26 protein-coding genes and 2 pseudogenes are annotated in these 44,443 nt (G+C 42.2%); 13 read left to right on the plus strand and 15 right to left on the minus strand.

The features are described 5' to 3' along the window. Positions 1-194 precede the first annotated feature (194 nt). Complete coding sequence (locus EZ449_RS15755) at positions 195-1,517, plus strand: alpha-amylase family glycosyl hydrolase (RefSeq protein WP_131560555.1); 1,323 nt, start codon at positions 195-197, stop codon at positions 1,515-1,517. Here the strand turns inward: EZ449_RS15755 and EZ449_RS15760 are convergent. From EZ449_RS15760 to EZ449_RS23535, 11 genes and pseudogenes are all read right to left on the minus strand, one after another. After that, the gene (locus EZ449_RS15760; RefSeq protein ID WP_131560557.1) at positions 1,507-3,090 is read right to left on the minus strand and encodes a DUF6377 domain-containing protein; all 1,584 of its coding nucleotides are present in this window, start codon (positions 3,088-3,090) and stop codon (positions 1,507-1,509) included. The genes EZ449_RS15755 and EZ449_RS15760 overlap by 11 nt on opposite strands. Before the next feature lie 872 nt (positions 3,091-3,962). Beyond that, a pseudogene (locus EZ449_RS15765) lies at positions 3,963-5,786 on the minus strand (GH92 family glycosyl hydrolase). A gap of 60 nt (positions 5,787-5,846) precedes the next feature. Continuing rightward, positions 5,847-6,149, minus strand: a complete 303-nt coding sequence (locus tag EZ449_RS23145) for a hypothetical protein (protein ID WP_225872339.1) — start codon at positions 6,147-6,149, stop codon at positions 5,847-5,849. 74 nt (positions 6,150-6,223) lie between these two features. Next, positions 6,224-7,330, minus strand: a complete 1,107-nt coding sequence (locus tag EZ449_RS15770; RefSeq protein ID WP_131560559.1) for a beta-propeller domain-containing protein — start codon at positions 7,328-7,330, stop codon at positions 6,224-6,226. Between the two features lie 149 nt (positions 7,331-7,479). Further along, on the minus strand, positions 7,480-9,444 hold the full coding sequence (locus tag EZ449_RS15775) for a glycoside hydrolase family 97 protein (RefSeq protein ID WP_131560561.1): 1,965 nt from the start codon (positions 9,442-9,444) through the stop codon (positions 7,480-7,482). A gap of 55 nt (positions 9,445-9,499) precedes the next feature. Continuing rightward, on the minus strand, positions 9,500-11,032 hold the full coding sequence (locus EZ449_RS15780; protein ID WP_131560563.1) for a rhamnogalacturonidase: 1,533 nt from the start codon (positions 11,030-11,032) through the stop codon (positions 9,500-9,502). Continuing rightward, the gene (locus tag EZ449_RS15785) at positions 11,029-12,717 is read right to left on the minus strand and encodes a PQQ-dependent sugar dehydrogenase (protein WP_131560565.1); all 1,689 of its coding nucleotides are present in this window, start codon (positions 12,715-12,717) and stop codon (positions 11,029-11,031) included. Before EZ449_RS15785 ends, EZ449_RS15780 begins: the two co-directional genes overlap by 4 nt. Before the next feature lie 15 nt (positions 12,718-12,732). After that, positions 12,733-14,163 (minus strand): glycoside hydrolase family 28 protein, encoded by a 1,431-nt coding sequence (locus EZ449_RS15790; protein ID WP_205943018.1) that lies wholly within the window; start codon positions 14,161-14,163, stop codon positions 12,733-12,735. A gap of 154 nt (positions 14,164-14,317) precedes the next feature. Next, entirely contained in the window at positions 14,318-15,568 is a 1,251-nt protein-coding gene (locus EZ449_RS15795) for a PQQ-dependent sugar dehydrogenase (protein WP_131560570.1), read from the minus strand. A 17-nt stretch (positions 15,569-15,585) separates the two neighbouring features. Beyond that, positions 15,586-18,330, minus strand: a complete 2,745-nt coding sequence (locus tag EZ449_RS15800; RefSeq protein ID WP_131560572.1) for a glycoside hydrolase family 2 protein — start codon at positions 18,328-18,330, stop codon at positions 15,586-15,588. 315 nt (positions 18,331-18,645) lie between these two features. Continuing rightward, positions 18,646-18,903 carry a discoidin domain-containing protein gene (locus EZ449_RS23535; protein WP_131560613.1) on the minus strand — a complete coding sequence of 86 codons (258 nt, stop codon included), beginning with the start codon at positions 18,901-18,903 and terminating at the stop codon, positions 18,646-18,648. 891 nt (positions 18,904-19,794) lie between these two features. On the opposite strand from EZ449_RS23535, the gene EZ449_RS15810 reads away from it, so the two are divergent. Then, positions 19,795-20,388, plus strand: coding sequence for a Crp/Fnr family transcriptional regulator (locus EZ449_RS15810; RefSeq protein ID WP_131560574.1), 594 nt, complete (start codon positions 19,795-19,797; stop codon positions 20,386-20,388). Between the two features lie 129 nt (positions 20,389-20,517). Continuing rightward, the gene (locus EZ449_RS15815) at positions 20,518-22,272 is read left to right on the plus strand and encodes a CocE/NonD family hydrolase (RefSeq protein ID WP_205943019.1); all 1,755 of its coding nucleotides are present in this window, start codon (positions 20,518-20,520) and stop codon (positions 22,270-22,272) included. Positions 22,273-22,580: 308 nt separating this feature from the next. On the opposite strand, the gene EZ449_RS23540 is transcribed toward EZ449_RS15815, so the two are convergent. From EZ449_RS23540 to EZ449_RS15840, 4 genes and pseudogenes are all read right to left on the minus strand, one after another. Continuing rightward, positions 22,581-22,844, minus strand: coding sequence for a CorA family divalent cation transporter (locus EZ449_RS23540; protein WP_131560615.1), 264 nt, complete (start codon positions 22,842-22,844; stop codon positions 22,581-22,583). A 95-nt stretch (positions 22,845-22,939) separates the two neighbouring features. Continuing rightward, positions 22,940-23,383, minus strand: a pseudogene (locus tag EZ449_RS23150) (SRPBCC family protein). 73 nt (positions 23,384-23,456) lie between these two features. Further along, positions 23,457-23,786 carry a YciI family protein gene (locus EZ449_RS15835; protein ID WP_131560582.1) on the minus strand — a complete coding sequence of 110 codons (330 nt, stop codon included), beginning with the start codon at positions 23,784-23,786 and terminating at the stop codon, positions 23,457-23,459. Positions 23,787-23,925: 139 nt separating this feature from the next. After that, positions 23,926-25,995, minus strand: a complete 2,070-nt coding sequence (locus EZ449_RS15840) for a glycoside hydrolase family protein (RefSeq protein ID WP_131560584.1) — start codon at positions 25,993-25,995, stop codon at positions 23,926-23,928. 1,178 nt (positions 25,996-27,173) lie between these two features. Here EZ449_RS15840 and EZ449_RS15845 point away from each other — a divergent pair. The 10 genes from EZ449_RS15845 to EZ449_RS15890 form a co-directional block, all read left to right on the plus strand. Then, entirely contained in the window at positions 27,174-29,507 is a 2,334-nt protein-coding gene (locus EZ449_RS15845; protein ID WP_131560587.1) for a TonB-dependent receptor, read from the plus strand. Between the two features lie 13 nt (positions 29,508-29,520). Beyond that, complete coding sequence (locus EZ449_RS15850) at positions 29,521-30,309, plus strand: DUF4249 domain-containing protein (protein WP_131560589.1); 789 nt, start codon at positions 29,521-29,523, stop codon at positions 30,307-30,309. A gap of 81 nt (positions 30,310-30,390) precedes the next feature. Next, on the plus strand, positions 30,391-31,452 hold the full coding sequence (locus EZ449_RS15855; protein WP_131560591.1) for a sensor histidine kinase: 1,062 nt from the start codon (positions 30,391-30,393) through the stop codon (positions 31,450-31,452). Then, positions 31,449-32,177 carry a LytR/AlgR family response regulator transcription factor gene (locus tag EZ449_RS15860; RefSeq protein ID WP_131560593.1) on the plus strand — a complete coding sequence of 243 codons (729 nt, stop codon included), beginning with the start codon at positions 31,449-31,451 and terminating at the stop codon, positions 32,175-32,177. The genes EZ449_RS15855 and EZ449_RS15860 overlap by 4 nt, the downstream gene beginning before the upstream one ends. 546 nt (positions 32,178-32,723) lie before the next feature. Continuing rightward, a complete protein-coding gene (locus EZ449_RS15865; protein ID WP_165499787.1) occupies positions 32,724-35,369 on the plus strand; it encodes an outer membrane beta-barrel protein in 2,646 nt (881 codons plus the stop codon). A 304-nt stretch (positions 35,370-35,673) separates the two neighbouring features. Beyond that, on the plus strand, positions 35,674-36,261 hold the full coding sequence (locus EZ449_RS15870) for an RNA polymerase sigma factor (RefSeq protein WP_131560597.1): 588 nt from the start codon (positions 35,674-35,676) through the stop codon (positions 36,259-36,261). Between the two features lie 99 nt (positions 36,262-36,360). After that, the gene (locus tag EZ449_RS15875) at positions 36,361-37,482 is read left to right on the plus strand and encodes a FecR family protein (protein WP_131560599.1); all 1,122 of its coding nucleotides are present in this window, start codon (positions 36,361-36,363) and stop codon (positions 37,480-37,482) included. A gap of 222 nt (positions 37,483-37,704) precedes the next feature. Beyond that, a complete protein-coding gene (locus EZ449_RS15880; protein WP_165499788.1) occupies positions 37,705-41,043 on the plus strand; it encodes a SusC/RagA family TonB-linked outer membrane protein in 3,339 nt (1,112 codons plus the stop codon). Positions 41,044-41,053: 10 nt separating this feature from the next. After that, the gene (locus EZ449_RS15885) at positions 41,054-42,442 is read left to right on the plus strand and encodes a RagB/SusD family nutrient uptake outer membrane protein (protein ID WP_131560603.1); all 1,389 of its coding nucleotides are present in this window, start codon (positions 41,054-41,056) and stop codon (positions 42,440-42,442) included. Positions 42,443-42,466: 24 nt separating this feature from the next. Next, positions 42,467-44,443, plus strand: a 1,977-nt coding sequence (locus EZ449_RS15890) for a TlpA family protein disulfide reductase (protein WP_131560605.1), incomplete at its 3' end; no start/stop codon positions are given.

Consider the following 44,443-nt stretch of genomic DNA (forward strand, 5'->3'; position numbering starts at 1 on the left):
ATTTAAAGTGATTGAAATTCCACTATTAAGCTATTTTTGATTCATATTTATTACGTGATAACACGCTTGCAAATACCTTATTTAAAGAAACTTATATAAATTGCAGCCATATAATTTCTATATCAGCTAAGTGCAGGTTTAGATTTAATTTAAGCCTACCGTATCTTGGTGTTTCAGAAACATCAAAAAAAACAATGCGAGCCATTAAAAACCTTCTAACCCTATCCATTTTATTTTTCCTGATCCCAGTTGCTCAGGCACAGCAAAACCACAGTTTTCTGCCTAAACGCAGTGATGCTACCATCTATCAGGTTAACATCAGAACCTTTAGTAAGGAAGGGAATTTAACCGGCGTTATCAAGCGCGTCGACTCTATTAAAAAACTGGGGATCAATGTGGTCTACCTTATGCCCATTTACCCCATCGGCAAACTAAATTCGGTAAATTCTCCTTATTGCATCAGTGATTATCGATCAGTAAATCCAGAATTCGGTAACCTGGACGACCTTAAACTATTGGTTGAAGCCATACACCAGAAACAGATGGCTGTGATACTCGATTGGGTACCCAACCATACTTCTTATGATCATACATGGATAAAAAACAGATCGTGGTATCTTCAAGACAGTACCGGCAAAATTATAAGCCCCCCTGGAACAGGCTGGCGGGATGTTGCCCAGCTTAACTTCAAAAATATGGATATGAGAAAAGAAATGATCTCATCTATGGAATATTGGGTAACAACGGCCAACATTGATGGTTTCAGGTGCGATTATGCGGATGGGCCACCCTTTGATTTTTGGAAACAGGCAATAACATCACTTAGAAAAATCCCGAACCATAAACTGCTTTTGCTTGCCGAGGGTAAAAGAAGCAACCATTATCAAGCAGGTTTCGATTATAATTTCGGTTTTGCCTTTTTTGAAGGGATGAAAGAAATATATGCCCATGTCAAATCCGTAAAATTGATAGATAGCTTAAATAAAGCCGAACACAAAGGGGCAAAAAATGGCCAGCAGATTGTACGTTATACCACCAATCATGATGTTAACGGCTCAGACGGGACGCCACAGGAACTTTTTGGTGGAGAAAGAGGTGCAATGGCCGCTTTTATCGTATCCACATATATGAACAGTGTTCCGATGATTTATAACGGACAGGAAGTTGGCACACCTTACAGGCTTGTTTTTCCATTTACAGGAAAAGATATCGACTGGAGTTTAAACCCAGCGCTAACAGCTGAATACAAAAAAATTATTGCTTTGCGCAACCAAAACGAGGCACTGAGAAATGGCAAGGTAACATCTTACGCTACTGATGATATCTGCGCATTTATGAAGGAGAAGAATGGTAAAGCCGTTCTTGTACTGTCTAATTTAAGGAATAAGCCGGTTCAATTTAGTTTACCTCAAAAACTTAAAAAGCAAAAGTGGACAGATGCATTTACGGGTCTACCGTTTAATCTTTCAGCTCAAGCAGTTTTGCAACCCTACAGTTACCTTGTAATCAGTCATTAGGTACCTTAACGGCCCTGATCTGCATTATTTTATCTTCAAATTCTTCATTTGGGACGAAAGAGCGGTTTTTAACCTTTGTTTTATACGTATAAATGGTATTTAAAGAATAGTTAAGAATTTTGGCAATGGTTTCATTTTCATCTATTCCCAGCCTGATCAGGGCAAATATTCTGAGCTCCGTATTGAGCAGATGATCATTAGGAAGCTCAATGTGGTAATCGGAGATAAAAAGGGCATTAAAATCATGCACAAAGTTTGGGAACAGGTTTAAAAATACCTGATCGAAACTATGCGACAGATTTTCCCTCTCCAGATCGGTATTGAGTTTTTTAAATACCAGGCCAATTTCATTGTAGTTTTCAGCCTTAATATTTTTTTCTACGGACCGTTTTAACTTCTCTATTTTTTCGATATAACTGGAGTGCATATTGAAAAAATAGCCGATATATTCATCCTTAATCAGGTTTGCCTCATCTAGTTTGGTATTGATGTGCGAAAGGGTTTTATTAGATCTGTCCAGCTCAGAATTAACCAGCATTAACGAGTGGTTTGCACTGTTGAGATCAACATTTTTCTCCTGAATCAAGCGGTCGGCAATCCTTAGCTTTTTTAATTGCCTTAAAGTAATGTAAGCAAATACAATGACCACGATGATAAGCAGGGTTATTGTGGAGGCATATATGGTTAACAGATTCTTTTGTTTTTCTATCCCATTTACTTTTTCGCTCTGGATAATCGGCATAATGTTGCTGATCTGGGCTTCCCGATGCCTGGCTCCATAAAAATTGGCATCATCAATGGCATAATTGATGTATCTGAATGCTGTTTTGATATCCCCTTGCTGATAGAGATAATTGGCAAGATTGGTTAAGGCCACCCCTTCCTTTGTAGAGTGTGAGTTATCAATTATCGCAGCTTTGATCAGCATTTCCAACCCAAGCTGTGTTTTTTTCTGCTCAAAATAGGTAAAACTCAAACAGCTCAGGTTTATCGCACTATCCTGATAAGATTGTTTTAGTGTGAGGATATGTTCATAAATGTTTGATGCTTTGAGGTTTTGCTGTTGCCTGATGGATTTTAATCCCTCGGCCGATAGGTATTCATAAGATGTAGGTTCGGCCGTATGTAAAATCGAGTCGCAGTAATCAAGTCCGCTCCTGTTATATTTTGCATAATAATCGCTGATCTTATCATAATCCGCAAGATCAAAATTGCTCCTGGCCTGAAGGAAAAAGTATCCGTATTTTTCCTTTGCATCAAGTTTGCTCAGATCAACGAGTTTCAAGGTATCCAGCCCCTCTTTAAACATTCCTGCAGATACCAAAACAAGCCCCATTTTTATTTTTGAAAGGTTTATTTTTTTACCGTCATTCAAAGATCGGGCAGTTGCATTCATCATCTTACAATAAACGTATGCAGAATCATGAATATATGACTTGTATGCATCAAAAAGTTTATCATAGTTATCATAACGCTTTGAAAGGGATGCATAATTCCTTTTAAGATCCTCCCTTATTCTTTCAATAGCGCGTACCTTTTTCTGATCAAAGGCACTACGGCTTGAAAGCCTCATATTTAAGACTTCTTGAAGACTGTCAACATCCGCAAAGACATGTCCTCCTAAAATCAAAAAACCTATTACTAAAAAAAAAAATCTATTGAAGCCTTTAATTCCCACAGTTAGTCATGATTAATTTGTTGTTGAATAGACCTTAGATCTTCCATGCACTCTAACCATGCAATATATCAAAAATAGTGAGATAAAACCAAATTGAACAAATATCACACCTGTCTTGTGATAAGGTTAACACTCTGGTTAATGAGTATACACCGAAATTACCCCAACGTAGCGATACTGGTCAGTTCAAAATAAATGGGGTGTTTTTCAATTGGTCGAATTTATTCGTAAAACCGCTCTACCATCTGTTATTTGTATATTGCCAAAGTTATGAAAGACATTGACAATATCCAATTACCAACCGATAGACATTTAGCCATAATTCCATGCATATAGTGGTGTGAAGAGCACACGGGGCTTATGCAATTTAGCATTTTTTTATTTCTTTTCATATTCCTGGCAGGAGCAATTATATAGCCTTTAACACTGCGCGAGGTAAGAGATGGTGCCAGATCTGGGTCCATATCTTTTACACGCCGGGAACAGAATCTATAGTCGCAAGATTATGCCAATCCCACTAGAAATCTATGCTTGCGGTAATGTCGGTAAAAAGCTCAATTGTCTTTTTTATGTTCCAGTGCTCAGTCCTCTTGCGAACCGATTTGGCTGCAACCAGCTCATCATAACCGTCTTATTACATTAATCTTTTTTACCCTGCAACCAGTCCCGAAACATATATCATAAACAATACATCCCGTCCCAAAAATTTTTATAGCTCAAACATCTTACTGATCGGCTGAAAAATGAGGGCGCACATAAGGTTAGGGTTATCTGGTCATAATTTCAACCGTTCCACCATTAATGAACAGATCGTGCGGTATAAAATAATTTTTGCTGTCATTTCTTGCTCCATCGACCTTGATGGAAATGGGATCCCTACCCTTACACGGCTTTGTAATAATTACTTTCTTACCCTTGCTTGTGCGCCAGATTATTTTGTCAAAAAGTGGTGCAGTCACAATATATTTTGGATCCGTTGCGGAAAAAGGGTAGATACCAAGAGAGGTAAAAACATACCAGGCCGACATTTCCCCTGCATCATCCATTCCAGATAGCGTTATCCCATCCTTCATACCATATAGATTATTCATGATGTAATCCAGAATTTTCTGAGATTTTTCAGGTTTGTCTATAGATATATAAGAAAATGGGGCTTCATGGTCCGGCTGGTTTCCCTGACAGTACTGACCTATCATGGTTTCCACATTTCTGGCAATATGTTTTGGGTTCCATGGCAGGGTAAATAGCGAATCTAATTTGGACTCGAAGCCTTTAGGCCCTCCGTACAACCCTATCAGGCCCTCCATATCATGCGGAGCAAAGAAAGATACCTGCCATGCATTTGCCTCACGGTACATGTATTCGTAATAAGGATACTGGGGATCAAAATTTTTTATCCAAGCTCCATTTTCTAATCTACCTCTCATAAATCTAGTAGAGGGATCGAACATATTTTTATAATTTCCAGACCTACCCATCAATATTCTATAATTGCTGGTATCACCGAGTTTTTTTGCAATCTGCGCAAGTGAATAGTCATCATAAGCATATTCGAGCGTCTTTGAAACCCCCGCTTTCGCTTTGGTTTCTACATTCGGACGCGCGATGTCAGGATCTGAAATGTATCCTTTCTCGATATATTCCCTGATGAAAGGCCGGGCACCTCCAGCGAGATTGGCATTTTTTAATAGGAGCTGATATGTTCCTTTGATGTCGAAATTGTCTATCCCGCGCAAATAAGCTCCAGCAATGGATGAAGCACCGTGGTCACCGTGAAAAAAAGTAGGCATGAACCCGGTTTTATCACCTACATCCTTCATTGATTTAATCACATCCAAAGCTACCTGTGGGGTGACCAGGCCTAAAAGTACATCCTTGTTCCGGTAAGTATCCCATAGGGACGGTTCTGTATAGTAATTGAAACCGGATTTTACAATGTTACGCTTCTTGTCCCTTTATTCCCCATTTACATCACTTCTCAGTGCAGGCCAAAGAAAAGATCTATAAAAACATGAATAAAACATCTTTTTCTGCTGATCGGTACCCCCTTTAACCTCAATAGCAGATAAAAGATTTTCCCAGGTCTGATTGGCTTCCTTACGCACCCGTTCAAAAGTCCTATCTCCGATTTCTTTTTCAAGGTTTTCTCTGGCACTCTCTGTGCTTACAAAAGATATACCTATTTTAAGCTCTACACTATTCTTGCTACAGTCGCTCAATTGCACGACTGCAAATCCCATTGCGGAACTTTCGTTGCTAATTTCCAGTTTTCCTATTTTAGTATTCAGTCGCGCATAGAAATAAATGTTTTCACCACCTTTAAGGCCTTTCAGGGCGAAATCACCGTCCTCGCTAATATTCCACGAGGAAACTCTGCTGTTGGCCTTCGATAGATCGAAAAGAATCTGCCTGTCTTCATTGTCCCTGAATTCATATCTGTGAAAGCCACATCTTAAGGTTGAGGTTAAGTTTACGTTTATATTATAGTCATCGAGGTAAACCTGGTAAAATCCTGGTGAAGATTTTTCTTTTTGGTGGGTAAACCTTGAGCCAAATTTTTTTCCGGGTTTTGAGAGGGGTAATATCGGGATGTTGCAGAGATTCCAATTTCCCTAATTGGTATGTGCGGAGCCCAGGATAACTGAATCTTCCTATTCATATCCTGCGCCGGAACAAAATTCAGTGATAGGGCTGAGCTGAACCATTTCGTTGGGAATGGAGCTTCCGGGAAATGCCAGCCACGCCCATGAGCGCCAGCCAATTGGCAGTTCATAGCCGATTATCATAGAGCCCGTAAGGGGTGAGGTATCAACGAATGTATTTATATATTGGGTATAACCCCGAGATTGGGCTGATACCCCACCACAGGCCAGCATTAATATAAACACATTGAGAAGGAGACGCACAATACTATCTTTAAAAAATGTACCTTGAGGATAAATTATTTTTCTCATATCAATAAAGTTAAGCGTTAGAATAAAGCTTTTTTTTTAAAATAAAGTTGCTCTTATTTGTCATATTGGAATAATCAATGCTCAGATTGTCCAGGGATTTCTGGAATACCGGGATCATCCAAGATCTGTACCGCTGTTGCATCACCAATATTTTTCCAGTCCTGCAATACCCAGACAATTTTCTTTTCCCTAGTCACTTCTATCAGTTGTGGCCCCTGCCCGCCCTTGCCTCTTGAAGTGAAGATGGTATTGCCATTGGCTAGTCTTGTACAGGATTGCGGAGCAGAGGTTAATTGGTATTCTGCGGGCAGGTCGGTTTTACAGTTGAATTCCCAAACGGTCTCTCCCTTTTTGTTAACTTCTCGCGTGAGATAATCGGCCTCATCGGTAATCAGGGTATTCCCATTCTTTAAACGGATTGCTGCCCAGGGCTTTGGTGTGCTATAACTCCAGATTTCTTTGAAGTCCTTATCATACTCAACTACACGGCCCATGGTGAGAAAAGACAACAGGTAAGTACCCTGAGCGGTGACCCTCGCCCGCCTGAACTGCCCATGAATGCCATTGGGATCTGCCGGCCTTTGGTAGGGCAGTTCCTGGTCCACTTCAATCATACCTGTTTTAGTATTTACAACAAATAACTTTGGGGGAAGGCCGTTGACCACGAACATCACTTTGTCCAAACCAATCGGTTGGCAGGCGTGCACCTCGGTGTGGGCAGCACCCATAGCGTTATTGCAATCGTAACGCCAGAGCACTTTTTTGTCAGGGCTTATCAGCGCGACATATTGCATACGTGTAAATAGGATATTGCCATTGGAGAGCATCCAGACGTCATCATATTCCGGCCCTTTCCCGGTAGAATAACTCCAGATAGTCTTTCCATCTTTCAACAGGAACATTTTGTTGCAGTTTTCTCCAATATAAAGCATTGGATGCTGTGCCAAACCTTTCCCTGGCAGATCTGATGGAATTATCGCATTTGGGCTTCCAAAAGCAGCAAACTCTTCTTCGGGCGCCATTTGAGGCACGTTGGGCGATGTGAAAAGCGGCAGCACGTCCATACATGGTGTTTGCGAGTTTTTGTTATTTCCCCTCATCCTATCTTTCTGTGCCAGAGCGAAACCTGAGGCGGATAATAACAGCACAATATATAAGATGCGTTTTTGGTGTAGTTTCATAATCGAGGTCTATTTTTTGTACAAATTCACTCTGTTCTACTTTTTTTTCAACTCAGGGCCGGTTTAGGCAATTTCTAGAATCAATCCCCTCTCCACTAGGCACTAGGAGAACGGAATCAAGATCTGTCTCTTTAAAATGCGCTCAAATCCTATTTTAATATAGCTGCGAATCCACCGTTGCGGACCATTTTTACCGATATTTTATCTCCTGATTTAACCTGGACAATCTTTTTCCTGTAATCCATTGCCTGTTTGCCCGCGTTTATACCATCCTCAAAGTAGGTCATGGTAAAGGTTTTACCTTTTTCAATAAAATCGAAGTTCAGTTCGATATCTCTTTCCTTTTCTTTGCCATTGGTAATTCCACCAACAAACCATTGGTTTCCCTTACGTTTGGCAACCACGGCGAGTTCGCCTGCTGTAGCTGCAAGGGCTTTGGTTTCATCCCAGGTGGTTGGTACACTGGTGATAAATTCTGTACAGTCTGGATTTTTATAATAAAGCGTAGGATTGTCTGCCAACATTTGTATACCGCTTTCGAAGACCACATATAAAGCAAGCTGGTATGCCCTGGTACCCACCCCAGTTGCATTTGGACGGACCGCACGGTTTACTTCTGGCTGCATATTGAGCATGGCTCCCGGGGTAAAATCCATCGGCCCAACAGCATTACGCATAAAAGGAAGGAAGATACTGTTATCGGGTGTACAGCCACCCATTTGTTCAAGCCCCCTGACGCCCTCATAAGAGATTAAGTTTGGATATTTATATTCCAGACCTGCAGGTTTGAACGAACCATGAAAATCTACAAATATCTGATGCTTGGCCGCCTCTTTAACTACATTTTCATAGTAGTTTACCATCCATTGGTCACTGCGGTCCATAAAATCAATTTTAACGCCTTTGATGCCCCACTCATGGAAAGTTTTAAACAGCCCCATATTGTTGTGCACGGTTAACCAGGTTAACCAGAGCATGATATCTACACTTTTGGTTTTGCCATAACGGATAAGCTCTTTTACGTCGACTTTCGGATTTGGTGTATAGGGATCGGTAGTACTCTTGGCCCAGCCTTCGTCCATGACAATATATTTGATGCCATATTTGGAAGCAAAGTCGATATAATATTTATAGGTCTCCAGGTTATAACCAGAAACAAAATTCACATCAGGGCCATAAGGGGTAGCATCATTCCACCATTCCCAACTGGCCTGTCCCGGCTTAATCCAGCTCGGATCTGCGATTTCACTTTTTGCTGCGAGTTTTAAGGTCATGGTGTTTTCCATTAACTGTCTATCATCAGAAGTGATCACAAAATAACGCCATGGAAAATTTCTTGTACCAATGGTCTTCGCGATATAATCGGCTGATTTGGTAATTTTCTGACTTCGGTCCCCATCAGAGGCAAAATCAAGTGGGGCTTTTGGAAATGCCCCCTCGATACCGTTATTCCCGGTTCCTTTTAAAAATAGTGCCGGATAGTCGGATAGGTCGGACTCGCTGATCAGTATCTTATATTTCTTTTTCGTATCTATTAGAATGGGCAAATTGGCCATTTTATCTCCGGTTTTCCAGTTATTCGACTCGATGTGTTGATACGCCTCTTCATAGGCAGTTTTAAACCCGTTATTCTGTTGAACGTGTAAAAGGTAATTGCCTGGAAAATTTATTGCAAACTCTTCATTGGTGACTTCTACCTGGCCTTTTTTTGCGGTGATAAAACGGTATGCAGCACCATCATCAAAAACACGGAATTCTACCGAATAATCACCTTTGAATGTGAGAATCAATCCATTATAGTTGTTCTTCACGGTTGAGAACTTCAAGGAAACATAAGGCTTGATCAGCTCATCGCCTTTGGTTTTCTTAGTCGAAATCAATTTCGGTCTTTCACCAAGTATTTCCCCTTTCAAACTAAGGGAAAGAGAATTTTTACTGAGCAGTTCTTCTTTATTCCCTGAGATACAATAATAGATTTTATCGCTGAAGGATACAGAAACTTTTATTTCCCCATCTGGAGAAGCTAAATCGATTGGTTTCGATTGTGCCCGGAGCTGGAACGATAGTGCCGTTAGCGTTATGAAGCAAAAGGCAATTTGTTTAAAAAAATTCATATTTAATTGATATTGTGTGTTTTTTGTCTTAGGTTGAAATTATAAAGGCTGTTCCTTAAAGTTCCTTATTATTTACTTCTTCTATTTTGGTATTGGAAAGGTGTGGACTATTGAAAAGGTTAAAGTTTTTAACTCTTATCAGCCTGAATGTCGGGGCATTTCCAGATTTCTGGGCACGGACGTGTTGAAAATCGGCGCCATCTACATTATCCAAAATAAACGCTGGCCGCAGATCTTCTTTAAGATAGCTTAGCTCCACATTCGTGAGTTTTATATCTTTCACGTTCCGTATAAAAAACCCGTAGGCTGGGGTAACGCCAAACCGGTTCGGATCCGGATAACTGTCTATAAGAGGAGGTATTTCACGTTCGGACTGCGCCTTGGTCCCACCACCGTTAAAATAGATCTTAATGTTGTTTAAGGTTATATCCTCGATATCATGACCTGGTATCCCGCTGATAATAGCAGCCTGGTCACCGGTAACACCATAGGCAACAACATTGCTGATGTTGACCCGTTTTAAGGTGCTGGAGCGAAAATCTTTGGGAGCCCGCATCCTTGCGCCGAGCCTGATAAAAATCGGGGCATTGCCAACATCCCGCATGGTGATATTGCTAATGGTAATATCCTCCAGGGCGGCGCCATCTACCGTCTCGAGTGCCAGCCCCCGGCTATTGTCGAATACGCAATTGCTTATCGTAATATTTTTAAAGCCTCCATTAGATTCTGTCCCCAGTTTGATCCGGCCGGTCGGCGAGCCGTTGCTCCATTTTACATTTGTGCCGTCTAACAGCGTGCCTTCTTTGTAGCCGGATACCTGACAGTTTGTAATGGTCACGTTTTCCAGATCACGGGGATAGTTCAGTGCGAAATCACTTTTAAGCACAATGGCATCATCAACGGGTGAGTTGATTGTACAGTTAGAAATCCGTACATTTTTGCTGGAAACCAGATCAATTCCATCACGGTTGGTATCCATTTTAACATTGTCGATCGTCATATTATCCACCCCGGTAAGCAGAAAGCCAAACCAGCCGCCGTGGGCAATGGTAAAATCTCTCAATAATACATTGCGGCACAGTTTGAGTGCAAGGGTTTTGTTACCCAAACCAGGCGCATTAGCACCGTTCTTGGCTTCTCTCATTTCCAGGCCTCTCCCCCAGATTTTTCCTGGCCCGGTGATGGAGATATCATGCAGGTTTTCTCCATAAATAAGGCTGTTGCGGAAATAGCTATGGCCAAAATCCTGATAACTGTCGTTATCCGCTTTTTCGGGAAAATCGTATTGTACCCCCTCACCCGCATTTGCGGCAACAATAGTTGCACCATGATCGATAAACAGGCCTACATTGCTTTTAAGATGGATTGTGACTGATAAATAATCACCTGCAGGGAAATAAACCGTGCCGCCCCCATCTGTATTGGCCTTGGTTATTGCTTTATCAATAGCTTTGGTGTCTAGCGTTTTCCCATCGCCTGTGGCTCCGAACGTTTTAACGTTGTATACGGGTGCCTGTGCCAGTGCAAAAAAAGTGACTGAAAAAACAAGACAGATTGTGCCTAGGATATTCTTACAAAGCGCGATCATCGTTTAATTGTTTTACGCGCCGCAGCAACTTCTGCAGTTGTTATAGCGCTCGCCTTGTTTCCAAAACTGTTGCGTACATAGGTTAGCACGCCTGCAATTTCCTTGTCAGTCAGAAAATCGTGTGCAGGCATCACATTGCTGTAACTTTCACCACCGATATCCACCCCTTTCATACCTTTGAGCAATACACTGATCAGCCTGCTTTTCTCACCCAGAACATAATCTGTTTTAATAAGCGGTGCATTTAAATTTTGGACGCCGCCTCCATCTGCCATATGGCAGGCCTGGCAAGCATTTTTATAGACAGCTGCACCGGCAAGGTACGACGCCTTTATGCCTGGCTCGATCTGTGGTTTTGCCATGTTTTTTGTTGATGGTAAAGTAGCCGCTTTTTCAGTATTTATTTTTTTTGCGCCACTAGTATAACTGATCTTATAAATAGCCCCTTTCGAGTCATCTGTTACATAAAGCGAGCCGTCCGGGCCTTGAGCAAGTCCGCATGGACGGTGGTCTGCACGGCCGGCCGCAGTCTTCTCCGGAGACCCGGAGAATCCATCCGCGAAAACTTCCCATTTACCGGATGGCTTTCCGTTCTTAAACGGTTGAAAAACAACATAATAACCCGCCTGAGGTTCAGGAGCCCTGTTCCATGAACCATGAAAAGCGACAAAAGCTCCATTTTTATACCTTGCCGGAAACTGGTTTCCTGTATAAAACAGCATATCATTGGGTGCCATGTGTGCCGGGAAAGCAACAACAGGATCTATATAGGCCGAACTACCTTCTTTCTTCCCATCTCCTCCATATTCTGGCGCAAGGATTTTTTTGTTCTGCAGACGGTCGTAATAGATAAATGGCCAGCCTGCGTTGTCACCCTCTTTTAGTGCATACATGCATTCGGCGGGTGTTTCTGCATTTTGTTTTGCATTGAACAGGTCTGGAAATAGGTTGTCCAGCTGATCACGCCCATGCTGCATCACATACAATTGCTTTGTCTCCTGGTTCCAATCTACACCAACCACATTACGCAATCCGGTTGCATAACGGATGCCATCTTTATAAGTTTGTTTAAGCTGATCAGGCCTGAATTGCCATACCCCACCTGCCGTTTCGAGCAACGGACACCCGGGCTGCCCCAAAGAACCACGTTTACGGTCCTCGATCTGGCAGGAGTTAGATGGACAGCCGATGGGAATAAACATATTCCCCTGATTGTCCATTACAATGGATTTGGTTTCATGTGTACCCTTATCAATAAGGCCGGTAACAATTGTTTCAGGCGCCAATGGATCAACGACCTGCTCATTGGCATCAAGCTTGTAGCGGAAGATTTCTGAATTGGAAGCCACGTAAAGAAAGTCCTTATATATCCTAACTCCGGTGCCCCCATAATTGCCGAATCCCGATCTTACCGTTGCTTTTCCGTTATTCTCCTCCAAGAACAGCGTGCCTTGATTATTAAGCGCTTTTGCCAGCCTAACATAAATATGCCCTTTAGGCGTAACGATCAGATGGCGGGCCTTACCTATCCCTTCAATGAGTTTAACTGCCGAAAAACCCTGGGGGACAAGCAAGCCCGCATTTTCTGATCCATCTTGCCTCGGTTTGTATTTTAATGCTGACAATGCAATGGCGGATAATACCAAAACGCACACCCATAATTTTTTGCTATATATTTTACTCATCTTAAGTCTGCTTTTTTATAATTTAATTTCAGAGGAGTTGGCCATAAAAATCTTTTTCTTGCTTTGTGGCTCTTTAACGTTAAGTTTTTTGAAGCCGGACTGGTGCGTATCATCCAAAACCATGGCCGTTCTAAAATCTGCTTTCGCAATTGCAATTGAAAGACCATCTACCTGCACATTACGCGCATGGCGGATGAACACGCCCCAAGATGGTAATTCCCCAAACATGTTATATTCTGGGTAGCTATCTGCTTTTTCGGGGATGTCCTTTAAGTTGTCTGTTGATATTTTAGCAGCGGTTTTTTCTGCTCCTCCAGCTGATCTGATCGCTATGTTTTTTAGTTTAACATTGGTAATGATCTGATCGGGCAGGCCACCGATCACTATTCCAGGCATGATTTTGAGCGGATTTCTTTCATTGCGTATTTCGACATCCACATTTTGGATAGATATGTTTTGCACTTTTCCCTTACGGGCACCCTTACGCGCTCCAGCCCTTAAGAATATAGCATTGCCGATATTCCTTCCTTGCAAGCCGTCTACCTCAATGTTATCGATTACAGCTCCATCCACAGCCTCTAGCGCAATAGCTGATCGATTGGTATCAAATACTTTATTATTTAATATTCTGATATTCTTAAAACCGCCGAGAGAGGCTGTACCGAACTTGATACCACTCGCATCGGTGGTCATGCTGTTGTTCTGTATTAATATATTGCCGTTTGCCGCATCCGGATCCAGTGATTTCAGACAGATGCCATCATCACTGCAATTGAAATATGAGTTGGTTACTTTAAAATCCGTACAGTCAACGATATCAATTCCGTCGTTGTTCCAAAATGCCCGGCTTTCCACGCGGATGCTATCGATGATCACATTTTTGCACTTGTTGTAACATTCTACCCAACAGGCTGAGTTTCTCAAAGTGATATTTTTGACGGTAACCTTTTCGCAACCAAAAAAATTTATGATCATTGGACGGTTGTCCTCGTCGGGCCGATTTACGGAGCGGTCCTTGACCAGACCTTTTTTGACGAGCTCACCGACGGCGGCAGCCAGCTCTTTCCCCTGCCCATCGATTTCGCCTTCGCCGGTAATGCCAATGTTGCGTTGGTTCAGACCTAGAATCAGTGCAAGCGAGGTTTGAAAGTTATGGTCGAACGGAGTGTTCTGCCGATCATAATCAAAAGGGTTGGTTGAACCGAGCAGTACTGCTCCTTTATTTAGATGTAAGGTCACGTTAGATTTAAAATGTATGCAGCCCGTTAAGTATTTACCTTCAGGAAATACCAGCCTGCCGCCGCCGTTCGCGCTGATATAATCAATTCCAAACTGAATGGAACGTGTGTTCAGAGCTGAGCTGCCAGATTGAATACCAAAGAATGAAGCCTGATAATCTTTAGCGGACAACGAAAGGAAATTAAGGATAAAAATCAGCGCCATCATACCGGCGCGCCTAAGAGTTATGTACATAATCAATATTGGGTTGCTTTTAGTTTACATGTTGTTTCTTCAACAAATTTCAGGATATTATCGTTTTTCCCTTCATGCCGGACTAAAGATTGAGCAATCAAAGCCTTAAACAATAGGGCGCGGGCTGCTAATTCTTAACAACCTTGTAAACACTTCCGTTCGAATTTTCCGGGCCGGTGTCAGTATTGGTCAAAATGTAGATTTCCCCGGAAGCGTCCTCTCCAAAGGCAGTGATTTTCGAGTCAGCGGATAAGTTTTTGAGCGTTACCTTTCCGCGATTCCATACCTTGCCCTTGCCCTGGAGATAATAGATGCGACCTGTCCAGTCAGCAAAGAGATACTTGTTTTTTAACTGTGGTATCAAACTTCCATTATAGATATATCCACCGGTAACCGAAACGCCTTCTCGATGGTGGTACTCTGCGATCGGCATAATCGATTTTGTGATATCGCAGCCTGTTGCCGGATTGTAGCAATGTGTCCCTTCCATTAACCGCCAGCCATAGTCCCCGCCTTTTGTAACGATATCGACCTCTTCCCATGTCGATTGTCCGACATCGCCGGCAAACAATCTTCCCGTTGCCCTATCAAAAGAAAAGCGCCAGGGATTTCTAAATCCATATGCCCAGATTTCCGGTTTGGCATCTGCGCGTGCGATAAATGGGTTATCTTTCGGCACAAGGTAGCCCGAGTCAGTGTTCACATCAATGCGGAGAATCTTCCCATGCCAGTTGGTCAGGTCCTGGCCATTGCCGATTTTACCGTGTTCATCACCCTGACCCCCACCGTCCCCTAATGAAAGATAGAGAAACTTATCGGGACCGAATTGTATGCAGCCGCCGTTATGGTTCCCCTGGGGCTCCTCTACTGTTAACACGATGCGTTCACTCTTTTCATCAATCTGCCCTGATGGCCCTAGTCTGTATTCTGCCAGTACACCCGTATGGTTTGATTTTTGGATTGATACCCTGCTATAATAAACATATATTTTTTTATTCTCGGCAAACTGGGGGTGCAGAGTTATACCCAATAAGCCCCGCTCCTCGTATCCTGCATTTAATTTCATCAACTTATTCTTTAAATCTATCAATGGTTCGGGGAGCAGTCTGCCTTCCTTAATCACACGAATCTTTCCACTTTGTTCGGTAACCCAAATTTCATTTTTGTTAGGAAAAACTATTGCAGTGGGTGCCTGAATCCCCTTGGTAATTTCAGTTACGCCCATTGTAAGTAAGGGAATTTGTTTACCAGCGTTACCGGTCGCGTTGTTTTGTGCGTACAGGTTGCCGGAAAACGCAAGTATGGTGGTAACCAAATATATAGAAATACCCGATTTAAAGGCTAAGTAATTCAAATTATTGACATTATTCTTTTTCATATTTAATTATTGAATCTTTAACGAAAATCCAAGAACAATGTCCCCGAAATCGACTTGTCTGAAGGTTTATTTTTTTGACTTTCGGGTCCGAGCGAACTTGCTGCCTGAAACTTGGTACCGATGGGACTTATTCCCCTTAAAAAACCCAGACTGGCTTTAGGGAATGCTGGTTCCACATTGTTGTTCTTGAGTGCATCCTGCTCTCTTGCCGGGCTGAGCATTTGAAGATATGTATTGTAATCATTAGTGTACACGGTAAAGGGCGCCTCCCTGTTTTCGATTACCGTCCAATTAACTTCCGAATGGTAACCTTTAAACTCCGGATATCCCCAGGTTTCACCTGTGATCGAATTATTATAATCCTTACGCCAGACACCAAATTTTTGTCCCTTTAATCTATTCTTCCAAACACGGTAGGGACCTCTGCCCAGATATTTCATGCCCGTAATTTTTTCCTCGGGATATTCAAAGGTGATCCCCATAAAATCCGCCTCAGTCTGTTGGCTGTAGGTATAGTCTAGTTTAACAGGCTGTCCGGCTGTAAAAGTCCATTTCACCTGCAATGAGTCAGCTCCCTGATAATTTGCCTCAACGATATAATTACCGCTCTCTGCACGATGTTTAAACCACTTTAAGGTAGTTTTTACTCCGGCAAGTGCAGGTCCGGAAGATAGAGAAACCGAGGTGTTGGCTTTCTCTATCTTTTGTAAATAACCTGTGGCATTATCAAAGCAATAGGCAATACCGTCAGATCTGACCTTCAGTATATTGTTGTTTTCCCCGGCACTGATAACTGATTTTTCTTTGTTCATAGGTTTTAATGCAGCAAGATATCCAGGTTTTTTTTCCACCCTGCTCCAAGTAAAAACCTCCAATCCGTCAGGTCCGAATGCGGACAGGTAGAGCGCATCATAGTTTACCGAAAATTTCGGCAATGTTAAGGTGCCCTTTATCCCGGGCCCTAAATTCGGGGATACTAGGGAGCCCCTTGATACAATTTTAGAATCGGCTGAAGGTTCTCCGGGCAATGAGAATTTAATTAAGGTATATTTAAAAGTGCACTGATTGAGATTTGCAAATGTGTAGCGGTTTTCTATCGGAATTATACCGTTGAAGCTCTCACCATCTGGTGGAAGCGCTAAATAAATCGGAGACCAAATCTCCTTAATCGCATAGAAACTTGCCTCTTTCTCTCTATGCGGGCCTAAAATTCCGTCCGGTGCATGGTTCCCATCCCCGTCATATCTTCCGTTCTGATCTGTACGGATAACACTCTCGTCAACGAAGGACCAAATGAAACCGCCTGCGCCGTGAGGGTGCCTGAGCATTTGTTTCCAAAAGTCATCAAGCCCTGCCCCTGCTCCGCCATCATACAGCCCATGCATAAATTCAGTGGGGAAAAATACCTCCTGACCAGAATCAGCCGCTTTGACCATGTAATTGTAATCAGGATAATGTTTGGTATCAGTGCCGGCAAATTTTGCCCAGGGATGGATTACCGTACGGCTTTGAGGGTCGTAAATTGCATAATCATTGTCCAAATCCGTATTCCAGCCACCCTCATTCCCATTGGCCCAGAAAATAATCGAAGGGTGATTTACGTCTCTGGTCACCAGTTCCTTGACCAGTCTATGTCCGACCTCACCATCATATTTCGCCTGCCATCCGGTTAATTCGTTAATTACGTATAATCCTAGGGAATCACACAAATCCAGGAATTCCGCATCTGGCGGATAATGAGACATTCTGACGGCATTCATATTCATTTCTTTCATCAGCTTTATATCCTTCAGATGAACTCCACGGCTCAAGGTTCGTCCTGTTTCCGGCCAGAAACTATGTCGGTTACTGCCCTTTAGAATCGTTCTTCTCCCGTTCACATAAAAGCCGGCGTTCTTACGCAACTCTAGCGTTCTGAAACCAAATTTCTGCGTAATTTTGTGTAGAGTATTTCGCTTTTTAACACCAACCACAACCTGGTATAGGTTCGGGAATTCCGGACTCCATAGTAGCGGGCTCTTGAATTTAGACTTTAGCCTGAACGAATCACTGACTGCATCGGTTTTCATGGTGAAAGGCTTGCCAATGTCTTTGCCATTTACGGTTTGAACCTGGGCAACCATTGTTTCACCTCCTTTTAAATTTCGTGGATATACATCCATTTCCAGGGATCCGTCTGCTTTTGCATTTACGGCAACCCTGTCGATGTAAACATTGGGCACAACTTCCAGATAAACCGGTCTGAAAATACCACCGAAAATCCAAAAATCACTCTTACGCTCGGCGCTATTAACAGAAGGATTTGCCGAAGTTTTATCAACTGTTACCTCTAACAGGTTCTTTCCGCTAGGTTTTAGCAGACTGATGATGTCATACTTAAAACGGTAGAAACCGCCCTGGTGAACTGGTCCCGCGAGCTCATTATTTATTCTAACCCTGGTATCAGTCATTGATCCTTCAAAAACGATAAATACCCTTTTATCTTTTACGGGGACTAAATCAAAATTATACCTATAAATTCCCTGTTCATTTGACTTAACCTTGTCGTGCCCATAATTATAGGTACCAAAACCTTGCATTTCCCAGTTCGAGGGCACTTTAATTTTTGTCCACTCTCCACTCTTTCTGCCATCACTACAGTAAAAGTCCCATAAGACGGTATGGTCCTTATCTGTTCCTGAAAGATATTTGATTAAGGTTTTCTGGGAAAATCCGTTCGGACAAATTGTTGTAAAAACTATATAAAGAGTTATTTTTTTCATAGAAAGATGGGAATTGCCGTTGATTTTCGCGCAACAAGTTTAATGAAAGGTTAACAGCATTACAAAGTAATTCTTAATAGCCATTAAAAACTTGTCAAATTGTACATATTTCTTGGCATGGCGTACAAATACTCTTTATTTCGAACTGAAACAGTCGCAAGATTTTCAGGAGCACCCTTATTTACCTCGCTGTTATCTTAACAATGAGTTAAATAATGATGAATAAATAATATTAACCAAAATAAAAACATTTAAAAAGCAGTGAGCTCGGCCAAATGGGTCACGCTCGAATTGTATGAGGAGTTAATTGTTACTTTAATATATCGGGCAGGCTTTGAATCCCGATTCAAAAAAGACGTGCTGTGGGTTCTTGTTGTTTTGAAAATCCGCGTTTCCGGCATCTACCCAGGTTTTGTTATCCTGACTGATCTGTACATTAACCTCATTTGGCTTCCCACTCTGATCCCCCTGTCTTGGCAAGATAGGCATTCCGTGGAAGGCTTTGACCTCACCCATGTCTACGGTAAGGAACTGGGGAGGTGGGGCCGAGGTTCCCTGCCACTGTGAATGCAGAAGGTACTGTTATCGCCATCCAGTCAAAAGATCAAGAGCATCTATAATCGGTAGGTTGGTAAGTTTGTAAGGACAACAGGGTTAAAAAAGCAATTAAACTGATGACATATGAGTATTTGCCTCTATACGAGGTAGCAGAACGCACCGGGCTGCAGAGTAGCTCAACCTTTTCAAGGGCGTAAAAAAAGAATTTGGAAAATCTCCATTAGAGTATATACAGGCCTTAAGAAAGAAGCCATAACAATCTGATAGTATTGGGAGGATATGGCCTGTTCGTAAGTTCATTTGTTCAATAGCTTCAGATCAGTTATCATTTCGCCCGTAAACTAGATTAGCACCTATTTTAAATAAATAATATTACATCTTTTTCAGAAGATAGTTATTTGAACTCACTAACTATATTATTTCGGAGCCTGTCACCTCATGGCTCAACCACCATCCGGCATTTTCAATAAACATTTTTTGTTGTAAATAACGGGCGTCAAAAAGTCAATTGACGAACTGGACAATTTCTTCATAGTCAATTAGTCCATGTATGCAGAATAAGAAATCAGTCCCATTCATGCCTGATAAATGCTCCTACCGCCCATAAGCCATTTTCTCTGATCTGGTGATTAAAGTGGAAATCATTCTGGTTGGCGCTTTTTTGTCAATCTACTTAACGATTGACAATTAAAACTTTATATCAAATTAATTTCTGGTGGAGTGGGTTAATCCACCCTGGTTTAGCCCATGCTTCGGTAAATTCATTTTAAGTATCCTCAGAAGAAGTAAAAACACAATTGTGGTATAATAGCTACATCTAGCTATCGGCCGAAACAAGAGGCCAGAAAGTCTCAAAAACTAACTACATTTGCTTTCTAACCCGAACGTTATTCCTTCAAAACATTTATGCTTCCTGATTTCATTATCGAACTCATAAGATTAAAGTTAAATAAACGGATCCCAGAAGATTTTCTTCAGGATCTGCAAAAAAATGCTCAGCTGGTAGAAATCGATAAAGGAGATATTCTTTTTTCGAATCAAGCAAAGCAGAACAGGACTTTCGTTATTGTCGCCGGCAGTCTGATAAGGTTCGTCAATACCCCTGGAGGTGAAGACCGCGCCACCATGTTTTATACAGAGACATTTTTTCCGATAGTGGGAAATAATTTTGCGGAAATCAAGGCCTCCAGTTTAGCATACTATATAAGAGCAAACGAAAATACAAAATTGGTGGAATTTAAGCAGGATTTTGCCATTTCCTGTATCGAAAAATATCCATCTCTGGCAAAAATGATGTTCCTGAATATGGTTGATTATTTTCAGATCCACTATCTCATCCAAAACCATCTCGTTGCCCTTACAAGCATCGATTTCTTTCAATGGCTGATGGAACAGTATGGCTTTATTTTCATGCGGTTTCAATCTCAGGATATTGCAAGCTTTATGGGGATTACGCCCGCGTGGTTCAGCAAGCTCAAAAGGAAAGCCAACCAAAAATAAGTTTCTGAACTCTATTTTTTTTCTTGTCTTTATTCAAGAATATGTTGTTTTTTAACTCCTAATTTTATCATCTCAAGAAGCCGAAAAACGATTTGCGGCCTTAATTAATATTTTATAAAATATAAAGTGATGAATAGAATAACAGACAAAATGATTTTCAAACCGGCATTTGGATACATTGACAACGGTATCGAACACGGCGTACTAAGTCCCTTTGAAACCAAGGATACTGTTTTAAAGAAAGGTGAACAGATAGCCCCAGGCTTTAAACCCCTTGATTGCGACATCCGGTATCTGAAAGATATCCCCGTAAAACTGCGGGACGGCACTACCATTTATACCGATATTTTTCTACCTGTTACCGAAGAAAAGGTCCCTGTACTGATTGGCTGGAGCCCATATGGGAAAAGTGCGGGAACTGCTCCCAGATATGTCAATCTTTTCAACATGCTGGGGATGGGCAATGCATGGAGTTCGGGTCTGACGAAATTTGAAGCGCCTGATCCCGCTTATTGGGTTCAACATGGCTATGCGGTATGCAACCCTGATGCACGTGGGATCGCCCATAGCGAAGGGGATATCACAATGATCGGTTCGCAGGAAGCGGAGGATTGTTATGACCTTATAGAATGGCTGGCTGAGCAAGACTGGTCCAACCACAAAACGGCATTGTCGGGAACTTCGTATCTCGCCTTTTCCCAATGGTTTATCGCTGCGCTACAGCCTCCACACCTTACCTGCATAAGCCCGACCGAAGGTCTTCAGGATGCCTACCGCGACCTGGCGTACATCGGCGGCATTCCGGATCCCAACTTTATCCATCGTTTACAAGTAAACCACGTTAGTGCTTCTGGAGCAAACCGGGAAGATTTGGCGGCGGAACTGGAAGCCTATCCATTAGCAGACTGCGAACTGTGGAAAGACAAAATAGCCGATGTTTCAAAAATCAATGTACCAGCCTATGTGGTAGCAAGTTATTCAAATACCTTGCACACTATGGGAACTTTCCGATCATGGCGTTCGTTAGGCTCGGCTGAAAAATGGCTGCGCATTCACGATAGTCAGGAATGGCCTGATTATTACAGTACGGAATCCACAGAGGATCTTCGTAGGTTCTTTGATTATTACCTACTCGGCAAAAAAAACGGTTGGGAAAAAACACCGGCCGTACGCTACTCCCTTCTGGATCTTCAGGGAAATAACCGCACCGGCCTTGTAGCCATGTCTTTTCCTCCGGATGAGTCAGAGCCTCAGCGTTATTATATGAGTGGCAGGACAAGAACCCTACAGCCCACTCCCGACAGTGATGAACTTGCAGTGCGTTATTTTCCAGATGCGTTACCATGCCGGGTATCGTTCCAAACTACCTTCGAAAAGGATATCACTTTTCTCGGCTATCCAAAAGTTAAGCTCTTTATGGAAGCGGAAAAGACAGATGATATGGATGTATTTGTCTGGGTCCAGAAAATTGACAGGTTAGGCAATGTACTAAGTGAATTTGTTGTGCCAAACCGCAATGCTGCATTGCAGGATTTCACACAGGATGGCGCTTCTGCCCTGCGCTACAAAGGACCAAATGGCCGTTTACGCGCCTCAAGCAGAAATCTAGATACAGCTCTGTCTACAGATGAGATTCCCGCTTATAGTTTTGACCGTATAGAAAAGCTCTCGGAAAAGGAAATTGTAGAATTGGATATCATTCTAAGTCCAATCGGCATGGTCTATTATGCCGGAGATACATTACGGGTGATGATCAGCAGTAAAGATGAGATAGGGTCGGTAATGCCAGGAACACCGGGATGTATAACCAATAATAAAGGAATACATATCCTGTACACAGGCGGAAAACATGCAAGCTATCTTCAAATGCCCGTTGTTAAATAAGGTGGCACCATTGATAACTCCCTTCTCAATAGAAAGGGAGTTACTTTTTACCTATACTGCATAAAGACGCTATAAAAGTTTTGAACAACATTATAAAGAACCATAATTATCAACATTCGCTAATAATTTTTTATGTTAGAAAAACAATGTAACACGAATCACAATTCATTCAGCAGCCCTCACGCAATAGTACGGTATATGGTTAAACGCTATAACCTTTACAGCCCTCTCTTGCTCTTGAACCAGACCAATGGTCCTACAAAACTGACCAGCAGAAGTATAATTCCATAAACATATCCATACTTCCACTACAGTTCCGGCAAAGGTTTGAAGTTCGTCCCATAAATCTCTGCAATCAGAGTGGGCAGGGAGATACATACCGCAACGATAGTAAGGGTCTTAAATCTGCGGTTCTGTTCAAGATCGGCTTTACTTGATACATATTCCTTCAGATCGTCCAGGCATTCAAAATTATTCTTAAGGTATTCATTTATAACCGAAAGATCATTTAAATCAATCGAGATCGCCTCTCTATAAGAGAAGAAAATTATAAGAGGACCCCCCAGCCTAATAGTTAGACATCACATCCGCCGCTATTGACTTAAGCCGGGAGACAAAGTCGCTTTCGCCTTTTTAGAATGAAGACAACGAAAACAGATCAGCCAATTTACCGTGAAGTGGCTAGGCCACTTTCAATAAAAGCTTTAAGGTGAACTAGCGTACCCTTCCAATACAAGTTCATATGTCTATAGATTGATTCCGTCGGAAAATTTCTCAGCAATAGCGTTAGCCGGGTACCTTTGCCTGCCTGGTGCAATAAAAATGTTATCACCGAATAATGTTTTGTTTCATCAGACAGACCCGACAAAGAACTTAAATGTTAATAGCTGAGGTTTTCCTCAGTTTTGAAAGCTAAGACCTTCCCGCTATTTTCAAACCGGATATGATGGAAACCCGTGATACTTATTCGGTTTCCGGTTGTCCATTCGGTCGAAACACTGATCTCCGTTTCCTGCTCACCCGTCCATTGCTTCATTATTTCCGGTTGGGTTAAAGCACGCCAAACCATCCGTGGAACTGCGTCAATGATCCTGTTTTCCATTGTATCCATAGCAGACCTGTATAATTACGGCCCTTTAGTAGCTTTTGCTCAGAAAGGTAGCCGCGCCATTTGAAAAGATGAATTAGCCCCTAAATAACTTTTGTAAGGTTAGCAGCATCTTATGCTTAAAGGTTTGATACTTCCCAAAAAAAGGATCCCATTCAAGAAGTGTCGATTCCCCGACGAGCCCTTGAATGGTGAACGGGTCCTGAGCTACAATATATTGTGCTTCCTCAACATTTTCAACTTTTATTATAAGCATGGCTGATTTTACCGGAGTATTTAGCAATGGACCGGATGCGACTAATTTCTCGTCCTCAACTAGTTGCTCTAGATATTTGATATGGGCGGTAAGATAATCCTTCCAGCCTTCTTCATTTGGATGAGTGTAAGTGGCAATAAAATATTTCATTTTTCAAAATTATAATAATTTTCGGCTTTATTTAAACTACGTACATGGTCAAGTAGCCAAGCTTTTTCGTAGATTCTTTCATGGATTACCGGAAATCACTTTGTGAGACTTCATTGACAATTGGAAGTTACTGACATTCCTAATTCTTTAGGGCGGCTATCCTAACATTTTTTATTCCGGTATTTCCTTTTCTAAGGACCAGTCTTTCGACCTTTAGGTTTGGCCGGAAAGAGATCATCGTACGCTGACCTGCAATTTCAGTATCAAGCACTGAACCACCAAATTTATCATCATGTTTGACAATTATGCGAACGGTAAATGGTTTATCTGTGCCGGCCAGATTCTCAATAGCGTAATTACGTGCACCAGTTGGAGAACCTCCCTCCCGTAATGATTTTTCGGGACCTGAAAAATTTCCGGTCTGTCCTTTTCCATATTGCGCCTTTTTCGCCTTTGGAGCAATTTGTACTTCACATGAATGATTTTCACCCTCTGCGCCAAGGAAAAGTATGCCAAGTTTTCCTGCGAGATCTGTGCCGGGTACTACATCAAAAGTCAGCAGGAAAGAGGAAGATCCTGTTACAAAACTGGAGGTCTCTTTAATTTCTTTGGTCAATGATCTTTCTTTTTGCGTCGAAGGCATTATTTCTTCCATCCATTTCGTCCCGATCCTGCCATTAGGGTATTGGATCATTTCATGAATTGCCAATGATCCGCCCCAGCCCACCATCGGAACCCAGCCAGCCAACAAGAAGCGGCCATCCCCTATTTGGGTAACAGCTGGCACGTTCATACCATTGTAAAAGTCCAGCCCTTCCTTAACGCCGTTCACAAATTTATCTTCTCGTGCATCCGCTGGTTTTGACCAGAATCCGGTGAAGCCCCCAATAACATAATCATAGTTGCCCCAGCGAAAGAAGAATGTACAATCACCGCCCGGGGGAAAATTCGGATTGATGGACCGCCAGCCCCCGTCGATTGATTCCGATCCCCAGGTTCCCTTCGCACCATAGTTCGCCAACATGCGTAAGTGCCCATCGGGATCGGTATAAACACTTGGGTTTTCGCAGGGATGGAACAATATTTTTGTCTTCCTAAAATTACTGATACCATCCTCGCTAATGGAATAAGTGGATCCGGCGGGATAGCCCGCAATAGTGTCATAACGGAATGAGCCGGTAACACCGTGTTTATTATAGTAATCCCACTGCAAGGGCAGTAAGGTCTGTTCTTTAGGATAGATGCGTGTAGTGTGCAGTCCGTAGCTGAGAGAGAGTCTGTTGTTAAAGATAAACGGAGTACCGGTCCCAATCGTCTCCCACTGCTCTTCTATAGGGGTCGCTGCATCATGTTCGGTCCATGTCTTAAAATCGGTTGTTGAGATATGCTCGAAATAATGCCCTCCCTTACCAAATTTGCTGCCATGACCCCGTCGGTCAAACAAATAAAATATGTGATAACGTCCCTTGTAAAAGAACGTGGCCACATCACCCACCCAGGCATTATGTCCCTGGGGTGTCCAGTACTGAATCTCATTTGAAAAGCGGGGCTTTTTAAGGGCAACTCTTTGCGGTTCAATTCCTGGATAAAATATTTCGGCCTTTGAAGCAAGTGAAGAATTTATTTCCCAGGTGCTTTCTTTACCCCATCTGGGATAACCTAAAGCGAAATCGTTGTCCAAAAGCTCGTTATCAACATATAATGTCCATCTGACACCGGAGAAATGAAGTACAACCTCATGTCCTCCTTCGGGGTTTTTCAATATTCCAAAAGGGATACCAACGGGCATATCACGAGCACCCTTGGGCTCCCCAGGCGGATAAAGGCGCAGAGCAGCCTCCAGTACAGGAACAGAACCATCGTGCATAGGATAAGCGGGATAGTTTTGTCCTTTCCTATCCCTGACATCATATTGAAAAGCAGTAACCTTTAATACGCCCGGGATATTCAGAATTGTTTTGGAAGAGTTATCGACTTTCAGATTGACATGCATTTTGATCGTAAAGCTGCTGCTGTCAGAAGGAACCCTAAAAGTCCCGGTCGTTTTTTGTGAGGAAAGAGCGCTTAGTGCAGTCCCTTCAGGAAGATGCCAGGGAGAAGAGCGTAATACTAGTTTCACGGCCGCTGGGTCTTGAGCATATCCGTTAGAGGACAGACTGCAGATGATTATTAGTATGATCAGGCAATGACGGACAAGTTTCTTTTTCATTGGTTAGTATTAAAATATAACGATTAGTATCTAAATCACGGGTTTAACCACCCAAATTGCTCTTCACCGCTAATCAGGGCAACAACATCACAAATGTTTTCGCGCGATCTGACATGCACAGATTGGCAGACCTCTTGCCTACCCGATGCGGTCCCCACACTCAAACTGTTGCTTTAAACGTAAATGTATTAAAAAAATATTGCATGCACGTTCACCCAATGATCGGTCCGGATTCGAGCGTATTTGATTACTTATTTATTATAATTTAATAACTCGACCAGCGCGTTTAACCTGCTTGACCATTTTGCCGCCAATGGTTAGCGTAAGTATATTATCGCACTGCAAAAGATTCGACAGGTTAAAACTCATAACCAATAGCTGCAAATCTACATTAATTGTAGCGTGACACCGTAAATAGGGAATTAAACAATCCGGATTGATCGTTTTTTATACCTGTGATGAAGAGAAACCCCATTGGCTATCTCAAAGTAAATACCAAGTATGGAAATTAAGCTATTTATGTATAAAGCAGCCAACTTGGTAAAAAGGTCGGCCAACTCCTTTATAAAACAGCTATTTCGGTTACCCTGCAAGAGCGGAATTCATATATCTGGCTTGGCGTTTGGGAGAAAATCACGAGCGATAAGATTTTTACAAAAAAAAATGGTTCTACTGCTTTCGACACGCATATTTAAAAGGTAAATGATGAACAGACCGGTATAATGATGAAAAAAGTATTGCGGTAAAATTCATAACACACGCCCGGAGAAAGCGTGTTATTAATTATTGATTTCAATAATATTAACTTAGGATCTGATGAGCGTTAGCCTCTTCAATTCCTGCCCCAAACTGTTTTTCAAGGCCGTTGGCCACCACCTGTGAATCCTCGTAAACATCAAGATCAATTACTTTTCCCGATTTAAGGGTAATGAAGTGGACACCTTTATTAAGATAATTGGGCCTGCGCAGAAATGACCGAACTTTCCGTAAATCAGGGATACCCAAAACACATCGGTGGTGATTTGTATATCACATAGGGTGCTACTTTTAAAATAAGTTAAGCACAATGTCTTTTTGCTATACACAACAGCCCATTTCGTATAACATATTGCTCATTTGGTATAAAATGAAAAAATACAAAAAGCAATCGCAATACCTTACGTCTAAAATTATAAAAAATGTATAAATACTTTTTAATACCGCTGTTTTCCATTTTAACGGTTTCTGTAGCCCATGCCCAGAAAAAGTATACACTAAATGGTACCATCAAAGATGCTTCAACCGGCGAAACCCTAATCGGAGCCTCTATTAAGGTCCAGGAGATCCCTTCATCGGGAACCTCAACCAACAACTATGGCTTTTATTCGCTAACCATACCAGAGGGTACCTATCTGGTTACCTGGTCCTTCATCGGTTATGAACCAACCACTCAAAAAGTTCAGCTACAGAAGAATCACACCATTAGTATTCCGCTCAATCCAAATAAGGCCAATCTGGACGAGGTTGTGATCCGGTCGAACAAAAAGAATAATGACAATGTTGCCTCTCCACAGATGGGACTGGAGAAATTAAACATGGCACAAATCAATCAGGTGCCCGTGGTGATGGGCGAACGGGATATCCTCAAAACCATTACGTTAATGCCCGGGATCAAGAGCTCGGGGGAAGGCAATACCGGTTTTTACGTGCGGGGTGGCGGTTCAGATCAGAACCTGATCCTGTTGGATGAGGCAACTGTTTACAACGCCTCTCACTTACTGGGTTTTTTCTCCACATTCAATTCCGATGCGATTAAGGACGTCAGCATTTTCAAAGGCGGTATGCCTGCAGAGTATGGGGGGCGGTTATCCTCGGTTTTAGATGTTAAGATGAATGAAGGAAACAATCAGGATTTTACGGTACAGGGCGGCATTGGCCTTGTTGCCTCGCGCTTAAAACTGGAAGGTCCGATCGAGAAAGGAAAAGGATCCTTCATGATCAGTGCCCGCAGAACCTATGTCGACCTCTTTTTGAAGGCATCTTCCGATTCATCACTCAATAAGAGTACCCTGTATTTTTACGACATCAATGCCAAGGCAAACTATCACTTTAACGACCGAAATGCCATTTACCTTTCTGGCTATTTCGGAAAAGATGTTTTGGGACTGAAGGATATTTTTGGAACAAACTGGGGCAACTCAACAGGCACGGCGCGTTTCAATCACGTTTTCAGCAGTAAGCTGTTTTCAAACACCTCTTTTATATACAGTAATTACAATTATGTTGTAGAAAGCCTGCAGAGCAATGATGGCTTTAAGGCAACATCAAAAATTACCGACCTTAACTTTAAACAGGATTTCAGCTATTACACAGGGAGTAAACATACCTTGAAATTTGGACTGAATGTACTACGTCATGATATTGCCCCTGGCGACGTATCGACCACAGGCTCGGCTTCGAGCTTTAACGATAAACATGTAGAACATCGGTACGGCTATGAAAGCGCGGCATATGTAAGTGACGAATGGAAGGTAAATAGCCGCCTCACCCTTTTATATGGTTTGCGCCTGAGTGGCATGTTCCTGCTTGGCCCGGGCACCTTTAATACTTACGACACACAGGGAAATATTGCCAGTTCAAAAACCTATGGACCGGGCTCCCTGGTTAAAGATTATTGGAATCTCGAACCGCGCTTCAGTGCAAGCTATTCGCTGAACGAGGAAAGTTCGATCAAAGCATCGTACAACAGGAATACTCAGAACATCCACCTGCTAAGCAATTCGACCAGTAGTACGCCAACTGATCTATATGTAATGAGCAGTAACAACCTGAAGCCCGAAATTGCCGATCAGGTAGCTGCCGGTTACTTCCGAAACTTTGGTGATAATACCTATGAGTTTTCAGCTGAGGTCTATTACAAGGCGTTGCAAAACCAGATCGACTATAAAGACGGTGCACAGCTTAGGGTAAACCAGGATGTAGAATCGCTATTGAATTATGGAACAGGGAGAGCATACGGAATGGAGCTGTTTTTGAAGAAAAAATATGGCAGGTTTAATGGGTGGTTTGGGTATACCTTATCCAAAACGGAACGCAAGTTTGCAGATATCAACAATGGCAGTTATTATCCCGCTAGGCAAGACCGCACGCATGATGTCTCGCTGGTAGCAATTTACCAGTTAAACAAAAGGTGGTCTTTTTCGAGCAGCTTTATTTATGGAACAGGGAATGTGGTGACCTATCCAACCGGGAAATACAGTTCGGGTGGTACGACCGTATTCTCGTATTCTGAAAGAAACGGGTACCGCCAGCCCTCGTCAAACAGACTGGATCTGGGAGCTACACTCGAAGGCCGGGAGCATAAGCGATTTCATTCCAGCTGGACTTTTAGTGTTTATAACGTATATGCCAGCAGAGATCCTTACAGCATTACCTTTAGAGACAGCGAGAATATCCCAAATACGACCGAGGCTGTTCAGACCAGCATCTTTGCAATCCCGATCCCATCTGTTACCTGGAATTTTAAATTTTAAAGCACGAAAAAACATGAAAAAATATCTTATATTGATGGCCATTGCAGTAATATTTCTCTCCGCTTGTGAGAAAGTCGTCGAGCTGGACCTGGGCGAGGAAAGCGGAAAGCTGGTCATCGAGGCAAACCTCAGCAATACGCCGGGCCAACAGGTGATAAGGATAAGTGAGAATGTACCCTTCACCAATACCAATAATTATCCACCCGTTTCAGGCGCTCAGGTTTCGATAACCGATCAAAATGGCACACGTTATGGTTTTACCGAGGGGTCTTCAGGTACCTACTTGGTAAATAACACATCGGGCAGCCCTGGCAGCATCTATACCATGCATGTACTGCTAAATGGCAAAGCCTATACCGCAACATCCAAGATGCCCGAAACGGTATCCTTAGATTCTATCTCTTTTAAGAAAGGTAATTTCGGAGATGACGGATCTCGGCAGATCACCGTTCATTATACCGATCCCAAAGGTTTGGCTAACCAATACCGTTTTGTGATGTTTGTCAACGATGAACAGGTAAAGGCCATCCTGGTGAACAATGATGACTTTACAGACGGAAACAAAATTACGCAGGAGCTGCGACAGGAGGACATCGATATCAATATTGGTGACAGGGTACGTATCGAGATGCAGTGTATCGACAAACCGGTGTATACTTATTTCTCTACGCTAAGGAACCAAAGTTCTGATGGGCCAGGCGGTAGCGTTACGCCCTCAGATCCGCCTACAAATATCAGTCCGGTTACGCTAGGGTATTTTAGTGCCTACACCACCTCAACAAAAACCATTACCGTTAAGTAAACAGCGGCCACCCTCGGGCTGACAATCCGATAGCAGTTTTTTAGCATAGCGATTATATGGCACATTTGTTAATTTTACAGAATGGAACAGAATAAAACAGACAGTGTAAATAACAGTAACGACCGTATCCTACAGTTTATTATCCATAAAAGGTTTCGTATCCACCGGCATCTGGCATTCATCTTACTGTTGATTACGCTGCTGCTGAACGCAAAAGATGCACTTACCGAACCCGCTAATACCTATATTAAAATCGTTGCTTTTTTTGTTCTATTGGCGCTTTTTTATTTAAACATGTATTACCTTATTCCCAGGTTTATATTCAGGGAACGCTATTTTGCCTTTGGGTTGTGGGTTGTCGGTTTATTGGCACTCATCATGCTCATTGTTTTTATTGCGCGCCATTACCTTGAACATTTTGGAATTGATGCCGTCCAAAGGCCATCCAGTGGTCCGAAAGTGATCGCGATCTCCGTATCATTTTGCACCACCATCGCTGCAATTGTCGCAGTGAAACTTTTTCAGCGTTCCATTGTGATGTCGCAAAGGCTCAATGCACTCGAAACAGCTACCATGCAATCTGAACTCGAACAGTTAAAAAACCAGATCAATCCCCATTTCCTGTTTAATACCCTACATAACGTTAATGTATTAACGCAAACCGATCCCGCCAAAGCTTCCCAGATCCTGATTAGGCTGAGCGATCTGCTACATTATCAGCTTTACGATAGTACGATGAGCGAAGTACTGCTCACTGCCGATATCCGCTTTATCGAAGATTTTCTAAATCTCGAAAAGATAAGGCGCGATGTATTTGATTTTGACATTACCTTAAGGGGCGATCTGAGCGGAGTACTGGTGCCACCACTATTATTTATCACTTTTGTTGAGAATGCCGTTAAGCATAACCTCGATGCCGTCAACTCATCCTATGTATATATCTCCTTTGCGCTCAAGGAAAACGTACTTTGTTTCAACTGCCTCAACTCTAAACCTGCAACAGCACCGATCTTGAACAAAAAAGGCGGTTTGGGCCTGGTGAATGTGAAGCGGAGAATGGAGCTGCTCTTTGCTAACCGCCACTATTTGTACATTGATGATAAAAAGGATCAGTTTAACGTTGAATTAAAACTAAACATATGAATTGTATTGTAGTCGATGATGAACCATTGGCACGCGGCGCCATCCAGCTTTACCTAAGGGCCAACCCGGATCTGCAGCTATTGAAAAGCTTCGGGAGTGCGGATGTTGCCGCAGAATTTTTGAGAACCAACGAAGTCGACCTGATATTCCTGGATATCCGTATGCCCGGCCTCAACGGCATCGATTTTTCGAAGACTGTTCCTAAGAACACGTTGATTATTTTTACCACGGCATATGCAGAATACGCACTTGATGGATTTGAGGTAGAAGCTATCGATTATCTGCTCAAACCATTTAACCAGGAACGCTTTAATAAGGCCATTCACAAAGCTTTTGATTATAGCGCCCTGCTTAAATCAGCCGACCGGAACCATACGGTAGAGAGTACTTTTGATGACTATTTCTTCGTAAAAGCCGACCGTAAGTTTGTTAAGCTTTATTTTAAGGATATCTTATTCATAGAAGGACTGAAGGATTACGTTGTACTGAATACATCAGGCGACCGCATCATTACCGCCATGAACATTAAAACAATACACGACCAGTTACCGCAGGAGAACTTCATCCGGATCAGTAAATCAAATATCATCAATATCCAGCAGGTGGACTCTTTCAATACCCATGTGGTATTCATCGGGGATAACGAAGTACCGATAGGCAATGCTTATCGGACATACTTTTTTGAAGAATTTGTAGCCAAGAAAACAATAGGCAGGCAATCCTAGGCACCTATCATCCATCGGTACCTTTTACCTGAAAGGACAGGAATATAAGGATAAATTTACCGCAACTGCAAGGTGCACCATGCGATTTGGCATGGGACTGATTACTACGAGACAGGACAATTTGAGTCAATTTTTCCCTACTCTTTTGGCCCTCCCGGCGTATAATATTATCTTTATCGGTGCCTCTATCTCGATAGGTGCTCACAATTTCGGCATTTTTATACACTAACTCTGTTTTTTTTGTTTTAGCTAGCTAAAAACCTGGATAGAGGGCTAACCTTTCCACACATCTTAAAATTTTCACCACCTGACTTACCAGAAGTACTGGAAGTGGGGATCATCCCATCTAATTAAGCGTATATTTTACGGAGCAAGATTGTATTATACGGGAATCTCTATCTGTAAAGCGGATTCAAACATTCCTTTTTGGGCGCTCGCCCCCCCTGGCAGATGCAAAAGATAAAAACCCAGTCTGGTAACATATTAATTACCCTAAAGATCGTTTGAAAAAGGGTTTGTATTTTTATGCCAAACATAAATATATCCATGAGGGCCCCTACTAAATCGATTTTGCTATTCTTTTTGACTGCAGCACTTTATACAAATAGCGCCGCACAAAATTATTCTATAAAGGGCATTGTGATCGATACCACTGGGCAGTCACTTCCTGGCGCTGTAGTCAGAATTAAATCAGGTAATGATAGTTCCGCTGTTTCTACAAATCCCGATGGTACCTTTCTATTTAGCAAATTTAAATCCAGCCAGTTTACCTTATCTGCCGCGTTTATAGGATACGATGTATATATTAAAGCGTATGTCATTAACAACGGTACGTCCATCAACATTACGGATATCAAACTGAAGCCCTCATCCAACACCCTTGACGGAGTAGTAATCTCAGGTACTCCGCCGGTAAGGGTTACCCAGGATACCGTGAGTTTTAATGCAAAGGCTTTCCCTGTACGCGAGGGAGATGCTGTAGATGAAATGCTAAAGAAATTGCCTGGCATTAAGGCGGATAAAGATGGCAATGTAACCAGTCAGGGCTCTCCTGTGACTAAGATACGGGTCAATGGTAAGGATTTTTTTGGAACTGATGTGGCCACGGCAATTAAAAATCTTCCGGCAGATATTATTAAAAACCTACAGTTTGTTGATGATTACGGCGACCAGGCAAAGCTAACAGGCATTAAGACGGGCGAACCTGAAAAAATACTTAATCTAACCATAGAGGAGGATAAAAAGAAAGGCTATTTTGCAAGGGCCTCTGCAGGTGTTGGCAATTCTGATAGATATAATGCCAATTTAAGAGGTAACAGCATGAAAGGTGAACAGCAAATTTCCTTTGACGGAACATTAGCCAATGCCAATATGCGTGGAGGTGGTGGTGATGGTATTACGACTAGAAATGCTGCAGGATTGAATTACAAAAATGAGTTCAATTCAAAATTATCAGCCGATGCCGGTTACAATTTTACTAATGATAAAAATAACACCATTAGTTCTACCTACACCCTGAATATTCTGCAAGATTCAGCTCAAAATCCAATAAACCGATTTGAAGATGCCCGTGGTAATAATAATGCCGACAATTATAACCACTGGTTTGGAGGCAATCTGGAATATAAGATCGACACCATGAATTACCTGAAGATCTCGCCAAATTTTTCTTATAATACCGGCAGCGGAAACAATACGGGAGGTTCTTTGACTACCCAGGATAATTTATTGACCCGTCGAGACAGCAGGAACTCCGACAATTCGAGCAATTTTAATGGAAGAATAAATATGTTCTACAACCATAAATTCTCAAAAAAAGGACGCAATCTTAGCGCATGGGGCAATATTAATTATGCTAACGGTGAAAATAATAGAGATGTATATAATAAATACCTAAATACGAATGCCAGTGTGGTTGATTCTCTAATTCAAAACCAATTGAATAATCAGAACAATCGTAGTCTCAACCTCAATGTTGGCGCTTCTTACATGGAGCCGCTTTGGGCAAAAATCTTTCTGGAAGTAAATTACAGCTGGAACCGGTCTTCAACAAATAGCTCGAAGGATACCTATGATGGAGTTGGGGGCAGCCAGTTATTCAATCCTGACTTGAGTAACATTTATGATTATCAATTTATTACCAACAAAGCTGGACTTAATTATAGATACATTGGTGAAAAACTGAACTACACACTTGGGGTAAGTGCACAACCTGTATTATTAAAAGGGCAAAACCTAGGCAATAATGTAGAAACAACTAGCCGTTCTTTTAATCTAATCCCTTCTGGAAGATTTTCCTATAAATTTTCATATCAGCAATCCTTGGATGTTAATTACTGGGGCAGAAACAATCAACCGGGATTTCAGCAGTTACAACCCATCTCTGATAATTCAAACCTCCAGAACATCATTACAGGAAATCCAGATCTAAAGCCTGAGTTTGTTCACAGCTTCAGTGCGCATTATAAGCAGGCAGATTGGAGCGCCGGAAAAGTTCTCTTAGCCAACTTTAAATATGAAAGCACAAATGACAGAATTGTAACGATTAAACGACGCGTACCCGGCACTGTCAATCAGCTAACTACCTATACAAATACAGATGGCTTTTACACTATGCAAGGCGATTATAATATCAGCAAACCACTTTCGCCTGAACGAAAGTATACGATTGGCTACTCTGGTTCGGGACAGCTTAACAATAATATTTCCTTTACAGATGATAACAGAATTGATGCAAAAAACGTGTCATGGCGTCAGGAACTGGAATTTAGAGTAGATCTTAAGGATATCGTAAATTTCGAGATCGAAACATCATACTCTCAAAATTCGACTCATTACTCAAGCGCAACATTTACAGATCGTCGTTCCAATCGCTTTGAGTACGGAATTGAAGGTCGGAATTACTTTTTTAAGGACCTTACTATAGGTTATGATTTTACCAAACAAGTCAATTCAGGCTTTGATAATGGGATTACACGTAACCCAACCTTATTGCGCTTATCGATGGAATATAAGTTTATGAAAAAAAATATGGCCGCCCTTCGAATTGAAGGTTTCGACCTTTTCGATCAAAACTCCGGCATTTCAAGAGATGTATTTGACAATGTGATTGTAGATAGACAGGTGAACCGTTTGGGCAGGTATTTCATGCTGTCCTTAATCTACAGGGTTCAAAAGTTCGGGGGCTCATAAATAGTCAATTATATTTTTGTACCACTATCCGAAAGCTTTTATGCTGTCACTTAGCACTATTGAACACTACCGTTCTTAACCAAGGCCTCGATATTTGGCGGCGGACCTGGCCACTGGGCGAAAATCGCAGCAACTAACGACTTGGGATTTTGCGGGAACTCTTCCTAAGCTTAACTTTCGTCTTGAAACACAAAGTTCTAATACAGTCCATCTGAAAGGTGTACTAAACATTTGGATACAGGTAAGAGTACCAATTATAAGGCAAGTTGAAATAAATACATATCTTAGATTTTAACTTCCCTTAATGATTGACCATCGAACATATACTGATCTTGAGTTATTGGTCCTGATTAAAGCAGGGGATCAAGTTGCATTCACTGAGATTTACGACCGATATTGGAGAATATTGTATGCACACATCTATAAAATGTTGAGGGATGAGGATGGGGCCAAAGATATCATGCAGGACGTCTTTAGCAAAATATGGGCAGATGCAGCAAAACTCTCCGAACCAGTCAATTTCGCTGGTTACCTTTATACCATTGCACGCAATAAAGTACTCAATACGATTCGCCAGCAAAAATTCCAGAACGATTATTTGGAATCATTAGCGGCTTATGCTAATGACATAAGCGAGACAACTCTTCATTATTTGGATGAGCGCGACCTCGCTGCCGCAATTGAACGGGAAATATTTGCGCTACCTCCACGAATGCGTCAGGTTTTTGAGATGAGCAGGAAGGAAAATATGTCCTACAAAGAGATAGGGCAACGTTTGGGAACCTCAGAACAAACTGTAAAAAAGCAGGTGGGAAAATCCTTAAAGATAATTCGCAATAACTTGAAAGTTTCAGGCGGCGCAGCACTATTGCTATTAGTCATTCTGCGCTAAAGGCAGCCGTATTAGCAAATTATTAAATTCATGTTATTTTTTTTACATGCGGATACCCCCCCGCATAGTTTCATGTGTCTATAATTAAATGTCCGGGGAATGAAGAAACATGAAGCAGCCAGCTTAATTGAAAAATACCTAGCCAATACCGCTACGCCGAACGAGCGCACGCTTGTTGATAATTGGTATATGAGTCTGGCCGATAGCAAATCACTTACGGATGAGGAAGATTTTGAATATCTTGCCCAGGAACTTTGGGCAGGAACACTCGAACGAACGGGCATAACCCATTATAAAAGGCGTTTCAGGTTTTGGCCTCAATTGGCCGCTGCCTGCCTACTGCTGGGTGCCTTTGTCTTTTACTATACCTTGTTCGATAATCCTGTTATGCAACCTACTCTTTCGGGGCTCACCCACGAGATAGCGCCTGGGTCTTCGAAAGCCCTGTTGATGTTAGCAGATGGCCGAAAAATTTCCCTGACCGATTCAATAAATGGGATATTGGCAAGCCAGCTTAATACTCAGGTTGAGAAATCAAAGAAAGGTTCAATCTCCTACAAAAATTCACAGGCGAGCAAAGCCCCGCTGGTTTATAATATATTATCGACCCCTCGTGCCGCGAAGTTCGAGATTGTGCTGGCAGATGGCACTAAGGCAACGCTTGATGCGGCATCGTCGATTAGGTATCCAGTATCGTTTAACACGAATGAACGTAAGGTCGAGATCACCGGGCAGGTTTATTTTGAGGTAGCCCACAATAAACGAAAACCCTTTATTGTAGTCACCAAAGGTCAATATATTGAAGTTCTGGGTACACATTTTAACGTAAACAGTTACGATGGTGAACCTGCACTAAGAACGACCTTGTTTGAAGGCAGTGTAAAGATTACGCTTGGGAAAAAATCGGTATTTCTTAAACCAGGACAGGAAGCACTTGCTAAACAGTCCGGTGAGATTAATATCGAAAACGCCGATACGGAGGAAGCTGCAGCCTGGAAAAATGGATATTTTCGATTTAACAATGAAAACATCGTAACCATCATGCGCAGTATCTCACGATGGTATGATATAGATGTGATTTATCAGGGCGAAATGTCCGGAGAAGAATATAATGGAACAATTTCCAGGTATAAAAATATCAGTCAGGTATTGAAAATGCTTGAATATTCAAATTCAGTTCATTTTAAGGTTGAAGGAAGGAGGGTGACCGTATCGAAGTAAGTTAACTACTTGATGTGTTATAAAAAAGGCAGGGTTCGACTGCAATCGAATCCCCGACCTTTGATAGCACCAATTGAAAATAATTAAAAAATTACTAACTAAACCGCTAACGCCGCCCTCTTGACAGATCATGGCGTATAGCACAATGCTAAACAAATGTACGAAACTTACCCCGAAATTTTTTTACGGCTGGCATGCCGTAGGCACAAAATTCTTTTGATAATGAAGCTTACCACGCTCTTACTTATTATGGTTATTATGCAGGTGAACGCCAATTCATTTGCACAGAAGATCACTTTAAAGGAAAAAAACTCATCCTTGGAAAATGTATTTCAAGAGATCAGAAATCAAACCGGTTTTGATTTTATGGTAACTAAAAGCGTTCTGGAAAACGCGAGGCCTGTCAACATTAATGTTACAGATGCGGACCTTATCGATGTTTTAAATAAACTATTCAAGAATCAGTCGCTCGAATATGAGATAAGTGATAACTCCGTCTTGATCAGAAAGCGAGAAGTTAGAGCCCCCAACAGGGGGATTATAGGTGCGTTTTTTATTGATGTTAGGGGGAGGATTGTGGATGAGCAAAACGTAGCGATTCCCAGTGCAACCATAAGGGTTAAAGGTAGTAACCGGGCAACCATTGCCAATAGCAACGGTAACTTCACGCTAATAGAGCTCGACCCTAGAGCGGTATTGGTTATTTCAGCAATCGGTTATCAGACGAGAGAGGTAGCGGTGATCCCCTTAATTGGAACTATAAAAATGAGTATAACGACATCCAAACTGGATGAGGTTCAGGTTATAGCTTATGGCACCACAACACAGCGAACAAGTGTCGGCTCAATCTCCAAGGTAACCAGCGAGGAGATAGCCTCACAGTCGGTATCTAATCCCTTATTAGCCCTACAAGGTCGTGTAGCCGGCCTACTTGTCACAAGCAACAGTGGTATTCCCGGCTCTGCCGTCAATATCCAAATACGTGGGCAAAATACGATAGGCTCATCAGCTGTTCCCGTTAACCAAATCCCAAGGGATAACCCCCTTTTCATAATTGATGGAATCCCGTTCGCCCCACAAAATGCTTCTGTTAACCGAATTCAAGGGGTAAACGATACAGGTATACCCGGCAATGGACTAAGCCCTTTTAATAGTATCGATCCGTCAAATATTGAAAGCATAGAAGTTTTGAAGGATGCTGATGCAACTTCAATTTACGGTGCCCGGGGTGCAAATGGAGTTATCCTAATCACTACCAAACAGGGCGTTGCCGGTAAAACTAAATTTACAGGAGCCATCTATGCTGGGGTGAATACACTTTCAAGAGTTATGCCACTTTTAAATACATCACAATACTTGGATATGCGCAGAGAGGCATACAGTAACGATGGTGTAACGCCGACCGTAAATCCAGGTACAAGTTACGCGCCCGACCTACTCATCTTTGATACGAACCGATATACCGATTACTTGAAAGCGTTTTATGGAAAGAATTCAAGCGTCCAAAACGGCAACCTGGCATTATCAGGTGGAGATGCGCGTAATACTTTCAATATCAATGTGGGTTATAATCGGCAAACGTATATGTTTCCCGGCGATTTCACTGATAACAAGATAAACGGCAACATTAAACTGCGTCACACATCCATCAACAAAAAATTTGTTGTTGATCTCTCGACAGGATATAGCTACGACAAAAATAATGTGCCAGGATCGGCTTCGATATTAAGCGCATTTACCCTGCCTCCCAACTTCCCGGACCTTGTAAACCCCGACGGCTCACTAAAATGGGACTATAAGGGTATCAATTTTAACACATACAATAATAACGTAAGTGGCTCCAACGCAATGGCCTATCTAAAAAGATCTGATCTTGTGAACCAGTATAACTTCCTCTCGAGTATGCTGATCAGCTATGAAATACTCCCCGGTTTAAAAATTAAGTCGTTGTTAGGTTACAATACCTTTACAGCGAACGAATTTTCAACGTATCCCGTTTCTGCGCAAAACCCAAGCTCATTTGTGCTTTCATCGGTTGCCAACAAGAGTATAAACAACTTTTACACATGGGATGTGGAGCCGCAAATAAGCTACGACAGACAAATAGGTAAAGGTAAACTCAACTTGCTGGTTGGTGGTACACTCCAAAAAACGAACAATAACTATATAGGTATAACGGGTACCGGTTTTTCCAACGATTTATTATTGGGCTCAATATCATCGGCAAAAACAATCTCGATATCCGACGGGGACAAGCCTTACAAATACAACGCGGGCTTCGGCCGCGTCAATTATATTTACGATGATAAATATATCGTAGACCTTACCGGAAGATTTGATGGCTCCAGCAGGTTCGCTCCCGGTAAGCAATGGGGAAATTTTGGATCTATGGCTGCTGGCTGGATATTTTCTAATGAAAAATTATTCAAGGACGCGTTACCCTTTGTAAGTTTTGGTAAATTTAGGGCGAGTTATGGAACTACGGGAAACGATAACGTAGGGAGCTCGTTATACACCTCCAATTGGTCGGCTTTAGGAACCACTTATCTATATAATGGTGGTGTAGGTTACCTGCCGAAAAACCTGGAAAATCCCAATTTCAGTTGGAGTACGACGCGCAAACTCGAAACTGCCCTGGATTTGGGATTTTTGAACGACCGGATTATAGTGAGCGCAGCATGGTTCCGTAATCGTAGCTCTGATCAGCTCATTCAGTACCAGCTTCCCTCTCAGGCTGGATTCGACAGGGTAACCGAAAATTTTCAGGCTGTTGTCCAGAATAAAGGATGGGAATTCGTAGTATCGGGAAATGTACTTAAACCAGGAAAGTTCGATTGGAAAACTGCCTTTAACCTAACCGTTCCGGAAAATAAGTTGTTGTCCTTTCCGGGCTTAGAGACATCCTCCTACAGCAACTATCTGGCGATCGGGCAGCCTATGAGCGTAGCAAAGGGCTATAAATATGTTGGTGTAAACCCAACTACGGGTATTTACGAGTTTCTAACAGCAAAGGGAGACGTTACCTCAGCACCATCCCCTTCCAACGGTGATAACAAATTTATAATCGGAAATACTGAACCAGATTTTTATGGTGGCTGGAGAAATACATTGGCATATAAGGGAGTACAATTTGATATTTTCTTTGAATTCAGAAAACAGCAGGGAAAGAGCTATATGTCCTCATTTACGAGCGCGATAGGTAACCAGTTCAACGTGCCGCTTGATGCCTTAAATGTTTGGAGGAACCCTGGAGACCAGGCCGAGTACCAGCGCCTGACTTCGCAAACGACTTCAGCGGCAAGTAACGCATTTACGTTTTACCGTTCCTCTGATGGTGTATATACCGATGCTTCCTACATCAGGCTGAAAACAGTGGGCCTTACTTATGCCTTAAGGGATGCATGGATACAAAAGCTAGGCATGAGTACATGCCGCCTCTATGTAAATGCGCAAAACCTGTTAACCATAACCAACTACAAGGGAAATGACCCCGAGACGCAGAGTTATTACAATGTTCCGCCAATAAGAACGGTGGCATTTGGATTGAATTTTGGCCTTTAATTTTACAACAATGAAAAATAAATCAAGATACCTACTCGCACTTAACTTTTGCGCAATGTTTATGCTTACGTTGAACTCCTGTCGCAAATTCATAGAAATACCTCCCCCTGCAAATTCAATAGTTACAGATCAGATATTTGCCGACAGCGCAAACGCCACAGCGGCGATTAATGGCATCTATATTAATATGATGAACGCTGCCGGCACGACTGGAATAGCCAATAGCCTGGTAAACACGACCTCGGCACTGTCGGCCGACGAGATGGGCCTAACTACCAATCTTGTTGCCTCTCAGGAACTCCTTACTAATGTCATAAACCCAACGAACAGTACAGTAACAACGCTATGGAACAGTGCCTACACTTTTATTTACCAGGCAAACGCTTGTATCGAGGGCGTTGACAACAGTACAACGTTGGGAATCACTGTAGGGAACAGAATAACTGGGGAGGCGAAATTTATAAGAGCATTCCTGAACTTTTACATGGTCAACCTATACGGAGCAGTTCCTTTGGTACTGACCACTGATTACAAGATTAATGGTTCGCTGCCAAGGGTAAGTGTTGAAGTTATCTATAAGCAAATTGATAATGACCTGAAAGATGCCCAAGCTCTGTTAGCCAATGATACAGAACCTTATAATAAATTACGCGTTAACCGTTTTGCCGTGGCAGCATTTATGGCTAGGGTACAGCTTTATGAGCAACAATGGGCAGCGGCTGAGGCCTCGGCTACTATGGTTATCAACGCCTCCTATAAAATTGAGCCGACGCTCAATAATGTATTCTTAGTTGGCAATCAAGAAGAGATTTGGCAAATGAGCCCGCCCGCACCGGGAGACGAAACCACCGAAGGACAACTGTTTATTCCCTCTTCGGCAACCAGTGTTCCAGCATATATTATCACCACTACGCTGCTCAACGCCTTTGAAGCAAATGATCTTCGCAAAACACAATGGATTACCAGCGCTACTATAGGAACGAATAAATACTTTTATCCCTATAAATACAAGTTACGCCGCGATAATCTTACAGTCCCTAAGGAAGGCTATTCTATGCTAAGACTTGCCGAACAATATTTAATAAGGGCGGAAGCCAGAGCTCAGCAAAATAACTTAAGCGGCGCCGTAAGTGATATCAATGTGATCCGTAAACGTGCTGGCCTACCTAATATAGCAGTCAGCAACCAGGCCAATGTCCTGACAGCAATACAACATGAACGTCAAACTGAACTGTTTTGCGAATGGGGCCATCGCTGGTTGGATCTCAAAAGAACCAAAACTATCAATACAGTTTTAACCACAAATAAACCCGGGTGGAAACCAGCAGCATCCTTATTTCCAGTACCGTATACACAACTTCAACTGAACCCCTTTTTGAATCAAAACCCTGGCTATTAAGCCCAGGCTAATTCTAATATAAACATGAGGAAATTCATAAAAATAAGATATCTGCTGACCATATTAATTTGCGTAGTTGTTTTCAGCCAAGATGTACTATCGCAAACGCAACGACCATTCAAATTCTTTCCTGCGGTTGTAAAACAGGGCGGCGATGTAACAACCCTCTATAAGCCTTTAGGCACCGTAGGCAAAGTTACGGGGGTGGTTTATTTATTTAAAGACTATAAGTGGGAGGGTCATGACCTCCCACTTGTCAAGACCGATACTGGATATGTATCAAACTATCACATTCCCGAGGGAACTGCACTGATGTCCTATCGTTTCTGGATCGGTGACAGTGTTGATGTTGGCGAACGCGTTCCTTTTGCTTTTATGGTCCATGAAAAAGATGGAAAAAAGATGGCACCGGGAGCGAATACGGCATGGGGACTGCTCAGGTTTAAGAATTTTGAATCTAAGATGATGCCCCTAGTTTCCAAAGAATCAGAAATAGAACCCAGGACGCTGGTACAGCTCTGGATCGGTAAAGATTTTGATAACATTCAGATCAGGAGGCATGTCTTTTTTGATATGGCACGTTCTATTAAAGCGTATATCAAAATTGCGAAAGCGGATACCGGTCTAAGGCAAGCTGGCGATGCTATACTCAAATTACCAGATGTTAATGAAAGAGAAATGATAGGTGTCGAAAAAGCTTACGGGCGCATTTTGCACAAACCGTTGTTGGCTGATTCGGTAAAAAAGCTCATATTGACACAATATCCTAACGGCCTACGTAGCCGTCTTCTAGAGATAGACAGTATTTACCTCGATAGAAACCAGGAACATAAAGCACAAATGTTGGAAGCTTTCATGAAGCGTTACCCACCATCGGACTACCCTTTTGATGACTATATTAATCCGGCTATCGGGGACCCTTCTTTCTTTATTAACGTTTACAATGGCGTGGCGACCTATTTGTTTTTTCAAAAGCGATTTGATCAATTGAAAAAGCTGATCACTGAAGGGCCTTACCGAACAGTGGGATACGACTATGCGCATTTTGTCGACTTTCCGTTCAGAGGCACAAACTCTCCTATCACAATCGATCAACAGCTAGATTTATCGAAATTTTTGATGAGGGACCTGATGAGGCGCGCTGTATCGAATGATTCGCAGACTAGTGGCAGAGGTTATTTCTCAGAAGTGGAATGGAATCGAATTGTGGTGCAGGATAACCGATGGTCCATCGCTTTTCATGCAAATCTGCTGTATAAAAACGGAAGCTTTACCGAAGCACTCAAATATGCAAATATGGTAAAAGACTATTTAGGCTACAGTGATATCACATTCAACAGCTTATACATCCAATTGCTTGACCATGATCATAGAGAAGCCGAAGCAAGGTACTTTATGGAAGAGGCAATTAAAGCAAATAAGGTTCATCCTGACATAATTACATTGTTAAAAACCTATTATACCAAGGAGCATAAGAGTGATAAGGATTTTGACAAATACTATGCATCGCTCTCTTCTGGCAGGAAAACGGAGGAAGTGCTTGCAAAGCTTAAGAATTCTATGATCAAATTACCTGCCGGGGCCTTCAAACTCAAGAACATGGAGGGGAAGGTAATAGACCTGGAAAAACTTAGGGGGAAGATTGTGGTGCTGGATTTTTGGGCAAGTTGGTGTTATCCCTGTAGACAGGCGATGCCCGGTATGCAAACTTTGGTAAAGAAATATCAACCAGACAGCACGGTAGAGTTTTATTTCGTTGCAACGCTTGAGTATTCTCCGAACTATAAAAAGCTGACTACCGATTTTATTGCAGATCAGAAATATGACTTCGATGTTTTGTATGACGAAACCGATCCAAAAACGGGCAAGATGGGCCTGGTGTTCAATGGCTATGCCAGGCAGTTACAGATGAACGGTATCCCTCAAAAGGTGATCATTGATCAGAATGGCTATGTGAGATGGGTCTATGGGGGATTTGACGGCGACCTGGTTAGGATGGTC

The sequence above is a fragment of the Pedobacter frigidisoli genome (assembly GCF_004331675.1).
Taxonomy (GTDB): domain Bacteria; phylum Bacteroidota; class Bacteroidia; order Sphingobacteriales; family Sphingobacteriaceae; genus Pedobacter; species Pedobacter frigidisoli.

Bases quoted from the DNA above. Each gene is read 5' to 3' on its own strand.
- EZ449_RS15755 (WP_131560555.1), top strand. From the start codon at position 195: ATGCGAGCCATTAAAAACCTTCTAACCCTATCCATTTTATTTTTCCTG.
- EZ449_RS15760 (WP_131560557.1), bottom strand. From the start codon at position 3,090: ATGAGGCTTTCAAGCCGTAGTGCCTTTGATCAGAAAAAGGTACGCGCT.
- EZ449_RS23145 (WP_225872339.1), bottom strand. From the start codon at position 6,149: ATGAGAAAAATAATTTATCCTCAAGGTACATTTTTTAAAGATAGTATT.
- EZ449_RS15770 (WP_131560559.1), bottom strand. From the start codon at position 7,330: ATGAAACTACACCAAAAACGCATCTTATATATTGTGCTGTTATTATCC.
- EZ449_RS15775 (WP_131560561.1), bottom strand. From the start codon at position 9,444: ATGAATTTTTTTAAACAAATTGCCTTTTGCTTCATAACGCTAACGGCA.
- EZ449_RS15780 (WP_131560563.1), bottom strand. From the start codon at position 11,032: ATGATCGCGCTTTGTAAGAATATCCTAGGCACAATCTGTCTTGTTTTT.
- EZ449_RS15785 (WP_131560565.1), bottom strand. From the start codon at position 12,717: ATGAGTAAAATATATAGCAAAAAATTATGGGTGTGCGTTTTGGTATTA.
- EZ449_RS15790 (WP_205943018.1), bottom strand. From the start codon at position 14,163: ATGATGGCGCTGATTTTTATCCTTAATTTCCTTTCGTTGTCCGCTAAA.
- EZ449_RS15795 (WP_131560570.1), bottom strand. From the start codon at position 15,568: ATGAAAAAGAATAATGTCAATAATTTGAATTACTTAGCCTTTAAATCG.
- EZ449_RS15800 (WP_131560572.1), bottom strand. From the start codon at position 18,330: ATGAAAAAAATAACTCTTTATATAGTTTTTACAACAATTTGTCCGAAC.
- EZ449_RS15810 (WP_131560574.1), top strand. From the start codon at position 19,795: ATGCTTCCTGATTTCATTATCGAACTCATAAGATTAAAGTTAAATAAA.
- EZ449_RS15815 (WP_205943019.1), top strand. From the start codon at position 20,518: ATGAATAGAATAACAGACAAAATGATTTTCAAACCGGCATTTGGATAC.
- EZ449_RS15835 (WP_131560582.1), bottom strand. From the start codon at position 23,786: ATGAAATATTTTATTGCCACTTACACTCATCCAAATGAAGAAGGCTGG.
- EZ449_RS15840 (WP_131560584.1), bottom strand. From the start codon at position 25,995: ATGAAAAAGAAACTTGTCCGTCATTGCCTGATCATACTAATAATCATC.
- EZ449_RS15845 (WP_131560587.1), top strand. From the start codon at position 27,174: ATGTATAAATACTTTTTAATACCGCTGTTTTCCATTTTAACGGTTTCT.
- EZ449_RS15850 (WP_131560589.1), top strand. From the start codon at position 29,521: ATGAAAAAATATCTTATATTGATGGCCATTGCAGTAATATTTCTCTCC.
- EZ449_RS15855 (WP_131560591.1), top strand. From the start codon at position 30,391: ATGGAACAGAATAAAACAGACAGTGTAAATAACAGTAACGACCGTATC.
- EZ449_RS15860 (WP_131560593.1), top strand. From the start codon at position 31,449: ATGAATTGTATTGTAGTCGATGATGAACCATTGGCACGCGGCGCCATC.
- EZ449_RS15865 (WP_165499787.1), top strand. From the start codon at position 32,724: ATGAGGGCCCCTACTAAATCGATTTTGCTATTCTTTTTGACTGCAGCA.
- EZ449_RS15870 (WP_131560597.1), top strand. From the start codon at position 35,674: ATGATTGACCATCGAACATATACTGATCTTGAGTTATTGGTCCTGATT.
- EZ449_RS15875 (WP_131560599.1), top strand. From the start codon at position 36,361: ATGAAGAAACATGAAGCAGCCAGCTTAATTGAAAAATACCTAGCCAAT.
- EZ449_RS15880 (WP_165499788.1), top strand. From the start codon at position 37,705: ATGAAGCTTACCACGCTCTTACTTATTATGGTTATTATGCAGGTGAAC.
- EZ449_RS15885 (WP_131560603.1), top strand. From the start codon at position 41,054: ATGAAAAATAAATCAAGATACCTACTCGCACTTAACTTTTGCGCAATG.